Annotated in this window: 53 protein-coding genes, 4 pseudogenes and 1 riboswitch (1 of these 58 cut by a window edge); of the genes and pseudogenes, 31 read left to right on the plus strand and 26 right to left on the minus strand. The window is 65.1% G+C overall.

The window, feature by feature from the left end:
* Positions 1-408: 408 nt before the first annotated feature.
* The 5 genes and pseudogenes from ACFOM8_RS15990 to ACFOM8_RS16010 form a co-directional block, all read right to left on the minus strand.
* A protein-coding gene (locus ACFOM8_RS15990) for an IS5 family transposase (protein ID WP_377763117.1) occupies positions 409-1,151 on the minus strand; the annotation gives its coding sequence in 2 pieces (ribosomal slippage) (positions 409-869 and positions 869-1,151; 744 coding nt in all).
* A pseudogene (locus tag ACFOM8_RS15995) lies at positions 1,102-1,494 on the minus strand (transposase); the annotation flags it as partial. The gene ACFOM8_RS15990 and the pseudogene ACFOM8_RS15995, both read right to left, overlap by 50 nt.
* A 70-nt stretch (positions 1,495-1,564) precedes the next feature.
* A pseudogene (locus ACFOM8_RS16000) lies at positions 1,565-1,887 on the minus strand (HsdM family class I SAM-dependent methyltransferase); the annotation flags it as partial.
* 60 nt (positions 1,888-1,947) lie between these two features.
* Positions 1,948-2,487 carry a type I restriction-modification system subunit M N-terminal domain-containing protein gene (locus ACFOM8_RS16005; RefSeq protein ID WP_377763017.1) on the minus strand — a complete coding sequence of 180 codons (540 nt, stop codon included), beginning with the start codon at positions 2,485-2,487 and terminating at the stop codon, positions 1,948-1,950.
* Positions 2,457-3,088 (minus strand): annotated as a pseudogene (locus tag ACFOM8_RS16010) (hypothetical protein). Before ACFOM8_RS16010 ends, ACFOM8_RS16005 begins: the two are co-directional and overlap by 31 nt.
* Before the next feature lie 611 nt (positions 3,089-3,699).
* Between ACFOM8_RS16010 and pobA the strand changes: the two are divergent.
* From pobA to ACFOM8_RS16035, 5 genes are read left to right on the plus strand one after another with little or no spacing between them, the layout of a single operon-like run.
* Entirely contained in the window at positions 3,700-4,869 is a 1,170-nt protein-coding gene (gene pobA, locus ACFOM8_RS16015) for a 4-hydroxybenzoate 3-monooxygenase (protein WP_377763019.1), read from the plus strand.
* 14 nt (positions 4,870-4,883) lie between these two features.
* Positions 4,884-5,513, plus strand: coding sequence for a hypothetical protein (locus ACFOM8_RS16020; RefSeq protein WP_377763020.1), 630 nt, complete (start codon positions 4,884-4,886; stop codon positions 5,511-5,513).
* Entirely contained in the window at positions 5,510-6,538 is a 1,029-nt protein-coding gene (locus ACFOM8_RS16025; RefSeq protein WP_377763022.1) for a TRAP transporter substrate-binding protein, read from the plus strand. The genes ACFOM8_RS16020 and ACFOM8_RS16025 overlap by 4 nt, the downstream gene beginning before the upstream one ends.
* A gap of 17 nt (positions 6,539-6,555) precedes the next feature.
* Positions 6,556-7,077, plus strand: coding sequence for a TRAP transporter small permease (locus tag ACFOM8_RS16030; protein WP_377763023.1), 522 nt, complete (start codon positions 6,556-6,558; stop codon positions 7,075-7,077).
* Positions 7,074-8,393, plus strand: a complete 1,320-nt coding sequence (locus tag ACFOM8_RS16035) for a TRAP transporter large permease (protein WP_377763025.1) — start codon at positions 7,074-7,076, stop codon at positions 8,391-8,393. Before ACFOM8_RS16030 ends, ACFOM8_RS16035 begins: the two co-directional genes overlap by 4 nt.
* Positions 8,394-8,475: 82 nt before the next feature.
* Here the strand turns inward: ACFOM8_RS16035 and ACFOM8_RS16040 are convergent, their stop codons facing one another.
* On the minus strand, positions 8,476-9,282 hold the full coding sequence (locus tag ACFOM8_RS16040) for a sugar phosphate isomerase/epimerase family protein (RefSeq protein ID WP_377763027.1): 807 nt from the start codon (positions 9,280-9,282) through the stop codon (positions 8,476-8,478).
* Positions 9,279-11,006 (minus strand): FAD-dependent oxidoreductase, encoded by a 1,728-nt coding sequence (locus tag ACFOM8_RS16045; RefSeq protein ID WP_377763028.1) that lies wholly within the window; start codon positions 11,004-11,006, stop codon positions 9,279-9,281. The genes ACFOM8_RS16040 and ACFOM8_RS16045 overlap by 4 nt, the downstream gene beginning before the upstream one ends.
* Positions 11,007-11,093: 87 nt before the next feature.
* Between ACFOM8_RS16045 and ACFOM8_RS16050 the strand changes: the two genes are divergently transcribed.
* The 6 genes from ACFOM8_RS16050 to ACFOM8_RS16075 all read left to right on the plus strand — a co-directional run bounded on the left by ACFOM8_RS16050 (position 11,094) and on the right by ACFOM8_RS16075 (position 18,055).
* Positions 11,094-12,014, plus strand: coding sequence for a LysR family transcriptional regulator (locus tag ACFOM8_RS16050; RefSeq protein WP_377763030.1), 921 nt, complete (start codon positions 11,094-11,096; stop codon positions 12,012-12,014).
* Positions 12,015-12,139: 125 nt separating this feature from the next.
* A complete protein-coding gene (locus ACFOM8_RS16055; RefSeq protein WP_377763031.1) occupies positions 12,140-13,141 on the plus strand; it encodes a Bug family tripartite tricarboxylate transporter substrate binding protein in 1,002 nt (333 codons plus the stop codon).
* Positions 13,142-13,243: 102 nt separating this feature from the next.
* Positions 13,244-13,810, plus strand: a complete 567-nt coding sequence (locus ACFOM8_RS16060; protein ID WP_377763033.1) for a tripartite tricarboxylate transporter TctB family protein — start codon at positions 13,244-13,246, stop codon at positions 13,808-13,810.
* Complete coding sequence (locus ACFOM8_RS16065; RefSeq protein ID WP_377763034.1) at positions 13,810-15,330, plus strand: tripartite tricarboxylate transporter permease; 1,521 nt, start codon at positions 13,810-13,812, stop codon at positions 15,328-15,330. Before ACFOM8_RS16060 ends, ACFOM8_RS16065 begins: the two co-directional genes overlap by 1 nt.
* Positions 15,327-16,169, plus strand: a complete 843-nt coding sequence (locus ACFOM8_RS16070; protein ID WP_377763036.1) for a shikimate dehydrogenase family protein — start codon at positions 15,327-15,329, stop codon at positions 16,167-16,169. Before ACFOM8_RS16065 ends, ACFOM8_RS16070 begins: the two co-directional genes overlap by 4 nt.
* Positions 16,166-18,055, plus strand: a complete 1,890-nt coding sequence (locus ACFOM8_RS16075) for a bifunctional sugar phosphate isomerase/epimerase/4-hydroxyphenylpyruvate dioxygenase family protein (protein ID WP_377763038.1) — start codon at positions 16,166-16,168, stop codon at positions 18,053-18,055. Before ACFOM8_RS16070 ends, ACFOM8_RS16075 begins: the two co-directional genes overlap by 4 nt.
* A gap of 372 nt (positions 18,056-18,427) precedes the next feature.
* Here ACFOM8_RS16075 and ACFOM8_RS16080 read toward each other — a convergent pair whose 3' ends face one another.
* Positions 18,428-19,345: a LysR family transcriptional regulator gene (locus ACFOM8_RS16080; RefSeq protein ID WP_377763039.1), complete on the minus strand. Its 918-nt coding sequence runs from the start codon at positions 19,343-19,345 to the stop codon at positions 18,428-18,430.
* A 184-nt stretch (positions 19,346-19,529) separates the two neighbouring features.
* Between ACFOM8_RS16080 and ACFOM8_RS16085 the strand changes: the two genes are divergently transcribed.
* The 4 genes from ACFOM8_RS16085 (at position 19,530) to ACFOM8_RS16100 (ending at position 24,239) form a co-directional block, all read left to right on the plus strand.
* The gene (locus tag ACFOM8_RS16085; RefSeq protein WP_377763041.1) at positions 19,530-20,486 is read left to right on the plus strand and encodes a TAXI family TRAP transporter solute-binding subunit; all 957 of its coding nucleotides are present in this window, start codon (positions 19,530-19,532) and stop codon (positions 20,484-20,486) included.
* A gap of 52 nt (positions 20,487-20,538) precedes the next feature.
* On the plus strand, positions 20,539-22,509 hold the full coding sequence (locus ACFOM8_RS16090) for a TRAP transporter permease (protein ID WP_377763042.1): 1,971 nt from the start codon (positions 20,539-20,541) through the stop codon (positions 22,507-22,509).
* Between the two features lie 14 nt (positions 22,510-22,523).
* Positions 22,524-23,411 carry an MBL fold metallo-hydrolase gene (locus ACFOM8_RS16095; RefSeq protein ID WP_377763043.1) on the plus strand — a complete coding sequence of 296 codons (888 nt, stop codon included), beginning with the start codon at positions 22,524-22,526 and terminating at the stop codon, positions 23,409-23,411.
* 129 nt (positions 23,412-23,540) lie between these two features.
* A complete protein-coding gene (locus tag ACFOM8_RS16100; protein ID WP_377763045.1) occupies positions 23,541-24,239 on the plus strand; it encodes a DUF2270 domain-containing protein in 699 nt (232 codons plus the stop codon).
* Positions 24,240-24,653: 414 nt separating this feature from the next.
* Here the strand turns inward: ACFOM8_RS16100 and ACFOM8_RS16105 are convergent, their stop codons facing one another.
* A complete protein-coding gene (locus ACFOM8_RS16105) occupies positions 24,654-25,043 on the minus strand; it encodes a hypothetical protein (protein WP_377763046.1) in 390 nt (129 codons plus the stop codon).
* A gap of 192 nt (positions 25,044-25,235) precedes the next feature.
* Positions 25,236-25,910, minus strand: coding sequence for a GntR family transcriptional regulator (locus tag ACFOM8_RS16110; protein WP_377763048.1), 675 nt, complete (start codon positions 25,908-25,910; stop codon positions 25,236-25,238).
* Between the two features lie 189 nt (positions 25,911-26,099).
* On the opposite strand from ACFOM8_RS16110, the gene ACFOM8_RS16115 reads away from it, so the two are divergent.
* The 5 genes from ACFOM8_RS16115 (at position 26,100) to ACFOM8_RS16135 (ending at position 32,687) form a co-directional block, all read left to right on the plus strand.
* Positions 26,100-27,491, plus strand: a complete 1,392-nt coding sequence (locus tag ACFOM8_RS16115) for an NCS1 family transporter (protein WP_377763049.1) — start codon at positions 26,100-26,102, stop codon at positions 27,489-27,491.
* Positions 27,492-27,651: 160 nt separating this feature from the next.
* Positions 27,652-29,034 (plus strand): allantoinase AllB, encoded by a 1,383-nt coding sequence (allB, locus tag ACFOM8_RS16120; RefSeq protein ID WP_377763051.1) that lies wholly within the window; start codon positions 27,652-27,654, stop codon positions 29,032-29,034.
* 78 nt (positions 29,035-29,112) lie between these two features.
* A complete protein-coding gene (locus ACFOM8_RS16125; RefSeq protein ID WP_377763053.1) occupies positions 29,113-29,946 on the plus strand; it encodes a bifunctional allantoicase/(S)-ureidoglycine aminohydrolase in 834 nt (277 codons plus the stop codon).
* 119 nt (positions 29,947-30,065) lie between these two features.
* Positions 30,066-31,508 (plus strand): NCS1 family nucleobase:cation symporter-1, encoded by a 1,443-nt coding sequence (locus tag ACFOM8_RS16130; RefSeq protein ID WP_377763054.1) that lies wholly within the window; start codon positions 30,066-30,068, stop codon positions 31,506-31,508.
* 93 nt (positions 31,509-31,601) lie between these two features.
* Positions 31,602-32,687 carry a CapA family protein gene (locus ACFOM8_RS16135; RefSeq protein WP_377763055.1) on the plus strand — a complete coding sequence of 362 codons (1,086 nt, stop codon included), beginning with the start codon at positions 31,602-31,604 and terminating at the stop codon, positions 32,685-32,687.
* Between the two features lie 105 nt (positions 32,688-32,792).
* On the opposite strand, the gene ACFOM8_RS16140 is transcribed toward ACFOM8_RS16135, so the two are convergent.
* The 11 genes from ACFOM8_RS16140 to ACFOM8_RS16190 all read right to left on the minus strand — a co-directional run bounded on the left by ACFOM8_RS16140 (position 32,793) and on the right by ACFOM8_RS16190 (position 42,991).
* Positions 32,793-34,388, minus strand: a complete 1,596-nt coding sequence (locus ACFOM8_RS16140) for an FAD-NAD(P)-binding protein (protein WP_377763057.1) — start codon at positions 34,386-34,388, stop codon at positions 32,793-32,795.
* A 253-nt stretch (positions 34,389-34,641) separates the two neighbouring features.
* A complete protein-coding gene (locus ACFOM8_RS16145) occupies positions 34,642-35,376 on the minus strand; it encodes an ABC transporter permease (RefSeq protein ID WP_377763118.1) in 735 nt (244 codons plus the stop codon).
* On the minus strand, positions 35,376-36,038 hold the full coding sequence (gene tenA / locus ACFOM8_RS16150; protein WP_377763058.1) for a thiaminase II: 663 nt from the start codon (positions 36,036-36,038) through the stop codon (positions 35,376-35,378). The genes ACFOM8_RS16145 and tenA overlap by 1 nt, the downstream gene beginning before the upstream one ends.
* Complete coding sequence (locus ACFOM8_RS16155; protein WP_377763059.1) at positions 36,035-36,961, minus strand: ABC transporter substrate-binding protein; 927 nt, start codon at positions 36,959-36,961, stop codon at positions 36,035-36,037. The genes tenA and ACFOM8_RS16155 overlap by 4 nt, the downstream gene beginning before the upstream one ends.
* Positions 36,958-37,902 (minus strand): HesA/MoeB/ThiF family protein, encoded by a 945-nt coding sequence (locus ACFOM8_RS16160; protein ID WP_377763061.1) that lies wholly within the window; start codon positions 37,900-37,902, stop codon positions 36,958-36,960. Before ACFOM8_RS16160 ends, ACFOM8_RS16155 begins: the two co-directional genes overlap by 4 nt.
* Positions 37,899-38,495 (minus strand): thiamine phosphate synthase, encoded by a 597-nt coding sequence (locus tag ACFOM8_RS16165; RefSeq protein WP_377763063.1) that lies wholly within the window; start codon positions 38,493-38,495, stop codon positions 37,899-37,901. The genes ACFOM8_RS16160 and ACFOM8_RS16165 overlap by 4 nt, the downstream gene beginning before the upstream one ends.
* Positions 38,492-39,253, minus strand: coding sequence for a thiazole synthase (locus ACFOM8_RS16170; protein ID WP_377763064.1), 762 nt, complete (start codon positions 39,251-39,253; stop codon positions 38,492-38,494). The genes ACFOM8_RS16165 and ACFOM8_RS16170 overlap by 4 nt, the downstream gene beginning before the upstream one ends.
* Before the next feature lie 3 nt (positions 39,254-39,256).
* On the minus strand, positions 39,257-39,451 hold the full coding sequence (thiS, locus tag ACFOM8_RS16175; protein WP_377763066.1) for a sulfur carrier protein ThiS: 195 nt from the start codon (positions 39,449-39,451) through the stop codon (positions 39,257-39,259).
* Positions 39,435-40,382 (minus strand): FAD-dependent oxidoreductase, encoded by a 948-nt coding sequence (locus tag ACFOM8_RS16180; RefSeq protein WP_377763067.1) that lies wholly within the window; start codon positions 40,380-40,382, stop codon positions 39,435-39,437. Before ACFOM8_RS16180 ends, thiS begins: the two co-directional genes overlap by 17 nt.
* Positions 40,379-41,197, minus strand: a complete 819-nt coding sequence (gene thiD, locus ACFOM8_RS16185) for a bifunctional hydroxymethylpyrimidine kinase/phosphomethylpyrimidine kinase (RefSeq protein WP_377763069.1) — start codon at positions 41,195-41,197, stop codon at positions 40,379-40,381. The genes ACFOM8_RS16180 and thiD overlap by 4 nt, the downstream gene beginning before the upstream one ends.
* Positions 41,198-41,267: 70 nt before the next feature.
* Positions 41,268-41,374: riboswitch (TPP riboswitch) on the minus strand.
* Positions 41,375-41,944: 570 nt separating this feature from the next.
* Positions 41,945-42,991, minus strand: a complete 1,047-nt coding sequence (locus ACFOM8_RS16190) for a LysR family transcriptional regulator (RefSeq protein WP_377763070.1) — start codon at positions 42,989-42,991, stop codon at positions 41,945-41,947.
* A gap of 75 nt (positions 42,992-43,066) precedes the next feature.
* Between ACFOM8_RS16190 and ACFOM8_RS16195 the strand changes: the two genes are divergently transcribed.
* From ACFOM8_RS16195 to pcaD, 9 genes are all read left to right on the plus strand, one after another.
* On the plus strand, positions 43,067-44,242 hold the full coding sequence (locus tag ACFOM8_RS16195) for a muconate/chloromuconate family cycloisomerase (RefSeq protein ID WP_377763072.1): 1,176 nt from the start codon (positions 43,067-43,069) through the stop codon (positions 44,240-44,242).
* Between the two features lie 2 nt (positions 44,243-44,244).
* The gene (gene catC, locus ACFOM8_RS16200) at positions 44,245-44,535 is read left to right on the plus strand and encodes a muconolactone Delta-isomerase (RefSeq protein WP_377763073.1); all 291 of its coding nucleotides are present in this window, start codon (positions 44,245-44,247) and stop codon (positions 44,533-44,535) included.
* A gap of 65 nt (positions 44,536-44,600) precedes the next feature.
* The gene (gene catA, locus ACFOM8_RS16205; RefSeq protein WP_377763075.1) at positions 44,601-45,539 is read left to right on the plus strand and encodes a catechol 1,2-dioxygenase; all 939 of its coding nucleotides are present in this window, start codon (positions 44,601-44,603) and stop codon (positions 45,537-45,539) included.
* Positions 45,540-45,633: 94 nt separating this feature from the next.
* Positions 45,634-46,998: a Rieske 2Fe-2S domain-containing protein gene (locus ACFOM8_RS16210; protein WP_377763076.1), complete on the plus strand. Its 1,365-nt coding sequence runs from the start codon at positions 45,634-45,636 to the stop codon at positions 46,996-46,998.
* Entirely contained in the window at positions 46,995-47,507 is a 513-nt protein-coding gene (gene benB, locus ACFOM8_RS16215) for a benzoate 1,2-dioxygenase small subunit (RefSeq protein ID WP_377763078.1), read from the plus strand. The genes ACFOM8_RS16210 and benB overlap by 4 nt, the downstream gene beginning before the upstream one ends.
* Before the next feature lie 37 nt (positions 47,508-47,544).
* Positions 47,545-48,564: a benzoate 1,2-dioxygenase electron transfer component BenC gene (gene benC / locus ACFOM8_RS16220; protein ID WP_377763080.1), complete on the plus strand. Its 1,020-nt coding sequence runs from the start codon at positions 47,545-47,547 to the stop codon at positions 48,562-48,564.
* Positions 48,561-49,346 carry a benzoate diol dehydrogenase BenD gene (benD, locus tag ACFOM8_RS16225; protein ID WP_377763081.1) on the plus strand — a complete coding sequence of 262 codons (786 nt, stop codon included), beginning with the start codon at positions 48,561-48,563 and terminating at the stop codon, positions 49,344-49,346. Before benC ends, benD begins: the two co-directional genes overlap by 4 nt.
* A 28-nt stretch (positions 49,347-49,374) precedes the next feature.
* Positions 49,375-50,703, plus strand: a complete 1,329-nt coding sequence (locus ACFOM8_RS16230) for an MFS transporter (RefSeq protein ID WP_377763082.1) — start codon at positions 49,375-49,377, stop codon at positions 50,701-50,703.
* Positions 50,704-50,809: 106 nt separating this feature from the next.
* Complete coding sequence (gene pcaD, locus ACFOM8_RS16235) at positions 50,810-51,607, plus strand: 3-oxoadipate enol-lactonase (RefSeq protein ID WP_377763084.1); 798 nt, start codon at positions 50,810-50,812, stop codon at positions 51,605-51,607.
* 54 nt (positions 51,608-51,661) lie between these two features.
* Here pcaD and ACFOM8_RS16240 read toward each other — a convergent pair whose 3' ends face one another.
* The 5 genes and pseudogenes from ACFOM8_RS16240 to ACFOM8_RS16260 form a co-directional block, all read right to left on the minus strand.
* On the minus strand, positions 51,662-51,922 hold the full coding sequence (locus ACFOM8_RS16240) for a hypothetical protein (RefSeq protein ID WP_377763086.1): 261 nt from the start codon (positions 51,920-51,922) through the stop codon (positions 51,662-51,664).
* Entirely contained in the window at positions 51,922-52,989 is a 1,068-nt protein-coding gene (locus tag ACFOM8_RS16245) for an ornithine cyclodeaminase (protein ID WP_377763087.1), read from the minus strand. The genes ACFOM8_RS16240 and ACFOM8_RS16245 overlap by 1 nt, the downstream gene beginning before the upstream one ends.
* A 146-nt stretch (positions 52,990-53,135) precedes the next feature.
* A complete protein-coding gene (locus ACFOM8_RS16250; protein ID WP_377763120.1) occupies positions 53,136-53,528 on the minus strand; it encodes a phosphotransferase in 393 nt (130 codons plus the stop codon).
* Positions 53,529-53,630, minus strand: a complete 102-nt coding sequence (locus ACFOM8_RS16255; RefSeq protein WP_377763089.1) for a hypothetical protein — start codon at positions 53,628-53,630, stop codon at positions 53,529-53,531. It abuts the gene before it with no gap.
* A gap of 74 nt (positions 53,631-53,704) precedes the next feature.
* Positions 53,705-53,815: pseudogene (locus ACFOM8_RS16260) on the minus strand (hypothetical protein); the annotation flags it as partial.
* On the opposite strand from ACFOM8_RS16260, the gene ACFOM8_RS16265 reads away from it, so the two are divergent.
* Positions 53,768-54,004, plus strand: a complete 237-nt coding sequence (locus tag ACFOM8_RS16265; protein ID WP_377763090.1) for a hypothetical protein — start codon at positions 53,768-53,770, stop codon at positions 54,002-54,004. The pseudogene ACFOM8_RS16260 and the gene ACFOM8_RS16265 overlap by 48 nt on opposite strands.
* A gap of 552 nt (positions 54,005-54,556) precedes the next feature.
* Positions 54,557-55,027 carry the 5' portion of a nucleoside deaminase gene (locus tag ACFOM8_RS16270; protein ID WP_377763091.1) on the plus strand. 6 nt of this gene lie beyond the right edge of the window, so 471 of the gene's 477 nt are visible here — the first part of the coding sequence; the start codon lies at positions 54,557-54,559; its stop codon lies off the right edge, out of view.

The following is a 55,027-nucleotide window of genomic DNA, read 5'->3' on the forward strand; positions in this document are numbered from 1 at the left end:
ATCTGTCATGCAGGCAGGGAATCACAGATCAAGCCACAGGGGTATCCTGAATCGGGAATGGCGCAACGTGCTCTAGGACGTGCTGCGCCTGGATGCGTAGGGCATGTCGACCCGGTGAATTGCACTTGCGACCGGCGTCGGCAGGACAACGGTCATTGGGTATCTGCGCCATGCCGCAGTGGCTGGCCTATCCTGGCCGCTGCCCGAAGGTTTGGACAAGGAGGCACTGGAACGGCGGGTGTTTCCGCCTCCGCTGCCCTCGCAGGATCTCCAACTCGCCGCCGCATACTGGGCAATGGTTCATTGCGAACTAAAGCGGCCGGGTGACGCTGGCGCTCCTTCGGGACGAGCTATAAACAATCGGATCAGCGGCGCAGGCTACCCTGCGCCGCATTCGTTTTAGAACACCTAACAAATCCTCCTGATTTGGTTGAGGCAGATGAGAGCGCAGCCGAGGATCACGAAAGCCTCGTGGATGTCGGCGCGCCACTCATAGCGGATGGCGAGGCGGTGAAAACGGTTGAGCCATGCCAGTGTCCGCTCGACGACCCATCGGTGTCGGCCCAGCCTTTCGCTGCTGTCTATGCCTCGCCGTGCAGTGCGGGGCTTGATGGCACGTTTCCGGCATTCGCTCCGGCAGCGGCCATGGTCATAGGCCTTGTCGGCGTGGAGCTTGCGCGGACGGCCACGACCGTGGCGCACGCCAAGCACGGCATCCAGAGTAGGTGCCAGCATCATGCTGTCGTGCCGATTGGCCGGGCTCAGCCGCACCCCGAGCGGGGTGCCCCGCCGGTCGACCACAAGATGGCGCTTCGTGACCGGTTTGCCGCGATCCGTGGGGTTCGGGCCGGTTTCTGCACCCCCCTTTTCGCCGCAATGGCGGCGCTGTCGAGGCTGGCCCGGCTCCAGTCCAGATGCCCGGCGTCCGACAGCCGCTCAAGCAGCACGCGGTGGAGCCTGGCCCAAACGCCAGTTGTCTGCCAGTCACGCAACCTGCGCCAGCAGGTCATGCCTGAGCAGCCAAACTCACGCGGCAGCATCTCCCAAGGAATGCCAGATCGCAGAACGAAAATGATGCCGACCAAGGCCACCGATCTGTCAGTTTTCGATCCGTCCCGCCGTCCCCGAATACTGGCGCGCCACGCCGGCAGATGCAGTCCCCTTCTTCAGGAAGCCGGTCTTATCCACCACCAGCATCCCGTCCGGATCACCAAGCGCCTTGATGCCGTAGCATCTCACCAGACGGCAAAGCTCATCGGCCGACCAGGATGATCGCCCCAGAAGCGATTGGATGCGGTAAGGACGCTCGAAGCCCGCCTCTTCCGCCAGCATCCAGCCGGTCTTGCGTTCGGCTCCCGACAGCACGCCGTCAATGAAGGCGTTTGCCGATTGCTGCTGCTCGCGTCGCCCAAAGGCCGGCGCGATGATCTCTCTCAACTCCTGGAGCGCGGCCTGCCAGTCGATCAGGGTTCCCGTCCAGTCCGCAACAGACATGCCAACCCACTCCCCGCCAAGCGACATAACCACACCGGATCAGGGAATGGTATAAAGCGCAGCTGTAGTACTAGAGCGTATCGCGGGCATCAAGATTCAGGTTGGCCAGAATCACGTCGGCGCGCAGGTCGGGCAGTTCGTTCTTTTGGAAGGTGCCTTCCGAGTTCCAGCGGATGTCGGCGTCGATCCCGCGGACGGCCAGGTTCATCTTGCACAGCCGCCAGGTGGTGTAGTTCGACCCCTGCCCGTAGATGGCGATGTCGCCCAGACGGCCGCCGTGGGCCTCGACGAACTTCTCCGACTGCACGAACATGCCGCCCGAACCGCAGCAAGGGTCATAGACGCGCCTTTGTAGGATTCCAGCATCTCGACCATGGTGCGGACAACTGAACGGGGGGTGTAGAACTCGCCGCCCCGCTTGCCCTTGCTGCCCGCGAACTGGCCGAGGAAGTATTAATAGACCCGGCCCAGAAGGTCGCGCGCCTTGTCCTTGCCTTCGCCCAGAGCGATGCCGGAGATCAGGCCGATGAGTTCCCCGAGCATGACGGCGTTTAGGGCCGGGTTCACCTTCTCGATGGCGATCATCGCTTCGTCAATTAGCTTGCCGATGCTGGGCTGCTTCGCGCTGGCCTGCAGATGGGACCAGCGCGCCTCGGGCGGCACCCAGAAGATGTTGTCGGCCAGATATTCGTCGGGATCCTCGGCGCCTTCGGGATGCTCCGCAAGCAGGTCGTTGCGCTTGGCCTCGAAACCGTCCGAGATATGCTTGAGGAATATTAGGTCAAGGGCTACATGCTTGTAATCCGAGGGCTCAATATTGCCATGCAGCTTGTCGGCCGCTTTGAACAGGCTGGATTCGATGCCCAGATCAGAGCCGTTTTCGGTTGCCGCGATTGGAAATCTGCCCCTCGGAGAAAGTCTTTTTCCAGACCGTATTGCAGCCATAGGGCGAAATCCAGCCGCTAACGGCGGTCTGAAGGCCGCAGTTCCCACGGCCTTGCCCTCGGCATCACCCCCGTCACCTCGACCTCCCGCAGCATCCCGCCCGCGATCAAGCCGTCGTGGATCCAGCCTATTGCCTGCCACCAGTCGTCATAGGCGCGGCGGGCGGCTTCGATCTGGCGGGGATGAGGCAAGAAGGAGACCGGGCAGGCCAGGATATCGACGCTGCGCCATTTTCCGCATGACACCACCCGCGCGGTGCCGACGACCGCGATGACCGCCCGTTCCCTATGCTGGTTGCGCTTGACCTCGACCGGCACGCAGCGCGGCACGGTGCCGGGCATGCAGTCCAGGGTCAGCCCGGCGCGGGCCAGTTCCGCGACCCGGATCGCCATGCGCCTGCCGCCGAAGCAGTCGGGCATGCCGGCCACGCAGGCAGCGATGACCTCGGCATCCTGGTGGGTGTAGCTGCCCATCTTGTGCTGGCCGCCATCGATCCTGCAGCCCAGTGCCGCGCGCTGCAGCAGGACATGTTCCAGCCCATAGCCGAAGCTCTCGCCGGTTCTGTCCTCCAACACGGGCGGTCCAGCTGCGCCCTCTCGACCCGGAACGCCCATTCCACCGCCGCCTGCAAGCCCAGCGCGCGTTTCATCCGACCGCCGCCCGTGCGGCCGATCCGTCCCTCACCTGCGGCACCAGCCAGAAGATGCCGGCTGTGACAGCGTCGCGCTGGACACCATCCTTGCGGACCTTCGCCCGGCTCATCACCGCTCGTCCGCGCGAATTGAGGGCTGTCACGCCTAAGGCGCGAGTTGCGCAACAACGCCCTGCCGTCGCGCAGTTTTTCCGTTAGCGCCTCACGCGATCCGTCGACCTATCGTCAGGTGCGGGTAGGGTGCTAGCCGGGCCATCTCAATCGCGATCTGCCACGTCAGTCGCGCAGCGACCGACGGCAGCGCGACCACTTTCAGCGCCAGGACGCCCCGGACTCGGATCAGCAACTGCGCGCCCGGGTTCGCCACGAGGTCGGTTGATGTGCGGGAAATGGTGTGCTGATTCAGCGAAAGCCTCTCGACCGCGCACTACAGGCTTCGCTGGCAGAGGATCTCGGTAAAGACCGGGAGGTGGCGAAACATGATGCGGCGGTCCATTCTTGCCTCTTATGGTAAGTATCTGCGCCGTTATCTCATTTTACTTGGTGCTTTGCACATGCAATCATGGCCCTGTGGATGGGGGAGAGTTCCCAGCGAGGGCGGGGGGATCATGCGCACACAGGTTGCCATCATCGGCGGTGGACCGGCCGGTCTGCTGCTGGGGCAATTGCTGTACCGCCACGGCATCGACTCTGTGGTGGTCGAACGCAAGACTCGCGAGTATGTCCTGGGCCGGATCCGGGCTGGCGTACTCGAGGCCGGGCTGGTGCGCCTGATGGAAGAGGCGGGTGTGGCCGACCGTCTTCATGCCGAGGGGCACGTCCATCACGGTACCCAGATCGCCGTAAACGGCCAGATGTTCCACCTGGATTTCAACGGACTGACGGGAAAACCGGTCGTTGTCTACGGTCAGACCGAAGTGACCCGAGACCTTTATGACGCGCGCGAGGCCGCGGGTCTGACGACCGAGTTCCGGGCAGAGGGCGTGGCGATCCACGGCGCCGATACCGACAGCCCGCATGTCGCCTTCACCCGGGATGGAACCGAGCATCGCATCGACTGCGATTTCGTGGCGGGATGCGACGGCTTTCACGGCATCAGCCGCCAGACGATCCCTCTGGCGGTCCGGCGCGAATATGAAAAGACCTATCCTTTCGGCTGGCTGGGCGTGCTGTCGCGGACGCCGCCGGTCCATGACGAACTGATTTACGCCAATTCCGAACGCGGCTTTGCACTGTGCTCAATGCGCAACGACAATCTGTCGCGCTATTACATCCAGTGCGCCCTGTCCGACCACCCTTCGGACTGGACCGACGCCGCCTTCTGGGCCGAGTTGAAGCGCCGCCTGCCGCCCGAGGTGGCCGACCGGCTGGTCACCGGCCTCAGTATCGACAAATCCATCGCACCGCTGCGATCCTTCGTGACCGAGCCGATGCGGTGGGGTCGGCTGTTTCTGTGCGGCGACGCCGCGCACATCGTGCCGCCTACCGGGGCCAAAGGCCTGAATCTCGCGGCCAGTGACGTGCATTACTTGCATGACGGGCTGCGGCAATTCTATCGAGACAACGACTGCGCGGGCATCGACGCCTATTCCGAACGCGCCCTTCTGCGGGTCTGGAAAGCCGAACGCTTCAGCTGGTGGTTCAGCGGCCTTTTGCACCGCTATCCCGACATGTCGCCCTTTGACCTGAAGATGCAGCAGGCCGACATCGCTTTCCTTCGCGACAACCGGGCGCAGCAGCAGGCCTTCGCCGAGAACTATGTGGGATTGCCATACTGATGGAAGCCGCATGGGTGAGCGGGGTCGATCTGCATTTTGCCGACGAGGGGCCGCAGGACGATCTGGCGATGGTGTTCTGCAACTCGCTGGGCACCGACCTGCGGCTCTGGGGCGGGCTGCTGCCGCATCGGCCCCGGTTCGCCGGTGACGTGGGCGCGCTAATCCGTGATCGGGATTTGGGGCAGGCGGTCTTCGTCGGTCTATCGATCGGCGGGCCGGATGGGGCCACGCCTCCCGATCTCCTCCGCGCCCCGGCGGATCCCATCCCCGGCGCGCGCCGCGACCTGATCCAGGATGCATGCCATATCCCCTGCGCGCAAACGCCCACCGTTGGCGGATCATCAATCATGCCGCAGAAGTCAAACCCGGTGGCGGCTGAGGCCCCGGTCAGCATCGCCCGACTGAAGGCAGGTGGCGTGTCGATGATTCATGGCGCGAGGATCTATGCGCAGGAACGCGACGGCTTGGCCCTTGGCGTTGAATGGCGGACGCTCGTGTTTCGGCAGATTGCAAGCAGCGAAGCAGGAACCCTTGCGACGGCGCTGTTATCCCTTCGGCCCAGGCACACCAGGCCGCCATCCTGGCGCCAGAGCGAAATACCGGCAAGTCTTGCCGATCATCACCATGGGAGGAGAACTACATGACACGAACGACCCTGCTGGCCACCGTGGCCGCGCTTTGCCTTGGCTCGGCTGCGACAGCGCAAGACGTGACGCTGCGCGTCCACCACTTCCTGTCGGCAGACGCGCCCATTCAGACCGGAGTGCTGGAGCCCTGGGAAAAGATGGTTGAGGAACAGTCCGGCGGGCGGATCGACGTGCAGATCTATCCCTCGATGCAGTTGGGGGGCAAGCCGCCGCAACTGTTCGACCAGGCCCGCGACGGGGTGGTGGACGTGGCCTGGACGCTGTTCGGCTATACCCCCGGCCGCTTCCCGGTGTCCGAGGTCTTCGAGTTGCCCTTCCTGGCGGGCAGCGCCACGGAAACCACGGCGGCGCTTCAGGAATACCAGGCGAAATACATGGGCGACGAACTGGCGGGCGTGCACCCGCTGCTGATCCACGCGCCCTCGGCCTACAAGCTGCACACAAAGGACAAGGCCGTGGCCTCGCTGGCCGATTTGGCCGGGCTGAAGGTCCGCGCGCCGTCCCGCACAATGACCGATGGCCTGAACGCCTTGGGCGCCACCGCCGTTGGCATGCCCGTGCCCGAGGTGCCGCAGGCGCTGACCACCGGCGTGATCGACGGCGCCGTCATCCCGTGGGAGGTCTTCGGCAGCCTGCGCATTGAAAGTGTCACCCGCAATCACACTGAATTCGGAACCGAGAATGGCGGACTGTCCTCGGCCGTGATGGCATTGGTGATGAACCAGGCGGTTTACGACGGGTTGCCCGACGATCTGAAGAAGGTCATCGACGACAATTCGGGCGCGGCCCTTGCGACGCTTGCCGGCACCGCCTTCGACGAGGCCGAATTGGCCGAACGCCAGAAGGCTGTTGATGCCGGCAACACCGTCACCGTCATCTCCGAAGAGAACCTGGCCGAATGGCGGGAAGCCAGCCAACCGGTGATCGACGCCTGGGTCAAGACCATGACCGATGCAGGCCATGACGGCCAGGCCATGCTGGACGACGCCCGCGCGATGCTGGACAAGGCGCGCGCGCAGTGAAGCCGGCGGGGGGCGACATGACCGATCCGGCGGACCTGACCGAGCATGCCCTGCCCGTGCCGGTGCCGGGCTGGCTTGTCGCCCTCTGCCGCTTGTTTGCCGCCATCGGGGGGCTGGTGATCCTGGCAATGATGCTGATGACGGTCATCAGCGTCGTCAAGCGGTCGGTCCTGGGCGCTCCTGTTCCCGGTGACTTCGAACTGGTCGAGCTGGGCAGCGCCATCGCGATCTTCTGCTTTCTTCCCTGGTGCCAGGTCAGTGGCGGCAATGTCCTGGTCGATTTCTTCACCAGCAAGGCCAACCCCCGCACCAATCACCTGCTGGAGGCATTGGGTGACCTGGTTTACCTGCTGATCGCCGTGCTTCTTGCCTGGCGGCTGTTCCACGGTGGGGCCGAGATGCGGCAATACGGCGAACAGACCATGGTTCTGCGCATACCCTTGTGGTGGGCATTTCCTGTCATCATCCCGGCCATGGCGCTGCTGGTCGCGACCTGCGCGGCCACAATGGTCGGACATCTGCGAAAGGCCCGGACATGACGGGGATCACCGCCGGACTGACCTCTTTTGCTGTGTTGCTGGCCCTGATGGCCGTGCGCATTCCCATTGGGGTGGCCATGCTGGCCGTGGGACTGGGGGGCTATGCGTTGTGGACAGGCACCACGCCGCTGCTCGCCTTCCTCAAGACCTCGACTTATTACCAGTTCTCGACCTATTCGCTGTCGGTCGTCCCGCTGTTCGTGCTGATGGGCGAGTTCGCGACAAAGGCGGGGATGAGCCGCGCCCTTTACCGCACCGCGGCGGCTTTCCTGGGCCATCGCAGGGGCGGGCTGGCCATGGCCTCGATCGGCGGCTGCGCGGCCTTCGGGGCAATTTGCGGGTCGTCGCTGGCCACCGCTGCTACCATGGGCCAGGTCGCCCTGCCCGAAATGCGCCGCTACAACTACAGCGGGGCGCTTGCCACCGGATCGCTGGCGGCGGGGGGAACGCTGGGGATCCTGATCCCGCCCTCGGTCATTCTTGTCCTTTATGCGCTGATGGCGGAAATGAGCATCGCCAAGATGTTCGTAGCCGCAATGGTGCCCGGCCTGCTGGCGGCGGTGGGCTACATGCTGGCGGTCGCGATCTTCGTGCGCCGCCACCCTGCCGACGGTCCCGCCGGACCCCGCGCCACCTGGCCCGAGCGGCTGGCTGCCCTGCGCGAGACATGGTCGCTGATCCTGATCTTCGCCCTGGTGATCGTCGGGATGTATCGCGGCTGGTTCACCCCAACCGAGGCCGCGGCCGTCGGCGCCTTTGGTACTGGGATGCTGGCTGTCCTGCATGGCGGCATGCGCCTGCGCGGCATCGCCGATTGCCTGCGCGGCACAGCCGGAACATCGGCCATGATATTCCTGATCCTTCTAGGGGCCGAAACCTTCAACGCCTTTCTGGCACAGACCCAGACACCGATGCTTCTGGCTTCGGCAATCCAGAATTCGGGCCTGTCGCCCATGATGATCCTTCTGGCGATGCTGGTGCTGTATCTGGTGCTTGGCTGCGTTATGGATTCCATGTCCATGCTGTTGTTGACCATACCGATCTTCTACCCGATCATCGCGGGCCTCGACTTCGGAATGTCGCGCGAGGAGACACTGATCTGGTTCGGCATCCTGGCCGTGGTCGTGGTCGAAGTCGGCCTGATCACCCCGCCGGTCGGCATGAACGTGTTCATCATCAACGGCATGGCGCGCGACGTGCCGATGATTGAAAGCTTCCGAGGCGTGCTACCCTTTCTGATCAGCGACATCATCCGCATTGCCATCCTGATCGCATTCCCGTTCATCACCCTGGGAGTCGTGCGGCTCTTGAACTGAGCGGCACTCTGCAACGCCCATTGCGCTCCGTTCTGGACCAGCGGCGGCAAGATCAATCGCGCTTGGGGCAAGATGCCCTTTTCTATCGATTTTCTAGGAGGTTTCGACAGCCTGCGGCCACTCTTTGCAGAACTTCATTTTCGCCCACGGACAGTGTCGCTGCGGTCATAGGGACCTCAGCGACCACAGGGACACCGGCGGGCAGTGCCGCAAGGAAACCGACGAGATTTATCTCGCCCTCGCCCGGTGGAAGACGTTCGTCACGCGCCGTGTGCAGCAACTCGGCCTCGGTGTAAGGCGGGTGGATAGGTGCATCGGCCAGATGGACGAACGGCAGCAAGGATGCCGGAGTCTCGCGCAGAAGGTCGAGCGATGATGCCGACCGGTCGAAATGCAGGCTGTCCGCCAGAACGCCAACCTTGTCGCCCGCCGCCTTCGCCATTGCCAACGCGGATGAAAGATCGGGAACGACGGTCCAAGGGAAGAATTCCAGAACCACAGCCAGTCCCCGTTCCGTCGCCAGACGGGACAGTGCGCCAAGCCGATCAGCAAGCCGCCCCAGATCAGGGTCATAGGGCGCGGCGATGACATGCCTGGCCCCCAGTTCGGCCCCCGCATCCAGGAACGGGCAAAGGTCGGCAGGATCCAGTTCGGGTGTGATCCGGACGAACTCGATATCGTTCACCAAAAGCCCGGTGGCCGCCAAGGCATGTCGTGTTGCCCGCATCAGGGCCGGATCGTTCATCAGCGGATAGCCGGGGCTGGTGTCGGTCACCCGCAGCAATCTCAGGCCGACCCGCTCGAAACCTGCTCGCGCGGCCGCCTCGATGAACGCGGGAGGGGCGAGGTTGATCGCCGTCAGATGAGCTACGCCAAGGGGATGGGTCATGTGTTGCTGCCTGCCGCATGTCGCGCGGCGATAAAGCCAAAGGTCAGCGCCGGTCCCAGATTGATGCCGCCTGCCGGATAATGGCCGCCCATCACACTGGCCATGTCGGTGCCCGCTGCGTAAAGCCCGAGAATGGGAAGCCCCTTGCCATCCAGAACACGGGCCTGTCCGTCCGTGCGCAGTCCTGCGAATGTGCCGAAGCTGCCAGGGACGACCTTGACGGCGTAGAATGGTGCGTGGTCGATTGGGGCAAGGCAGGGGTTCGGACGCTGGTCGGGGTCGCCCTGCAGGCGCATGTAGGCCGTCGTGCCACGTCCGAACTGCGGATCCTTGCCTTGGGCAGCAAGGCTGTTGAACTGCTGCACCGTGTCCTCCAGTCCCCTCTCGTGGATGCCGCAGGACCGCGCCAGGGCGGCAAGGGTTCGGCCCTGTTTCAGGTATCCCGACCGAAGCCAGGAACCGATCGGCACCGGAGCCGGGCGCACGATTCCCAGGCCATAGCGCCGCAAGAACCGATGATCGCAGACCAGCCACGAGGCCATCTCGCGCTCTGGGGGCACGGCCTCCAGCATGGCGCGGACATAATCGTGATAGCCTAGCCCCTCGTTGCAGAAGCGCCGCCCTGACGCCAGGACGCCGATCACGCCTGGCTTGCCGCGGTCGATGATATGGGGAAAGACACCGGTACTGCCATCAGGCCAGGTGACTCGCGAAACCGGACACCAGGCACCGGGCGCGGCCAGATCGACGGCCTGACGGCCACCCACCACTTCGCCAAGCCGGAGCCCGTCGCCCGTGGCGGTCGGAACTGCCAGGCTCAGATGGCTTGCGGGTCGCGGAAAGGTTGCCTGACGCCGAGCCAGGTCATGGCCATATCCGCCACAAGCCAGAACGACGCCGCGGCGCGCACGCACCGCGATGTCCTGCCCGCCTCGACGCAGCACAGCGCCCATCACGCCATCGGCTCCGGTGATCAGTCGTTCGATTGCGTGCCCCGGACGCATTTCAACGCCGCAATCAAGCGCCGAGCGGATCAGCCGTGCCGCAAGCGCGCTGCCGTTGCGAAGCTGCATCGCCCGCCGGTGGCGCGCCAGATCCCACAGGTGGCGGCCCAGGCGGCGGGTGACATGAAGCGCCGAATGGACCGACCGCGTCGCGGTCATAAAGGCACGCAGGTCAGCGCCGGCCTGGATCGTCAGGCCCCAGAAGGTGGTTTCCCGCAGGGGCGGACGCAGCAGCGCGATCTGCCGGCCCAATGCGCGCCCGTCGAAAGGCTTGGCGATCACCGACCGGCCTCCGGTTCCGGCCCCCGGCTGGTGGGCATAGGTGTCGGGAATGTGCAGGCCGCCGTCGAACTGCAAGGCGGTTTCGCTTTCGAAAAAGGCAACCATCTCCGGCGCAGCATGGAGGAACGCATCGACCAGGCCAGGATCGAAGTTGCTGCCCAGCACCGCCTCGAGATAGCGGCGCGGGGCATCTGCCCCCTCGGCGATGCCATGCCGCCGCGCGACGGGATTGCCGGGCGCCCAGATCCAGCCGCCCGACCAGGCCGTCGTGCCGCCCAGAACGGCGTCCTTTTCCGCAACAATCACCCGCAGCCCTCGATGCGCTGCCGTCACCGCCGCCGCCAAGCCTGCCGCGCCCGACCCCGCGACCAGAAGATCGCAGGTGTCTGCCCATTCGATCGCATTGCGATCCGCCTTATCGGTATGCGCCTGTGTCATAAAGGTAGTTTGACGATATGAGATATAACGTCAAATATACTGATGTTCCTGCCAGTAACATCATGTTAACTTTCATGGGGAACAAACATGGCCGATCTTACTCTCCGGCAGGTTGAAGTCATCCGCGCGGTCATGCTGACCGGCACCATCAGCGGCGCGTCCGAAATGCTGCACGTCTCGGCGCCCGGCATCAGTCGACTGGTCAAGCACGCCGAGGAGTCGCTTGGCATCCGGTTGTTCGAGCGAAGGGCCGGCCTGTTCGTGCCCTCGATCGAGGCGTCGCGGGTCTTTGAGCAAGTGCGAGAGGTTTATCGCGGGGTCGAGAACCTGCAAAGCGCCATAGGGTCCTTGCAGAAGGGGGAAGATGTGCGGCTGTCTTTCGCCTCGGCTCCGTCCATCGCCCAATTCATCGCGGCGCGTGCCTTGCGTCGCGTCCGTGACCGCTATGCCGATCTGTTCATCGACCTCAACATCCTCAAGATCGAGGAAACAGTGGAATACCTGCTGCTGGAACGCGGCGAATTCGTGGTGATGAGTTCGGCCGTCCAGAACGCGGCCATCGAGAATGAGCAGATCGCGGAAGGGCGCCTGGTTGTCATCCTGCCTGAAGGACACAGGTTGGCGCGGCAGCCGGTGCTATCCGTCAGGGAACTGGCGAATGAGCCGCTGATCGGCATCGATCCGGACGATCCTTACGGCGCGCAGATGGCCCGGCCGTTTGTGGAAGCAGGTATAAGCCTGCGCCACGCGATCCGCGGGCGGTTCGCCCAGACGGTGGTCAGTCTGGTGCGCCACGGCCTTGGCGTTGCGGTGATCGACGAATTTTCGGTTGCCGAGGTTTATATGCCTGGTCTTGTGCGAAGACCGCTCGCTGAAGATGTGCGCATCCGAAGTTATGTCGTGCGCAAGAAGGGCAGGGTTCTGTCAGGCTTCGCGGATTACGCCATCCAGCAATTCCGCCGGGAACTGACGCGCGCGGTGGAGGATGGTCCCTCGCTGCGGACCTGAGAGTAACCTGATGTTAATGGAGCTACCATCTTAGTATTTGACGTTATAGCAATGTTTCATGATCTTTTGTCCCAGTCGTCACTGTGTTCTTGATCAGTGGATCGTACGAAAACGGGAGGAGCTTCATGAAACACATCGTAATCGGTGCGCTTGGCGCATTCGTCTTGTCCGCCACCATGGCTGCGGCGGAATATCCTGAAAAGGAAATCCAGGGCATCATCACCTGGGGCGCTGGCGGCTCCACCGACACCGTCATGCGGTCGGTGACGCCCCATGCCGAACAGGTCCTGGGCGGCAAGGTTGTCATGCAGAACATCACCGGCGGCGTGGGGGCCATTGGGCTGAACCAGGTGGCGAACGCCTCGGCCGACGGCTATACGCTTCTGATGGCTGCGGAAAACCCGCTGCTCTACAAGGTCATGGGTCTGGGCGACAAGGACTATTCCGACTTTACCCCGATCAACATCCTGGCGCGCGGCACGGCGGTTCTGGTGGCGAACCCGGATGCGCCCTTCGACGACTATGCCGGGATGATCGAATACATCAAGGCCAATCCCGGCGAACTGCGGGTGGGATCGACCGGACCGGGCGGCCTGCCTTCGGTCGTGACCGCCATGATCGGCGCCGTCGAGGGCGAACTGGACGTCATCACCGTGCCTTATGACGGCGACGGCCCGGCGCTGACGGCGTTGCAGGGCGGCGCCATCGACGTGATGCCGGCCGTTCTGGGCGCCTCGATCGAGTTCATTCGTGCAGGCAGCATGAAACCCTTGGCCATCGTTGCAGAGGAACCCAGCGACAAGCTGCCGGATGTGCCCGCCATCACGACCTTCAACGACGGCTACGACCAGTATCTGCCCTGGGGTCCGTTCTTCGGCGTCTTCGTCCCGAACGGCACGCCCGACGACGTGGTGGCCAAGCTGACCGAGGCTTATGCCGCTGGCGCGCAGAACGCCGACTTCACCAAGCTGATGGAGGACCGCGGCTTCACGCTGATGAACATCTCGGGGGCCGAGGCGCAGGACTTCCTGACCAACTGGCAGCAGGTCACGACCTGGCTTCTGCACGATGCGGGCCTGACCAAATCGTCGCCCGAGGAGTTCGGGATCGCGCGTCCCGCCAACTGATCCCTCTGGCGGGCGGCATCCTTGCCGCCCCTGGCAGCCCGGCGCCGCGCGGTTCAGCCGCGAGCGGCGCCCCCCTGTCTTGCATCCCAAAGGGAGGATGTCATGCCCCATATCGACCCCGAACATCACGACGGCACCTCGGACGCCACGCCGGGCGGCGAGGAAAACCAACGCCGCCCCGGCGAGCTTGCCTTTGCCCTGATCCTGCTGGTCGCGAGCCTCGCGCTCTTGTGGAACGCCTATGGCATATCCGGCTTCACGGCCCTGTCCGGGGCGGGCGCGATCCCGATGGCGACCAGCTTCGTCATGGCCGTCACCGCAGGCATCGTCGCGCTGAAAACCGCGCGCCTGCCGCTTGACCGGGCCGAGACCATCGCCCGCGACATCCTGCCCGGCGTTGTCCTGATCTTTGCGGCCTTTCTGGTTGCCTATGGCTTCCTGCTGCGCCCGCTCGGGTTCCTGCCGACATCGGCGCTGTTCCTGATCGCGACCATCAAGATCCTGTCGGGCCGCAGCTTGGGATGGACGGTGCTTGTATCGTTGGGCAGCCTTCTGGTGGTCTGGCTGATCTTCCGGATCGTCTTTACCGTGCTGATGCCCGCCGGCATCGTGCCCGAGGGCGAGATCATCCAGATGTTCCGCAACCTGATCGGCGGGGGAAATCCGTGATGGATGCGCTGCTGAATTTCCTGACCGTCTTCACTCAACCGGAACTGTTCCTGCTGGTCGGCGTGGGCACCTTTGCCGGTGTTTATGTCGGCGCCATTCCCGGCCTTTCGGTCACCATGGCGGTATCGATCCTGGTGTCCTTTACCTTCTCGTGGGAGGTGTATCCGGCGATCTCGCTGATGATCGGCATCTTCATGGGCGGTGTTTACGGCGGCTCGCGCACGGCGATCCTGCTGAACATCCCCGGCGCGCCCTCGGCCATCGCCACCGCGCTGGACGGCTATCCCATGGCGCAACGCGGCGAGGCGGGCGCCGCCATCGGCATCACCACCGTGATGTCCTTCCTGGGCGGCTTCATCGGCATCGCCGTGCTGGCAATCGCCGCGCCTTTCGTGTCGGACTTCGCGCTCAGCTTCCAGCCGCGCGACTACATGCTGCTGGCGGTGCTGGGCATCCTTCTGGTCGGATCGCTGTCCCAGGGCAGCCTGGTCAAGGGCATCTTCGCGGGCGCCCTGGGCATTGCAATCGGTGCCGTGGGCCGCGACCCGCTGACCTTTTCGGAACGTTTCACCTTTGATCTGTCCTTCATGGAAAGCGGCATCTCCTTTATCGCCGTGATGATCGGCATGTTCGGCGTGTCCGAGGCGCTGTTGCAGCTGCACCACCTCGACAAGGCTGCCGTGCGCCAGAAGATCGACCGCATCGTGCCCTCCTGGGCCGTTTTGAAGAAGCATCTGCCGCTTTCCCTCCAGACCTCGACCATCGGGGTGATCATCGGCGCCCTGCCGGGCACCGGCGGCGACATTGCCGCGCTGATGGCCTATGACCACGCCAAGCGCGTGACCAAAAATCCCGAGCGCCAGTTCGGCGACGGCGCGATCGAGGGGCTTGTCGCGCCCGAGACCGCCAACAACGCCGCCGTGGGCGGGGCCTTTATCCCGATGATGACGCTGGGCATCCCCGGCGATGCGGTCACCGCGATCATGATCGGCGCGCTGTTCATCCACGGGCTGAATCCTGGGCCGATGCTGATGATCGAGCAGCCGGACATGTTCTGGTTCATCGTGGGCGCGCTTGTGACCGCGAACTGCTTCATGCTGCTGTTCGGCCTGACGGGCATCAAGCTGTTCGTGAAGATCGTGGAAATGCCCCGTGCGGTGCTGATCCCGCTGATCATGCTGCTGTCCATCGTCGGCGCCTATGCCGTCAACAACGCCATGAGCGATGTCTACTGGATGCTGGCCTTTGGTTTGTTCGGCTATTTCATGCGGCACTATGGCTATCCCTTGGGACCGGTGATCCTGGGCGTGATCCTGTCGCGGCTTCTCGATGACAACTGGCGCCGCGCGATCATTTCCGAACGCGAGGATCTGGGCCGGTTCTTCTGGGGCGTCGTCACCAGCCCGCTGTCGCTGGTGCTGTTCCTGGCGGTGATCGGGATCTTTGTGTCGCAGACGCCGGTCTGGGCCTGGGGCAAGGCGCGGTTGCTTGGCAGTCCGGCAAGAGAGGACAAGGCATGACCGACCTGAAGCTCGGCCTCATCGGCGACAACATCGCCCGGTCGCGGTCTCCGCTGCTGCACCGGCTGGCGGGTCTCCAGAACGGGATGGAGGTGGCTTACGACCGCCTCATCCCCCGCGACATGGGCGAGGACTTCGACACCGTCTTCGCTTTGGCCGGCAGTCGCGGCTATCGCGGCATCAACGTGACCTATCCCTACAAGGAGCGGGCGGCCGCCAAGGTCGCCATCGACGATCCGCTGGTTCGCGCCATCGGGGCGGTCAACACGGTGCTGTTCGAACCGGATGGACCCCGGGGGCAGAACACGGACTATACCGGTTTTATCGCCGCCTATCGCAATGTGCGGGGCGACACGCCGCCTGGGATCGCTTGCCTGATCGGGACCGGCGGCGTGGGCCGGGCGCTTGCCTTTGCTTTGGTTGCACTGGGGGCCGAGGAAATCAGGCTGGTTGACCGCGACACCGCCAAGGCCGAGGCCTTGGCCGCCGACCTGCGCGCGCTTCCCAATGCGCCACGGATCGTGGCTGAACCCGATGCGGCGCGGGCTGCGGCAGGCGCGACGGGTTTGCTGAACGGCACGCCGGTCGGCATGGTCGGCCATGGCGGCACGCCGTTGTCGGCGCCTGCCATGGCAGGGGCGGCCTGGGCTTTCGATGCCGTCTACACTCCGGTCGATACCCAGTTTCTCCAAGACGCCGAAGCCGCGGGGCTGAAAGTCATCTCGGGCTACGAACTCTTCTTCTTTCAGGGCGTTCACGCTTGGGACCATTTCGCGGGCAAACCGCTTGATCAGGCGTGTTTGCGGTCCGAACTTCTGAACCATGGCGAGGATGTATGAAGACCTCGATCGCGACCGTCTCGATTTCCGGCACTCTTCGCGAAAAGCTGGAGGCCATTGCCAAGGCAGGCTTTGATGGCATCGAAATTTTCGAGCAGGACTTCATCGCCGATACCGGCTCTCCACGAGAGATCGGCGCGCTGATCCGCGATCACGGTTTGGCCATCACCCTGTTCCAGCCCTTTCGCGACTTCGAGGGGCTGACCGGCGCCCTGCGCGCCAAAGCGTTCGAGCGCGCCCGCTACAAGTTCGACACCATGGCGGAACTGGGCACCGATCTGATGCTGGTCTGTTCATCCGTCCACCCCGAGGCGGTAGGAGGTATTGACCGGGCGGCGGATGATTTTGCCGAACTGGGCGCGATTGCAGCAGAACGCGGCCTGCGCGTCGGCTACGAAGCACTGGCCTGGGGGCGCCATGTCAATGACCACCGCGATGCCTGGGAAATCGTGCGCCGGGCCGACCATCCGAATGTCGGCCTGATCCTGGACAGCTTCCATACGCTTGCGCGCAAGATCAACCCGGACACGATCCGCCGGATACCCAACGACAAGATCTTCTTTGTCCAGCTTGCCGATGCCCCCCAGATCGACATGGACCTGCTGTACTGGTCGCGTCATTTTCGGTGCATGCCGGGCGAGGGCGACCTGCCCGTCACCGATTTCATGCGCGCCGTTGCGGCGACCGGGTATGACGGAACCATCAGCCTGGAAATCTTCAACGACCAGTTCCGGGGCGGACGCCCGGCAGGGCTTGCGGTGGATGGCTATCGCTCGCTTGTGGCGATCATGGACGATGTTCGTCGGATGGAACCCGACATTGTCGCGACGACCCCCGACCTGCCCTCCCGTATCCGGGTCAAGGGTGTCGAGTTCATCGAGTTTGCCACCCAAGCCGAAGACTCGGATGCCCTGGCCCAGCTGTTGCGCTCGATGGGGTTCCATCATGCAGGCAGCCACCGGAGCAAGCAGGTCGCGCTGTGGCAGCAAGGCGATATCCGCATCATCCTGAATTCGGAAAAGACGGGCTTCGCCCATTCCGCCTATCTGATGCACGGCACCAGCATCTGCGACGTCGGGCTGCGCGTGTCCAGCGCCCAGGATACCGTGGCCCGTGCGCTGGCTCTGGGGGCCGCGCCCTTTTACCAGCCCCCGGGCCCGGGAGAACTGGACATCCCGGCCATCCGCAGCGTCGGCGGCAGCGTCCTGCATTTCATCGACGAGGACAGCGGCCTTTCCGAGGTCTGGACCGTCGAATTCGAACAGACAGATGATCCGGCCAATGGCGGGGCGGGCCTTTACCGCGTCGATCACATTGCCGAAACCATGGTTTATGACGAGATGCTCAGCTGGTCGCTGTTTTATACGGCGATCTTTGACATGTCGCGCGCGCCCATGGTTGATGTCATCGACCCTGACGGCCTTGTCCGCAGCCAGGCGATCCGGTCGCCCGATGCGGCCTTCCGGATCACGCTGAACGGTGCGGAAACGCATCGAACGCTTGCCGGCAGCTTCCTGTCGGACAATTTCGGTGGCGCGGTCCAGCATGTCGCTCTGCAAACTGCCGACATCTTCGACACGGCCCGGCGCATGGCGTCGCTGGGCTTCCGGCCGCTGCCGATGACGGGAAACTACTACAAGGACTTGCAGGCGCGCTTCGCCCTTGATCCGGACACCCTGAGCGACATGCAGGCGCTGAACATCCTCTATGACGAGGACGCGAACGGCGCATTCTTTCAGTTCTACAGTCAACCCTTCGCCGGCGGATTGTTCTTCGAGATCGTTCAGCGCGTTGATGGTTATGACGGCTACGGAGCCCCGAACGCGCCGTTCCGCATCGCGGCACAGAAACGGCTGCTGCGGCCGAAGGGAATGCCGAGGCTGTAGGTCTGCGCTTCGGTGGGGCTCCAAGGCTGCGACAGTCCGGCTCAGGGTGGTCGTGAACAAGTGCTGCGCGCTGCCGTTGGCTCCCGATAGATCAGGCATGGCGCGCGCCATGAGGCCGACCGGACCTGCGGTCATGCGCGTAGCGATCGGCAGATGCACCAGCCCCACGGCCACACTTTTTCCCGAAATCAGCGAGACCGCGTCGACAAGCAGCGTAGAGAAGCCGAAAGGCACCCGAGACAGCCTCGATCCGGTGCTGAAGCAAGACGGCTAGTCGAAGAGGAGCAGGCGATTCTGCGGACGAGCCTGGCCACGGCATTTTATATCAGCGTGGATTGCAAGCGTGCCAAACAAGTTATTCCACCAATCCTTTCAGGAATTGCGGGGCTCCTCCCATCTGGTCGCCACGGAAACGAGGATTTGCACAATGGCCTCTCCTGCCCGGGTAAGGGGTCGCGTCTTTGGCCAAGCAACGATGTAGCTCTGAACAATCTCCGGCTCTACGATACGATGCGCTTGAACCGCGCCAAGTGTCAGTTTGTCTGAAAAGGTGCTGCGTGGAAGGATGGCGTTTGCAATTCCACTCTCTACATAGCTGCGAATCATCAGCAGCGAGTTTGATTCAGCGAAAATGTTGAGTGTGGCACCGATTTCCTCGGCTATATCGTCGAGCTTGCGCCGAAGCGGGTTGGATCGCTCTACCACTACTTGGGGGTAGCTGGCAGCGTCGCGAAACCGCATCACGCCATTCGGCCCAGCCTGGGGTAGCGCGGCGTCGGCCGCCGCCACCAGATACATTCTCTCGCTCCAGAGAGGCTTGGCGTTGACGCTGGTAAGCGCGCTATTGTCAGGCACAATGCCGACATCGGCCCGCGCGTTCTCAAGAGCGATACGGACCGAAACGCTATCGCTGGATTGAATGCGCAGCGACACTTGAGGGTAGTCGGTCATCGCGCGTCTAAGCAGCTCAGGCACGATGGTTTCGGCGATAGCGTTGGGGACAACCAATGACACCTGCCCGGAAACAGTTTCGGTCTGTTCCTGCACGTCTTTTTGGGCTGCGGATACCTGTTCTAGGATGGCACGGGCGTGCTGCAACATGACCTCTCCACCCCGAGTAAGGACGGTGCCCCGAGTGGTCCGGCGCAGGAGCTTCGTTTTCAAGCTATCCTCGAGCGCCTTTAGCTGCTGAGTTAGTGCAGGTTGCGCCACTCCGACGCGTCTTGCCGCGCGAACCAAACTGCCCTCCTCGGCCACCGCGATAAGATAGCGGAGTTGCTGCAGTTTCATAGGCGCCCCGCAGTCGTTTCTATATAAATGGAGCTTATGACGAGTAAGTCAAAATTATGACTTATTTATTGCGCTGTCCAGCATAGAAAATTGCGGAAAGTCCAACGATTCTTACAGGGAGATGGTCGTGAATATATCAGGTCTCGGGAGGAAAGAACGAAACCGGCGCGACGTTCTGCGCGCAATGGCAGCGATGGGGCTTGTGACAGCGACGCCAATGGCGGCTTTCGCACAAGCGGGCAGCCTGCGGTGGGGCTCGTCCAGTATCGGGTCATCTGGCTACGTGATCCTGGAGGCGCTTGCGAATGTCACCAACCGCAACACGGAACTCAAGGGCTCGGTGCAAGCCACTGCGGGCACGACGGAAAACTTCGTGCTAATGGACCGCGATCAACTCGACATTGCTCATACGACGTCGCTGGACTGGGTTGCGGCCAAAGCAGGTGACAAACCATTTCCGGGCGTAATCGAGGCAAACCAGCTGCTCTGCTATACTCAGTGGGAGAACCCGCCGCTGGTGATGGCTGACTCGGACATCCAGACGATCGAGGACCTCAGGGGCCGCAGCTACTCACCATCGCAGCCAGGCAGCGGCTCGGCGGCCATGGCGCGGATCCTTTTCGAGGCGGCCGGGATCATCGACGACATACAGTGGGTCTATGGCTCTTGGGGCGAGGTTTACGACCTGTTCGGCCTCGGGCAGATCGACGCGGTGCACGGCGTCTTCACCAACGGCGAGCCGATTGGCGAGGTCGTGAAGGCCGAGGCTGCCGCGCCCGTTCGGGCGCTGGAATACTCCGAGGAGGTGCTGCGCGCGGCGAACGCCCGGAACGCCGGCATCTTCAGCACCGAACTGACACCGGACACTTGGCCGACGCTTGACCGGCCTATCAGGACGCCAGGGTTCTCCGGCATTCTCGGGGCCGACACGCGCGTGAGCGCCGAAGACGGCTACGCCATCACCAAGGCCATTCTGGATCATGTCGACGAGGTGCACAAGTTCGGCAACTTGCTCCACGGCGTCACGCTCGAGAACGCTGTCGCCGGGCTTCTCATTGGGCATCCAGTGAATGCCGGGGCGGCCCAATACTATAAGGAAAAAAACGTCTGGCGCGACGATCTCTTGATCGCTGGCGCGTGAGCGCGCCCGCATCGACGCGACTGTCAGACATGCTCACAAGGAGGAACCTGCAATGAATCTCACGGGCTGGCTGCCGGAGGATACCCTCCGCGGCCCGGACGGGAAGGTCCGGCCGATCGCCTGGCTGCTGCTGGCGACGGTGCTGTTCATGGCGGCAAGCCACATCGCGCAGCTCTGGCTGCTGATCCTTCCCTCGGGCCAGTTCAAGGCACTGCACCTCGGCCTTGCGTTGATCGTGGTGTTCCTGACGCGGGCGCAGTTGGAGAACGGTTGGGCCCGGCGGATCCTCGGGGTGGCGCTCGCGGTCCTCTCGCTGCTCTGCTGCGCCTATGTCATCTGGATGTTCGACGCGCTGGTGAACGAGCGGATGTTCGGTCCGTCGGCCGGCGACATGGTGGTGGGCAGCGCGCTTCTCGTGGTTACGCTGATCGCCACGGCCTCGACCTGGGGTTGGACGATCCCGGTGCTGGCGGTCCTTACACTGCTCTACGCCAGCTTCGGCAACGTGTTCGAAAGTCATCTGCTCTACCACAGCGGCGTCAGCTTCGATCGGCTGATCTCGTACACGTCGATCCCGTTCTTCCAGGGATTGCTTGGCTCGATGACCGGGCAATCAGCCTCGCTGATCTTCATCTTCATGATCTTTGCGGGCCTGCTGAAATCGACCGGCGGCATTGACTTCATCCTGACCGTGGCGGGCCGCCTCGGCGGGCGGACCGCCGGCGGGCCGGCGAAAGTGGCGGTGATCGGCAGCGGGCTGATGGGGATGATCTCCGGCAGCACCGTCGCCAACGTGGCGAGCACCGGCACGATCACCATCCCGCTGATGAAACAGAACGGTTTCAAGCCAGAGCAGGCGGGCGCGATTGAGGCGGTCGCGTCGAACGGCGGTCAGTTCATGCCGCCGATCATGGGCCTGACGGCGTTCCTGATCGCAGGCATGACGGGCATCTCCTATCCCACCATCATGTTCGCGGCACTGATGCCGGCGCTGATCTACTACGGCAACCTGTTGGTCGCCGTTCACTTCTTGGCTGTGGCCCAAGGGCTCCGCGGCATCTCCGGGGACGGCAAGGCGGCGGCGGCCCTCCGTGTGGGGGCTGAGGTCAAACAGTACTTGCACTTGATCGCCGGGCTGGTGCTGCTCGTCTACCTCCTCTCCGTCGCCATTCCGCCGGCGCATTCGGGCATGATCGCCTCGGCGTTCATCGTCGTCGCTGAATTCGGCAAGCAACTCTACATTCACCGCAACGCGCCGATGGAGGGCGTGCGCGCCACTTGCCGGCGCGTGATCTCCGGTCTCTACGATGGGGTCGGTAACGGTGCGCAGATTGCCGTGGTGATCGGGGCGATTGGTATCATCGTCGACATGCTGACCGTTACCGGCTTCGCACAGAAGTTGTCCAACATCATGCTCTCTGTCGCTGGTGACGGTCCCTGGATGCTGCTGCTGCTGGCCGCGATCTCCTGTCTGGTGTTCGGTCTGGGGATGCCGACTCCGGCGGCATACTCGATCGTCGCGGTTTTGGCAGCGCCGGCCCTTGTCGATTACGGCATCGATGTGCTCGCCGCCCACATGTACGTGTTCTTTTACGCCAACATGTCGGCGGTCACACCACCGGTCGCGCTCGCTGCGCTCGTCGGCGCCAAGATTGCCGGGGCCGACTACATGCGCACCGCGATCAAGGCCACCTGCCTCGGGCTGCCGGGCTTCATTCTCCCGGTTATGTTCATCATCTCGCCCGAGCTTCTGATGCTTGAGGGGAGCGTGGCGCAAAGGGGCCTCACCTTTGTCGCAGTGCTCGCCATGTTCGTCGCTCTGAACGCGGCGATCAGTGGGACTACCTTCGAGCGAGGGATGCCGATCGTCATGCGATCCGCAATGCTGATCTGTGCCGCTCTACTCGCCTGGCCAAGTCCCGTCATCCGAATTGCCGGACTCGCATTACTGGCCATCGCGTTTGTGGTCGAACACCGGAGGTCGGGCGCACACACTGCGTCCCCCATCCCCGCAACGAAATAAAAGGACTGTCAGAAATGAAATTTACTCTTCTCGGAAGCGGCACACCTGCTCCATCGCTTCGCCGCCAGAGTTCAGGATATGCCGTCGAGATCGGCGATGATCTGCTTGTCTTCGATCATGGGCCGGGGTCGCACCACAGGTTCCTGGAGGCTGGGTTCCGGGCGCGCGACGTCACCCACACCTTTCTGACTCACTACCATTACGACCACATTGCCGACTTTCCGCGGCTTGCGCTTACCCGCTGGGATCATGGGCCAGCGCACGGTGCTCCGCTGAAGGTCTTCGGGCCGGACCCGCTTAACCAGGTTATGGACGCCTTCTTCGGCGAGCGCGGTGCTTATGCCATGGACATCGAGTCACGCTGCACCAGCGAAGCGTCTCTTGGCGTTTACAAAACGCGGGGCGGCATGGGGGCTCGGCCGGCGCCGGCTTTCGAGCGCCGTCAAGTAACGGCCGGCGACGTGGTGGAGGGCGACGGCTGGACGGTGCGCATCGGGCCTGCGCGGCATGTCGGCGGGCCGCTGAATTCTGTGTCCTATCGGATCGAAACCGCAGCCGGCTCGATCCTTTATGCCGGGGATTCAGGTGGCGTGTTCCAGCCGCTGATCGACTTCGCGGCGGGGGCGGATGTGCTGATCCTGATGAATCACTTCTTGTCCGGGCGCGAACCAACCGACGAATATCGGCGGGCTTCGGGGTCACATCTCGACAACGCTGAGATTGCCCGCAATGCCGGGGTAGGCATGCTGGTGCTGACGCATCTCCAGCCCGACCTTGACACAGTCGGCGTCCGCGAGCGGATGCTTGGCGAAATGAAAGAAGTCTTTGATGGTCCGATCATCGTTGGAGAAGACTTGATGACCATTCCATTGAAAGTGCCCGAACTCGGCGCGGCCGACTGAGACAAGCCTTCGTCCATCGGCATCGGCGCCGCTTTGCCAGAGCGGCACCGTACAATTGCTTTCAACCGGACGGCCTCGACCAGCTTCCCCAGCCTTTCTTTATGCGACTAACAACAGGCTTCCACACGAATGGAACTTCCTAAGGCGCCCCTTCGACCCGCGCACGCGCAAACGTCCGACTTCACGGCGGCGGAACTAGGGGCGATTGCTCACCTCTATCGCGGCGAGATATATCGCTCAACAGTCTGGCGAACGCGGCTCGACACCACCACTAATTGGTCGGTCGTGACTTTAGGGGTAGCGCTGTCGCTCGTCTTCGCCTCGCCAGAGGCCTCTGCGGTGCCGCTCATGCTGGTGGGGGTCTTGATCACAATTCTGCTTGTGATGGAGACGCGCAGGTATCGATATTTCAATGTCTGGCGGGCGCGGGCGCGCTGGATGGAGACCAATTTCTATGCACCAATGCTGTCGCGGCAGGTGCCGACGGGCGATCGCCCTTGGCAGATCGTGTTGGCAAGCGATTATATTCATCCAGAGTACCACGTAGGGTTCTTAACCGCACTGGGGCGCCGGGTCCGGCGCAATTATCTCTGGATTTTGCTTATTCAGTTCGGTGCTTATCTGTCTAAGCTGGCAGTGCATCCGCTGCCGGTGACAGGAATACACGATCTACTCGGCCGAGCTACGCTGGGTGCGATCCCGGGAAGCCTAGTGTTGTCAGCCGGCTCTCTGTACGTGAGCATTTTTTTCTTACTGGCGATCTGGAGCAAGCTTTCAGACCGGGGGAAATGGAAGGCCAGCCGAGGAACCATGGTCAGCGGAGGCTGACAGGCTAGGGTCTTTAAAAGACTTCCCAATTCAGAAACCTGATGATGTGATGCAGTCAAACCGCGAGATTGCGGCAGAGAAAGCCGCCTCATCTTCTGACCAGGCTGGCACAGCCACTGACCTGCCCTCCATGGGTCCCTCGTTCATAACGAACGTCTGCCGATTTGTGCGCTCCCCAGCCTTGGACCGCCGGATGCCGGAGTTTTCCGGCTCATAGTTGTTCCACCAGTCAGCCTTCAGCCTTGTGATCGTCTTGGCGGAAAGACCATTGGCTTTCGGGCCCAGCAGTGCCGCGAGCGGCTCGCTGAAATCACCCGTGCCGACGATCAGAGGGATCGAGGTTCAGCTCGCGGATCTGCGCGTTGCTGACACCTTCCTCGGACTAGGCCCAGATCTGGCCGGAAATTTGCGCGATCAGATCCTCGGGCAGGCCCATGGCCTGCTGAAGCCGCGCAGCGCGCCCTTGGCGCGGTAGTGGATCACCATGGCGCAGAGCGCGGCGCGATCCCGGTCGTCGGTCTCGTAGACCCACTGGATCACCTCCTCGCGGCGCTCGTGCTCGAAGTCGACATCAGTGTCCGGGGGCTCATGCCGTTCCTCGGAGACGAAGCGATCGAACAGCAGATCGGTGCGGCTCGGGCCGATGGCGGTGATGCCCAGCACGTAGCAGACGGCGGATTGGACGGTCAGGAAGTAGGGGGCGTAGGAGAGCTTACTGGTCATGCGCAGGTCATGGGCCAGTGGCGCCTTCGCCTCATTGGGCACACCTTCCGGATATTGTGATGCGGCCTCCTTGAGCGCCATCGCCTTGCTCCTCGTAGCGGTGTTCAGCTTCCTTCGCAAGAAAACGAAGGAGCTTGACGCGTGCCTGCCCGCGATGGCGTAAAATCGCCGCCCTCGATCATCTGGACTCAGTAGCCCGCCCTCGAGGCGGGAAATGCGAGCGTCGGCTAGGATCGGCAACACCGCGGCGCTCGCAATTTTCAAATTGAACCGTCAGTCCTTTACTCTCAGCGCATCAGCCAAGACGTTCGTCGGAGGCGCCGTCAGATCGAAGTTGATCTGGTGCTCTATCCCCCGAAGATGTTCATCCAAGGCCGCAAGAGTGGCCTTTTCATCCCTTGCTTCGATCGCATCGACGATCTCGCGATGCTCATCATCGTTGCACAAGGCCGATTGCGCTGTTCCATAAAGCCCGATGATCAGCGAACTGCGCATGGTCAGCTCCTCCATGTAGCGCGTCAGGACCGGATTTCCGCCCAGACGTGCGAGCAGAAGGTGAAAGCCGCGCGTCAGGCGGATCACGACCGACCGATCACTTGCCTTGCAGGCATGTTCTTCGTGCAGATGCGCGCGCAACGCGGCAATGTCCTCGTCGGTCGCGTTGCGGACGACATTGCGGCAGATCGTCGTTTCGATGGCGCGGCGCGCCTGGAAGATGTTGCGGGCGTCCTCGACCGTCGGGGTCGAGACATACGCGCCGCGGTTGGGCAGATGCTCGACCACCTGCCAGGCGGTAAGGGTCGCCAGTGCCCGCCTAGCGTGCACGCGGTTGCAATCAAAAAGATCCGACAGCGCCTGCTCGCCAAGCTTGGTTCCGGCCCTCAGCCGCTGGTCGGCGATGGCGTCCAGGATGCTGTCAACAATGATCGTATCGGGAGCTGCTGTCATTCTGTCCAATTGGCACCTTCCGCGGCCTGACGCAACAAGGCGCCCATCGCCGAGCCTTGGCGCAAAATAATTCTTGGATTGTTATCAATCAATGGTAACAATAATTGGAATCAGGCGATGTGGCCGGACGAAGAAGCCGGCGCGGGAACACCCGCAAGACAACAGAACCGACAAGACAGGGAACGCAACATGACCAAATCGGAACTGACGGCGCCGCTGGGCGTCGGGGAATTGCCGGATCTTGCCGGCCGGGCGTCATCGGCTCCGGCCGTTGAAAAGAAGGTCGGCCAGGAAACTCTCGCCCCCCAGGAAGCCCGCATCATGGACCCATGGTCCTATCTTTTCGCCTGGCTGGGGGGCTGCGTCTCGATCGGGACATTCTCTCTGGGGTCCGGCTTGGTCGGAACCCTGAACCTGCTGCAAAGCTTCGTCGCGATGACGATCGGCAGCATCGGGATCGGCATCGCCCTGATGATCAACGGGCGGGCCGGGCACAAATACGGCATCCCGTTCATGGTGCAGGCGCGGTCCTCGTTCGGTTTCGCGGGCACACGCCTTCCCGCCATCGTGCGTTCGGTCCCGGCCATCGTCTGGTACGGCTTCCAAAGCTGGATCGGCGCCGGCGCGCTGAACCTCGTTTGCGAGACGCTGTTCGGCTATTCCAACCTTTGGGCCTTCTTCATCGGCTTCCAGTTTCTTCAGATCGGCCTTTCGGTGCTGGGCTTTCACGGCATCAAATGGCTGGAGAACATCGGCGCGGTCTTCATCATCGGATCGCTGATCTACATGTTCGTCAGTGTCATAAACCGCTACGGCGCCGAAATCAGCACCAATCTGATCCAGTCGGAAGGCAGCTGGGGCGCGCCCTTCTGGGGCAGCACCATGCTGTTCCTGGGGGTTTATTCCACCATGATGCTGAACGTCTCGGACTACTCGCGGGAATTGCAGCATCAGGTCGGCACGAAACGGCAGGTCGCGATCTATGTCCTTTCGATCCTGCCGGCAACGCTGTTCATGGGCCTGATCGGCCTGATGGTGTCAAGCGCCACAGGAGAGCTGGATCCGATCAAGGTTTTCGCAAGTGCCGTGGACAACAAGGTTCTGCTGGTGGTGACGCTGCTGTTTCTTGCATTCGCCCAGGTGACCACCAACATTCTCAACAATGTCGTTCCGCCGGCCTATGCCATGATGGACGTGTTCCGGCTGCCGTTCAAGGCGGCGGCGGTCATCGTCGGCCTGCTGGCCTTCGCCACCTTCCCCTGGCTTCTGGTGCGCGACGACTCTGCCGAAGGCCTGAGCCTGTTCATCCGCGCCTATAGCGCCTTTCTGGGTCCGATCTTCGCCATCCTTGTCGTGGATTACTACGTGATCCGCCGCCAGACGCTGGATCTGGAAAAGCTGTATGACCCGAACGGATCCTATCGGGGGGTCAATCCGGCGGCGCTGATCGCCACGCTTCTGGGCATGGTCACGGCGCTGACCTTTTCCAACATCAGCTTCTACGCCAGCCTGCTTCCGGCCGGCCTGGGCTATTTCCTGCTGATGAAGTACATGCCCGCCGCCCGCCGCTTCGGCGCCTAGAACCCCGTTCCGGGGCGGGCGGCCTTGCGCCGCACTGCCCCGGCCCAGGCCGCCGCGCATGTCGCGAACCGTCACAACCAGAGATTCCGGTCCCGGCGCGGAGCGGAAAACAGCACGGCCCCACGCCGAAGGCGAACGGCCGATACGAAAAGGAGAGAATATGGATCTGTTCATCAAGAATGCCATGATCGTGACAGAGAACGGCAGCTTTCGCGGCGGTGTCGCGGTCCAAGGCGGCGTGATCGCGCAGATCGTCGGCGATGGCCAGGACATCCGCGCCGACAGCGTTGTCGACGCCGAAGGCAAGTATCTCTTGCCCGGCATCATTGATGCGCACGCCCATTTCAGCCATCCCGGCCGCGAGTTCGAGGGCTACGAGACGGGTTCCCGCGCCGCCGCGGCCGGGGGCGTGACAACCGCGATCGACATGCCGCTGAACGATCTTCCGCCAATGGCGACGGCGGATGCGCATGAAAAAAAGCTCGACATGGTAAAGGATATCGCCGTTGTCGATTTCGCCTTCTGGGGCGGGCTGATCGACAACAATCTCGAACATCTCGAGGATCTCAACGACAAGGGCGTCGCGGCCTTCAAGGCCTTCATGCGGACGGCCGCGGATTATCCGAAGGTCAATGACGACCTTCTTTACGCCGGTCTGCAAAAGATGCCGGGCTTCGGCAACATGGTCGGCGTCCACGCCGAAAACGACACGGTCATTTCGCAGCTGGAAGCCCACTTCAAGAGCATCGGCCGCAAGGATCGCGCGGCATGGAACGACTCGCATCCCTGCGAATCCGAACTGGAGGCGATCAGCCGCGCGATCTTCTGGTCGAAGTCCACCGGCGGCGAACTCTATATCTGCCACATCAGCCATGCCGAAGGCGTGGACGCGGTCCGGCAGGCCGCCCTGCAAGGCGTCAAGGTCCATGCCGAGACCTGCGCCCATTACCTGTTCTTCGACATGGACGACTATCTCGAGGTCGGACCGCGGCTGCGCGCCGCGCCTCCGATCCGCGCCCGCCGTCAGGTCGAGGAACTTTGGAACCGGGTTCTGCGGGGAAATGTGGATGTGGTCGCGTCGGACCATTCCCCGTTTCTTCCCGAACGGTATCGGGAAGGCGAAAACGACGTGTGGAAGGGAACGGGCGGGGTCACCGGCATCCAGTCGATCCTGCCGGCCATGATCACCGCGGGCGTTCACGAGCGCGGGCTGTCCTGGGAACTGCTCGTCAGGATGATGTCGTCCAACCCGGCGCGGATTTTCGGCCTGTATCCGCGCAAGGGCGCGATCCTGCCCGGCTCGGACGCCGATTTCGCGCTGGTCGATCCCGATGAGGTGTGGACGCTGCAAGCGGATGACCTGTTCTACCGCTACCGCGAAAGCCCTTATGTCGGAAAAGAGTTCCGGGGACGGGTCAAGCAGACCTTTGTGCGCGGCGAGACCGTCTTCAAGAACGGAGAGATCGTCGGCGTTCCGGGTCACGGCCGCCTGATCCGGCGCCGGACGAACGCGCGCACGGACACCCGGAAGGCCGCGGCCTGACGGTGTCCGGCCCCGTCATCGCGCGGGGCCGGGCAATCCCCGGTCGGACAGACCGCCAACAACATCGGAGCGGCGAACTTGAAGATATACTCGAACATCACCGTCGGCGGCCTGCCCGAGCAGACGCGGATCCTGTCCAGCAAGGCCGTGTTCACCCCGGCCTATGCGGTGGTTCCGCGTTCCGTCCTGACCGATATCGTGACCAGCAGGCTTCCGCATTGGGACAGGACGATCGCATGGATCCTCGCCCGGCCGCTTTCGGGCTTCGCGGAAACCTTCGCGCAGTACTTCGTCGAGGTGCAGCCGGGCGGCGGCAGCGACGCGCCCGAACCCGATCCGCGCATCGAGGCGGCGATCTTCGTGCTTGGCGGCTCGATGAACGTCGGCACCATGGGCGAACAACACAGGCTTGTCGCGGGCTCGTTTGCCTTTGTTCCGGCCGGACAGACCTGGACGGCGCGGAACGAAGGGTCCGAAGTCTGCCGTTTCCTGTGGATCCGCAAACGCTTCGACAAGGTCGAGGGCATCGACCCTCCGCCCGCGATCTTCACCCACGAGGACGAGGTGGGGGAAACCGTGATGCCCGGCGAGCCGCCGCTTTGGGGATCGACGCGGTTCGTCGATACGGAGGACATCCGCTACGACATGCATGTCAACGCGGTGTGGTTCGAGCCGGGCGCCTGCATTCCCTTTCTTGAAACCCATGTGATGGAACACGGGCTTTACATCCTCGAGGGAAAGGGCGTGTACCGCCTGAACGAGGACTGGGTCGAGGTGGAGCAGGGCGATTTCCTCTGGCTGCGGGCCTTCTGTCCGCAGGCCTGCTACGCGGGCGGTCCGGGACGGTTCAAGTATCTCCTCTACAAGGATGTCAACCGGCATCCTGCCTTCCCGGAACTTCCGCTCGGCTAGGCATATCCATGGCGGGCCGCCGACCGTCACGCGGTCGGGCCGGCAGATCGACCAAAAGACATCCGTTATCCGATTAACGACAATCCACCCGGTTCACGGGTTGGTGGGGGGAGGAAGACATGACTGCGACTGATGAAGCGGGGGGTGTTCATTGCGGCACCCTGGACCCGGAGGGCAACACGCTCAATCCGGTCGGCCAGCAGGAAAAGACCTGGGGATGGTTCGCCATCTTCAACATTTGGGCGAATGACGTGCAATCGCTGTTCGGCTATTCGCTTGTCGCCTCGATCTTCGTGTCCTACGGGGTCGGCGGCTGGACAGCCTTCGCGGCGCTGATCACCTCGTCGCTGTTCGTCATGTGGCTGGTGAATTTTTCCGGCGCCCCGGGCGAGAAATACGGGATCCCCTATCCGGTCCTGGCACGGGCCAGCCTGGGGACGCAAGGCGCCAAATTGCCGGCGGTGGTGCGCGCGACCGTTGCCGTGTTCTGGTACGGCGTTCAGGTCTATTTCGCCTCGACGGCGCTTGCCCTGCTGATCCATTCGGTCACCGGCACAACCGGCGGCGCCGAGATCCTGGGCATGACCGGCATCGACTGGTTGTCCTTTCTGATCGTCTGGGCGTTCCACATCCTGATCTTCTGGCGCGGAATGAATTGGGTCGAATCCTTTCTGAACATCGCCGGACCCTTTGTCTATGTCGTTATGATCGGCCTTGTTGTCGTCTTGTGGCGCTTGTCCGACGGGCGGATCGTCGAGGCCACCGCCACGATCTTCGCCAACCCCGAGGGAACGTTCTGGAGCGAGATCAGAGGGTTTTTCGCCATCTTCGGCACGATGGTCGCCTATTTCGCCGCGGTGATGATCAATTTCAGCGACTTCTCGCGCTACGCCCGCGACAAGCAGGCGATGAAACGGGGCAATCTGGCCGGTCTGCCCTTCAACATGATGCTGTTCGGGGCGCTTGCGCTGCTGACCACCGGCGGCGCGGCCGTCATCTTCGGGGAAGAAATCATCAACCCCACCGAGATCGTCGAACGCACGGACAGCGTCGTGCTGAGCGTCGTCGCGGCGATCACCTTTTTCGCCGCCACGGTCGGCATCAACCTGGTCGCGAACTTCATTCCTGCGGTGAACGGCATCGCCAACCTGGCGCCGGAACGGATCAGCTTCCGGCGCGCGGGGATCATCACCTCGCTGTTCGCGCTGCTGATCGGCGGGTTCTGGACAAGCTTCATCAGCAATTTCGGGATCGGCAGCATCGTCAACACGCTTGGGGCGACATTGGCCCCGATCTTCGGGATCATGATCGTCGACTATTACTTCCACCGTCGCGAGCATCTGAACGTCGATGACCTCTACGACATGCAGGGCGGCAGCTATCATTACCAGAACGGCTGGAACCGGGCGGCGGTCAGCGCATTCGCGATGGCCGCGATCTTTTCCGTCGCGACGGTCTGGGTTCCCTGGTTCTCGTTCCTGACGGGCTACAACTGGATCATCGGCGCGCTTCTCGGCGGCACGATCTACAACGCTTTGGCCGGAAAGGGCGCCGGGCGATGACAAGCGCATGACGGCCGGCCGGGGCCGCACGCCCCGGCCGCATTCGCAGGAACCTCCATTCGCGTCCACGCGACATCAAGGCGGACAACCAAGATGGACCCCATCACCATTGCCCTCGTTTCGGACATCTACCCCACCAGGACACTGGACGGGCTTCCTGAAAGCGCGCTGCAAGCGTTCGAGGTGTTGCGTCAGGCCGACCTTGCCATCGGCAATTTCGAGATTCCGCTGAGCGACCGCGGCGCGCCCATCGAAAAGCTGCTGAACATCCGGGCCGCGCCTGAAATAGCCTCGGGTCTAGGGCAGTTGGGCCTGGACGTGGTCACGCTTGCCAACAACCATTCGGTGGATTACGGCTGGCCCGCGCTTGAACAGACCAGACAACTGCTGGAGGCGCAGGGCCTGCGCGTCGTCGGCGCCGGTCCGACGCTGTCGGATGCGATGCGCGGCGCCATCTGCGAGATCAAGGGCAGGCGGATCGGGGTGATCGCGTTTTCCTGCCTGCTGCCGGGCGGCATGGCCGCGACCCCGGCGCGGCCCGGAATCTCGCCGATCCGCATCCGCACGTCTTACGAGATCGATCCCGTCTACCAGATCGAGGAGCCGGGGGAACCGGCGGTTGTCACCGTCAGAACCCGGGTGCATGACGACGACTTGGCGCGCGCCTGCCGCGCCGTCGCCGATCTTCGGCAGGCATGCGATCACGTGATCGTGTCGATCCATTGGGGGTTCGGATCCGGCGAGGATCCGGCGGAATACCAGATGCCGCTGGCGCATGCGCTTGTCGAGGCGGGGGCCGACGTGATCCACGGCCATCACCCGCACGCGGTCCAGGGGATCGCCTTCCACCAGGGCAAGCCCATCCTGTTCAGCGGGAATGTCTTCATCGGCCAGCAGGTCTTTCTGGACGCTTCCGATCAGGTGAAGGCCATGTGGGACGAGATGTCGCCCCTCGGCTATGTCGCGCGGATACACCTGAAGGGTCCGGGGGAAATCGGCGTCGGGATCATTCCGGTCGTTCTGGATCAGGACAGGTTGCCGGGCCTTGCGCGCGGCAACGAGCTTGAGGATTGCCGCCGGCGCTTGACCCGCCTGAGCGAAAGATTCGGCTGCCGGGTGGATGCGGCCAAGGATTGCCTGATCGTGCGGCCCGGGGAAGGGTCCGGTCTTTCGACCTGAAGTCCTTTTCCCCAACGGGGGTTAGGGCGGGTTTGTCCATCCGGTTCATGCCGGGGCGGGTTTCCCGGAACCTGGAAATCCGCCGGCGATCTGCGTGTTTGCCGATCAGATCGCGACCGACCCCATGAGACGCCTGCGCCTGCCTTTCGCGACCCCCTGGGCAATGGCTGCCGCAATGTCGGCGCAGGCGGTGATCCCCTGCACGAAGGGCCGGTCGTGCATCAGGTAAGGGATCGAGCCAAGGGAAACACGCCCCGCGAAGTCCGGCGGACCGATCAGGCTGTAATCACATGCCACCTCGGGGATCTCGTGGCCCGCCTGCACCAGCGCATCGCGCAAGGTCGGGAAAGGCAGATCGGCGCTTTCAAGCGCCTTTTGGCCGCGTGCGTCGATGAAAATCCTGAACTCGTGGGTCTTTCCCTGGGCCTTGATCGTGGTGCCGGACTGGCATCGTGTCATTTCGTAATCGTCGCCCAGTTCCAGAACGGACAGGACGCCCGCATCCCGCAAGGCCAGCAGCCGGCGGATGGATTCGGATGGAACGGCCGCGTAGTTGTCCACGAAGACCTTCTTCAGGCCCTTGTCGAACCGGTCGCGGTCTTCCTCCGACAGGCCCGACACGATGTCCTCGGCCTTTTCATGCATCCGCAACAGGGCATAGCGCCAGGGGACGGTGATCCGGTTGGCCTTGTTGTGTTCGACCTCGGCCAGGTTCTTCTTGGCCCATCGGAACGGATCGGCAGCCGCGCGGTCCGCGAAATACGCGGGGGCGAAGCTGTCGGCATCCAGGCCCCTCAGCCCGATGCGCAGCGCATAGGCGGGATCGGCGGCCAGAAGCTCGGCCCGGACCAGATCAAACAGCGCGTCAAGCGGGCGCCTGTCCGACAGGCAGGCCGCAACGGCGTCGTCGGTCATCACGGACAGCGGCTCGTAGGGGATCGGACAATAGAAATCCGCCTCGGGCAGGATCCCCGATCGGGACATGAGGGTGATGTGCAGGCCCGTGTCGGCGTTGATGTCGAAACGCAGATCGTCGTCCTGGCGATGAAAGCGGCCATGCTGGATCGCAACGGCCATGGCCGCGTCGATGGAGCTGAGCGAGGTGCCCATGATCCCCACCGAGGTGGGAGGGATCTCGGCCTGGATCAGCCCGGACCAGGGGCTTGGGAAATAGCCGTCTTGCGCGTCGTCGTCTTCGGGAAAGTCATGGCCCGTGGCCAGGATCACCCGGTCGAAGGGCTTCTCGAACATCCCCGCCGAGGTTTGCAGGCACAAGCCGCCCTTGCCCGGAACGATGTCCAGAACCTCGGTGTTTTCGCGGATGTCGATAACGTGGCCGGCGGCCCGGGCGCGCCTGACAAGCGACAGGAGCTGGTCACGGAAATACTGGCCCAGCAACAAGCGCGGCGTGAACTGCCGGTCGTCCAGGGCGTCGGCGTCCAGCCCATAGGCGGCAAGCTTGCCGGCCGGCTGATCTGTCAGCCAGTCGAGATAGGGAACCACCACCGGAGGGATCTCGACGCTGGCGATGTTGGCCAGCATGGACTTGCTGGCGGTTTCGGGGGAATAGGGCATTCCGATCCCGGCCTTTTCGCCCTTTTCGAACAGCGTGACCGACAGTGCTTCGCCGATCGTCAAAAGCTGCTGCAACGAATAGATGCCGGTCGGGCCGGTGCCCACGATCGCAATACGCTTGGCCATGATGATCCAGAAAGGTGTCGGCAGGAACGCCACGCGCAACATCGGGTTCCCCTCAGCGGTCCCCGTCCTGGTCCCCGTGCAGCCCGCGAGGTGGACGAAACGGGTCCGCATCTCGGCGCGGGCGGCAAGAGCGTTCGTGGAAAAGCCGTCTTTCCCGCCGGGATCGAGCAGATCGTGAAGACGCCCGTCCCTCCGCTGCCTCGGCATGATCGCAAGTTCGCCCCCATGAGAGGACGGAACAGGCGACGTTCCGTCAGGCGGCTTCACCCGATCCGGCGGCATGACGGTCGAGCCTCAGCGCCAGACGCGACACGGCGGCCTTGAAGATGACGGCGATCAGGATCGTCGCGGCAAGGGCCGCGAACATCGCGTCGATCTTCATGCGCCCGCTCGACTGGATCATCAGCGCGCCCAGTCCACGCGACCCGCCGACCCATTCGCCGACGATGGCCGCCGCCGGGGCATAAACGGCGGCGATCCGCAACCCGCTGGCAAGGTCGGGCAAGGCTGCGGGGATGCGGACGATCCGCATCGCCTCCAGCGGCGTGGCGCCCATGCTGTCGGCCAGTTCGCGAAACACCCTGGGCGTGCGCAACAGCCCGTCGCCAAAGGCCGACGCCACCGGAAAGAACACCATCAGCGCCACGATGGCGATCTTGGGCGCGATGCCGTAACCCAGCCACAGCGTCAGAAGCGGCGCGAAGGCGAAGATCGGCACTGTCTGGCTGAGCGTCATCAGCGGCATCAAGGCCCGGCGCAGTGGCGCAAGCAAGCCCATGGCAAGCGCCAGCAGCACGCCCAGGCAGGCGCCGATGGCAAAGCCCGCGGCGATTTCGGCCAGGGTGGTCAGGGTGGCGCGGGCCAGGGCGGCCCGGCCGTCGATCATGGCTTGCGCGACCGCAAGCGGGCCGGGCAGCAGAAAGCGCGGGATCTGCAAAGCCGTGACGGCAAGCTGCCACAGCAGCACGAAGATCACGGCAAGGCGCATCACCCGGCCAGCGTCCAGAACGCGGCCTCCAGGCGCGTGGCGGTCGAAAAGCGGTCCTGCAACTGGTGCCAGCGGGGCAGGGCAGGAGCCTGCGGTCCCAGACGGCTTGCCACCGCGCCGTCGATCAGCGCGGCGGTGCCGTGGCACAGCGCCTGGTAGTCGGTCCCGCCATAGGTCTCGATCCATTCGGCATAAGCCGGATCGTGGCCCTCGGACAGCAACCGCGCCCCGATCTCTCCGTATCCCAGGACGCAGGGCGCAAGCGCCGCCAGCAGGTCCAGGAAATCGCCGCTGTATCCGGCCTCGAGAACATAGCGGGTATAGGCCAGGTTCTGCGGTGCCTCGACCGTGGCTGTCAGCTCGGCCTCGGTGATCCCGGCGCGGGCGCACAGGTCCAGATGCAGCCGCGTCTCGGTTTCCAGCAGGGCGTGGACGGTGGCCGAACAGGCGCGCATCTCGGGCAGCGAGCCGGCCTTCGCGACGGCCAGGGACCAGGCCCGGGCGAAGTGGATCAGGAACACGTAGTCCTGCGCCAGATAGGTCAGGAAAGCGTGGCGCGGCAGGCTGCCGTCGGCCAGCGACCGCAGGAACGGCGTGCGGACATAGGCGTCCCAATCGGGCGCGCCTGCCCGCCACCGGGGAAAGCAGGTTCCATAGTTCATGCGCCGGGATCCCTGGCCAGGGCGCTGACCGGCAGCACGCTGTCGGTCAGTCCGGCATCGCGCAGGAAGGATTCAAACCGGGCATAACGGGCGTGGTCCACCGCGCCGGGGCTTTGCGAAAAGCGCGGCAGGGTCGCGGCCCAGGCCTGCCGGTTCAAGGCGTCGTCCAGGTCGGGATGTGCGTCCCGGAAGACCTGCCAGGCCTCCTCGGGGTGGTTGAGGATGTAATGCGCGCCGCGCTCCATGGCGGCGACGAAGCGGGCGGTCGCGTCGGGATCCATGGTCTGCGGGTTGGCCAGCAGGATCAGTTCGTCATAGGCGGGGATGCCGTTTTCCTCGACGAACAGGCAGCGGCCCTCGGCGCCCTCCAGGCGCATCTGGGTCATCTCGAAATTGCGGAAACCGCCCAGCGTGGCATCGACCTGGCCGGTGATCAGCGCGGGGGACAGGGACCAGCCGACATTGACCAGTTCCACATCGTCGACAGAAAGACCCGCCCGCTTCAGCATGGCGCCCATCAGGGCGGTTTCCATGCCCGGGACCGAATAGCCGACCTTTCGGCCCTTCAGGTCCGCGATGGACCGGACCGGCCCGTCGGCCATCACCGTCACGCAGTTCAGCGGTGTGGCGACCAGGGTGGCGACGCGGGTCAGCGGCAGGCCTTCATGCACTTGCAGGTGCAGCTGCGGCTGGTATCCCACCGCCAGATCGACCTGGCCCGAAGCCAGCATCCGCGGCGGGTCCGAGGGGTCTGCGGGGGCGGTGATGGCGACTGTCAGGCCAGCCTCGGCGAAGAAGCCCTTTTCCTGCGCCACGATGATCGGCGCGTGGTCGGGGTTCACGAACCAGTCCAGCATCAACGACAGATCCTGCGCGGCGGCAGGGGTGGCGGACAGCGCAAGGACCAGGGCAAGGGGCTTCATAGGGGATCTCCAAGGGCGACAAGGGCAATGGCGCCTGGCCAGTCGCGGCGCAGGCGGTCGGCGGCGGCCCAAGCGCGAAGGCCCGAGCGGCAGGCAAAGACGACGCGCTGGCCGTCCGCCGGACGCAGGCGTTCCGGCTGGCGCAGCGCGTGGGGCACAAAGGGTCGGGGGGCCTCGTCGGGGCCGCGCAGTTCGACCGCCAGATCGTCCGGGCGCATCTGGCCGGGGGCGATGAAGCGGTGGCCGGTCAGGGGTTCCGGCGCGCCGTCGAAGCGGAACGAGGCGGGGCGTAACCCGTCGAAGCGGATCATCTGACCCAAGGGCGAGGGGTGCAGCCCCAGCAGCACCGCCATCGCCATCTGCGCCTGCAACGCGCCGATCAGGCCCGCCATCGGCCCCATCACGCCCGCCGTGGCGCAGGTGCCCGTTTGCGCGGGCAGATCCGGGAACACCGCCCGCACCGACGGCGCGCCCTCGCAAAAGCCGCCCGCAAAGCCTTCGGTGCGCAGAACGGATGCGGCGATCAGGGGACGGCCCGCGGCAAGGCAGGCGTCCGACAGCGTATAGGTCGCGGCAAAGCTGTCTGCGCAGTCAAGCGTCAGATCGGCCCCCGCCACCAGACCCGGCGCATTGGCCGGATCCAGCCGCGCCACAACGGGCGTGACGGTGGTGTCCGGGTTCAGCGCGGCCATTTCCAAGGTCGCCGCCAGGGCCTTCGGCTGGCCCACATGGCGGCCATAGATCGGCTGACGATGCAGGTTCGAGGTTTCGATCCGGTCGGGGTCGATCACCGTGATGCGGCCCACCCCCGCGCCGGTCAGGTATTGCAGCACGGGAATGCCCAGGGCTCCCGCGCCGACAACAAGCACATGCGCCGCCGCAAGCCGGGCCTGGCCCGCCTCGCCTATGGCGGGCAGAACGGTCTGGCGCGCATATCTCACGCGGCGTCCTCCAGCCATTCGCGGATGCGCGCCTCGGGGTCGGGGTTCAGCGTGATGTCGGTCACGGCGGCCGCCACGTCCGCGCCCGCCGCAAAGGCCAGCCGCGCCCGTTCCGGCGTCAGCCCGCCGATGGCGCAAAGGGGGATGCCGCCGATGCGCGCCTTCCAGTCGGTCAGCTTCTCGACCCCCTGCCGGTGCCATTTCATCTGCTTCAGGATCGTCGGCCAGACCGGGCCAAGCGCCACGTAATCGGGCCGGCAGGCCAGGGCGCGGTCCAGTTCCGCATCATCGTGGGTCGAGATGCCAAGCCGCAACCCCGCCGCCCGGATCGCGGGCAGGTCGGCGCCGTCCAGATCCTCCTGTCCCAGATGCACGAAGCCGCAGCCAAGGTCGATCGCCAGCCGCCAGTGATCGTTGACCACAAGGATCGCGCCGTGCCGACCGCACAGGTCGCGGGCGCGGGCGATCTCGGCCCGCAGGGCTTCGGCGGGCCGGTCCTTGATGCGCAACTGCACCAGCCGCACGCCGAGCGGCAGCGCGCGGGCGATCCAGTCGGCGCTGTCGAAGATCGGGTAGAAACGCGGCAGCCTCACAGGAAGGCCCGCCCGATCACGGGGGTCGAGGGGATGGCCATGTCGGTCCGCTCCATCGGGTCGGCGAGGTATGCGGCGCGTCCGGCGCGGACGGCCTCGGCCATGGCGCCCGCCATGGCGGCGGGATCGCCCGCGCGGGCCACGGCGCTGTTCAGCAGAACCGCGTCATAGCCCATCTCCATCGCCGCCGCCGCGTGGCTGGGCAGGCCGATGCCCGCATCGACGACCAGCGGCACATCCGGGAAAGCCGCGCGCAAGGCCCGCAGCCCGTGGGGGTTGTTCAGCCCCAGTCCCGATCCGATGGGCGCCCCCCAGGGCATCAGCACCTGGCATCCCGCGTCCAGCAGGCGTTCGCAGACGCTCAGATCCTCGGTGCAATAGGGAAAGACCTTGAAGCCGTCGGCGGAAAGGATGCGGGCGGCCTCGACCAGTCCGAAGACATCGGGTTGCAGGGTGTCGGCATGGCCGATCACCTCGAGCTTGATCCAGTCCGTGTCGAACACCTCTCGCGCCATCTGGGCGGTGGTCACGGCCTCGCGCGCGCCGTGGCAGCCGGCGGTGTTGGGCAGCAGGGCCACGCCCAAGGACCGGATCAGCGCCCAGAAGTCCTGCCCGCCGCCCGCCTCGCGCCGCAGGGACACGGTGGCGATGCCCGCGCCGGACCGGGCAAAGGCATCGGCAAGGATCTTGGGCGAAGGATAGCCGGCCGTGCCCAGCATCAGCGGGCTTTCCACCGTGGTGCCATAGAAGACCGGCATCGCTCAGCCTCCCTGCATCGGCGCCAGGGCCTCGATCGCGTCGCCGTCGCGGATGGGGGTGGTGTCGCGCAGCGCGGCGGGCACGAAGCTGCCGTTCAGCGCGGTGGCGATGCGGCCGGTCAGGCCCGCCTCGGCCAGGGCCTCGGCCAGGGTGGCGGCGGCGACGTCGCGCGGGCTGCCGTTAAGGATGATCCGCATCCATGAACTCCGGTCTGGTCTGGTGTTGAAGATGGTCGGCCACCATGCGGGCCACCGCCGGGGCCAGCAGAAAGCCGTGGCGGTAAAGGCCGTTGGCGTGGATGACGCCCCCCACGCGGCGGATGCGGGGCAGGTTGTCGGGAAAGGCGGGCCGGGCGTCGGCGCCCAGTTCCAGCACCGCGGCCTCGGCAAAGGCGGGGTGCAGCGCAAAGGCCGCCGACAGCAGTTCCAGCACGGCGCGCGCGGTGGGCGGACCGCGCCGGACGCTTTCGACCATCGTGGCGCCCAGCATGAACACGCCGTCGCCGCGCGGCACGACGTAAAGCGGCATCCGGGGATGCAGCAGCCGGACGGGGCGGGACAGCCGGATCTCGGGGCAGCGGATCACCAGCATCTCGCCCCGGACGCCGCGCAGGTCGCGCAGCGCGTCGCGGGCGGACAGGCCGCGGCAGTCGATCACGGTGCCGGTCGCCGTTTCGGTGCGCCGCAGGCGTTCGGACAGGATCGCCAAGGCTTGGCGCGGGGCCAGGTGGGCCTCCTCCGCGAAGAACAGCGCGCGGGAGAAGCGGCCCGCAAGGTCGGGTTCAAGGGCGGCGATGCCGGATGCGTCGAGCGTCTGGTGTCCCCCGCTGCGCCGGGCAAATCGCGACAGCGCGCCTGCGTCGCGGGACAGGCTGACCACCAGCGTTCCGTTGCGCGTGACAGGGACGCCCTGGCCCTGCCACCAGTCGGCGGCGGACAGGCCGTGGCGCAGGACGGCCTTGTCGGCGCTTTCGGCCTCGCACCAGGGCGCCAGCATTCCGCCCGCCCACCAGGAACAGGCCCGGGGGCCGGGGGCGTCGTCGCGGATGGCGGCGGCAATGCCGCGCCCGTTCAGCTCGGTGGCGATGCAAAGGCCCAGAACGCCGCCGCCGACAACGGTCACGGTCATGCGGCGGCCCCGGTCCGGCGCGGCCACAGCGCGTGGAAGTGATGCACCGGACCGTTGCCGCCGCCCACCGCCAGATCGTCGGCGGCCCGGATCGCACCGTGCAGCCAGTGGTGCGCGCGGCCCACCGCCTCGGCCGCCGCAAGCCCTTGGGCCAGCCCCGCCGCGATGGCCGCCGACAGCGCGCATCCCGTGCCGTGCGTGTTCCGGGTGCGGATGCGGGGCGAGGAAAAGCGCGCCGTGCCGCCGGGACCGGCCAGGATGTCGGTGCAATGCGCGCCCGCCGCATGGCCCCCCTTCATCAGCACATGGCGGGGGCCAAGCGCGCGCAGGGCCATGCCTTGCGCGATGGCCGCGGCCTCGGTGTCGGCGGCGGGTCCGCCCAGCAGGCGCGCGGCCTCGGGCAGGTTGGGCGTCAGGACATGGGCCAAGGGCAGCAGGTCGCGGACCAGGGCGGGGATGGCGTCGTCCTCCATCAGCGCGTCGCCGCCCTTGGCGATCATCACCGGGTCCAGAACCACCGGAACCGCGCAATCGCGCAAGGACATGGCCACCGCGGCGATCGCGGCCGCCGATCCGACCATGCCGATCTTGACCGCGTGAACGGCGATGTCGTCCAGAACCGTGTCGATCTGCGCCCGGATCAGGTCCGGCGGCACGAAATGAACGGCCGACACGCCCCGGGTGTTCTGCGCCGTCACCGCCGTGACGGCGCTGGCGCCATAGCAGCCGAGCGCCGACACGGCCTTGAGGTCGGCCTGGATCCCGGCGCCCCCGCCACTGTCCGACCCAGCGATGGTCAACACGGTTGGTGTCATCTGCCCCTCCTGCGGCGTTTCGGGGCATGGCAGGGGCGGGCGGCGGCAGACGGGATGCGGCACCGGGCGGCGCGTCTGCCTATCCGTTCCCTCCGCCGGCATGACCCGGATCAGGTTCGATGGGTCGGCGCGCATTGCACCTCTCAGCCCCGCGACGGGACACCCCAACGGATAGTCTTGGCGCCTTGGTAGCGGATCAACCGCCAGCCGTCCAGCGGTTTTCGGCGCCGCTCCAGAACCGGACCCGAGTCCGCTCGGCAGTCAGGGCGCGCCCACGCGCGAAGCAAGGGCAAGCGTCGGATGCGTCAGGCGCCATGGCCGTGTGTTCAGCGTCGAACCGGACAAAGCCGATGTTCGGAAGCCGCCGTGCATCTGTTCCCTTGCAAGACAAAGCGCCAGGCAACAGCGGCACCCCCGCCTGCCATTGCCGCATCAGGGGATGTCAGGTCGGACATCCCGCGCGCGCAGGAACGCGGGCGTGCCGGACCGAGACAGCAACCCGGGCGTCCGTCCGGACGGCGCGACAGCCGCCGGGGTTTCCCCCCGGCGGCTGTCGAGGAACCGGCCGGGCAAAGGTGGCGCGCGGAGGCTGGACGGTGGTCTGATGCTTGTCCGTCGGCGCCATTCAAGAATGCATCGGCGGCATTGCCCTTCGGCGTTCCGGCCACCCGCGACATCGTGCTTGCCCCTGCCGCAGGCCCGAGATCGCGGCCATCATCCGCAAGGGTCCGATCGCCCCGGGTGCGGCTAACGCTCGGATGAGGTCGGGTCGCCGTTCTCGGAGATCGGAGCGCGATGGTTGTTGGCCTCCAGCCAGGCGGGCTTTTCGGCGTACATGTCCCGGATCAGGCGCTTCACCAGGTCGAGATAGCGCGAATTGTCCCCGGCGCGGTGGAAAAGGATCACCGGCGAGATCGCGCGCGGGCTGTCGATCACGCGAAAGCGCACGTCCGAGCGCATCTGCCGGGCCGAGGACGGAATGATGCAAATCCCCGACTCGGCCGCGACAAGGCCAAGGGCGGTCTGGATCTCGCGCACCTCCAGCACGTCGAGGGGGTGGATGTCGGCCTCGTGCAGCAGGCCCAGCACCTGGTCGGCAAAGCTTGGACGCGGCTCCTTGGGATAGACGATCAGCCGTTGCCCGCCAAGGGCGCCCAGGGGCAGCGGGGTGTCGTCCCGCGCCAGCGGCGAGTCCAGCGGCAGGGCGGCGACCAGTCTTTCCTCGCGCAGGACGGTGCTGGCGATGTTGGGATCGGCGTGCTTCAACCGGCCGAAGCCCAGGTCGATGCGCCCTTCCTTCAGCGCGGGGATTTGCTGGATCGACAGCATCTCCAGCAACTGGATGTCCAGTTCCGGCGCGCTCTGGCGCAGCTTGCGCACCAGCACCGGCAGCCCGCCATACAATGTCGAGGCCACGAAGCCGATGGACAGCACCCGGTTGCGGTTCATTCCCACCCGGCGCGTCGCATCCTTCATCTGGTCCACGCGGCCCAGGACCTGCAACGCCTGTTCATAGAACAGCCGCCCGGCGTCGGTCAGCTTGATGGGCCGGGTTTTGCGCAGGATAAGGGCGACGCCCAGTTCCTCCTCCAGCAGCTGGATCTGGCGGCTGAGCGGGGGCTGCGCGATGTGAAGGATTTCGGCCGCGCGGGTGAAATTCCGCTCTCGCGCCACGGCGGCAAAGTATCGCAACTGCCGCAGATCCATCGGCCCGCCCTCCAAATCGTCGAAATCGCCTTTGTTCGGGGTATGCGACGGCGTTCCAAACCACTGATCGCCAAACCCTTCCGCCATATTATACCTTCAGGGTATCGTTGCAAACGCAAATGATCTTGGACGGGCGGCGGGTTCCGCTGGCATCCTTGCGTCATGAACCAGCCATACGCCCCGCTTTCCCCGTCTCTTGCCGCCGCCCCTGTCGTGACGCGGGTCGAAACGGTGATCCTGGATCTGCCCACGATCCGCCCGCACAAGCTGTCGGTCGCGACCATGAACGGGCAGGTGCTGATGATCGTCCGCGTTCATTGCAGCGACGGCATCGCCGGCATCGGCGAATGCACCACCATCGGCGGGCTGGCCTATGGCGGGGAAAGCCCCGAAAGCATGAAAACCAACATCGACGCCTGGTTCGCGCCGGTGATGCTGGGCCAGGACGCCACGCGGGTGCAGGCGCTGATGGCGCGGATCGGGCGGATGGTGAAGGAGAACCGCTTCGCCAAGTCCGCCGTGGAATGCGCGCTGCTGGATGCCCAGGGCAAGCGGGTCGGCCTGCCGGTCAGCGAGCTTCTGGGCGGGCGGCGGCGCGACCGGCTGCCGGTGGCCTGGACGCTGGCCTCGGGCGACACGGCGCGCGACATCGCCGAGGCCGAGCGGATGCTGGACGGGCGCCGCCACCGGGTCTTCAAGCTGAAGATCGGCGCCCGCGCGATCCGCGACGACATCGCGCATGTGGCCAGGATCAAGGCGGCGCTTGGCGACCGCGCGGCGGTGCGCGTCGACGTGAACATGGCCTGGTCCGAGGGCGAGGCCGCCTTCGGCATGGCCGCCCTGGCCGACGCGGGCTGCGACCTGGTGGAACAGCCCGTCGCGTCCGCCGCCGCGCTGGCGCGGCTGGTGCGCCGCTTTCCCGTGGCGCTGATGGCCGACGAATCGCTGACCGGCCCGGAAAGCGCCTTTGATCTGGCCCGCGCGGCGGGCGCCGATGTTTTCGCCGTCAAGCTGGAACAAAGCGGCGGCGCCTTCAACGCCCTGCGGGTCGCCGCCATTGCAGACGCGGCGGGGATCGGCCTTTACGGCGGCACCATGCTGGAAGGCGCGGTCGGCACCGTGATTTCCGCCCATGCCTTCGCCACCTTCGCGAACCTTCAGTGGGGCACCGAACTGTTCGGTCCCCTGCTGCTGACCGAGGAGATCCTGACCGAGCCGCTGGACTACAGCGACTTCGAACTGACGGTGCCGGGCGGCCCCGGCCTGGGCATCACCCTGGACGAGGACCGCGTGGCCTTTTTCGCCCGCGACGGCATCCGCAAGACGATAAAGGTGTGACGATGCTTTACCATGTCGCCATGGACGTGAGGCTGCCCCGCGACCTGCCCGCCGACGAACGGGCGGACATCCTGGCCCGCGAAAGGGCCTATTCCCAGGATCTGCAACGCGGGGGCAAGTGGCGCCATATCTGGCGGGTCGCCGGGCAGTACGCAAACGTCAGCATTTTCGACGTGGCCGACAACGCCGAACTTCACGACATCCTGTCGGGCCTGCCCTTGTTCCCCTTCATGGAGATCACCGTCACGCCCCTGCTGCGTCACCCGTCCGCCATCCGCGAGGACGACAGCTGACCGCCCAAGGACCGGCGGAGGGGCCGGTCCCACCCAGTTTCCAAGCGAATCCAGGAGGAGAAACCATGACAGTCACCATTTTCGACCGCCCCGACATCCAGGCGTTCCTGAAGGAACTCAGCGGGCTGAACAACAACGACGGCAACCCGCGCATGAAGCGGATCGTGCACCGCCTGATGTCGGACCTGTTCCGCGCCATCGACGACCTGGACATCACGCCCGACGAATACTGGACCGGCGTGGCCTGGCTGAACGACCTGGGCGCGGCGGGGCAGGCGGGGCTGATCTCGCCCGGCCTGGGGGTCGATCACTTCATCGACGAACGGCTGGACGCCATCGACGCCGCCATGGGGATCGAGAACCCGACCCCGCGCACCATCGAAGGCCCGCTGTATGTGGCGGGCGCCCCGGAATCGGTGGGCTTTGCGCGTCTGGACGACGGAACCGACACGGACGGCCACACGCTGATCATGCACGGCACCGTTCACGGAGCCGACGGCAAGCCGTTGCCCGGTGCCAAGGTCGAGGTCTGGCATTGCGACACCCGCGGCTTTTATTCCCACTTCGATCCGACCGGTAAGCAGGCGCCCTTCAACATGCGCCGCACGATCATCGCGGATGATCAGGGCCGGTACAAGTTCCAGAGCATCCTGCCCTCGGGCTATGGCGTGCCCCCCGGCAGCCCGACCGAAAAGGTGCTGACGGCCCTTGGCCGCCACGGCCAGCGCCCGGCGCATATCCACTTTTTCATCAGCGCCGACGGGCATCGCAAGCTGACCACCCAGATCAACATCGAGGGCGATCCGCTGATCGACGACGACTTCGCCTATGCCACCCGCGACGGCTTGGTGCCGCATGTGGTGGAACGCACCGACGAGGCCGGCATCCACGCCAACGGCCTGAACGGTCCCTTCGCGGAAATCAGCTTCGACATCCACCTGACCGCGCTGGTGGACGGCATCGACAACCAGGTCAACGAACAGCGCCGCCGCGCCGCCGCCTGACCGTCCCGGGGCGGCCCGCGGAGGGAAGGGCCGCCCGCCCAATCCGTTACATCGTCATCATGGCAGGGGCCTTGGCCCCTGGGAGGGAGAACTCATGTCCGCGATCATCGAAAAGGCCCGCGATTTGGACCGCCTGCTGGACATCGCCGTCCAGGACGACGCCGAAGCCGGCTTGTTCCGCTGCCGCCGCGACATCTTCACGAACGAGGATCTGTTCGCGCTGGAGATGAAGCACATCTTCGAAGGCAACTGGGTCTATCTGGCCCATGAAAGCCAGATCCCCGACGTCAACGACTATTACACCACCTGGATCGGCCGCCAGCCGGTCGTCATCACCCGCGACAAGACCGGCCAGTTGAATGCCGTCATCAATGCCTGCGCCCACAAGGGGGCGATGCTGTGCCGCCGCAAGCAGGGCAACAAGGGCAGCTTCACGTGCCCGTTCCACGGCTGGACCTTTTCCAACACCGGCAAGCTGCTCAAGGTCAAGGACGCCAAGACCACGCAATATCCCGACGCGTTCAACACCGACGGCTCGCACGACCTGACCCGCGTGGCGCGGTTCGAGTCCTATCGGGGCTTCCTGTTCGGCAGCCTGAACGCCGATGTGGCTCCGCTGACCGAATACCTGGGCGAAACCACCGTCATCATCGACCAGATCGTCGATCAGGCCCCCGAGGGGCTGGAGGTGCTGCGCGGCAATTCCTCCTACATCTACGACGGAAACTGGAAGTTGCAGATGGAGAACGGCTGCGACGGCTATCACGTCAGCTCGGTCCACTGGAACTACGCCACCACCATGGACCGCCGCAGCGAGACCGGCACCAAGGCTGTTGACGCCAACAGCTGGTCCAAGTCGGTCGCGGGCGTTTACGGCTTCGACAACGGCCATATCCTGCTGTGGACCAACACCAAGAACCCCGAGGTGCGCCCGGTCTGGAACCGCCGCGACGATCTGATCGCCCGTCTGGGCGAGGACAAGGCGGGCTTCATCGTCAACCAGACGCGCAACCTGTGCCTTTACCCGAACGTGTTCCTGATGGACCAGTTCAGCACCCAGATCCGCGTCGTCCGCCCGCTGTCGGTGGACAAGACCGAAGTCACCATCTTCTGCTTCGCCCCCAGGGGCGAAAGCGCCGCCGACCGCGCCCACCGCATCCGGCAATACGAGGACTTCTTCAACGTCTCGGGCATGGGCACATCCGACGACCTCGAGGAGTTCCGCGCCTGCCAGACCGCCTATGCCGCGCCTTTGTGGAACGACATGTCGCGCGGCGCGCCCTTGTGGATCCACGGGCCGGACGACAACGCCCGCCGCATGGGCCTGAAGCCGCTCATCTCGGGCGAGCGCAGCGAGGACGAGGGGCTGTTCGTCTGCCAGCACGAGTACTGGGCCAGGGTCATGCGCGACGCGCTGGCCGCCGAGAAAGCGGGCGAAAAGCAGGGAGAAGCGGCATGAGCTTGGATCACACCGTCACCGCTGGCCTGGACTACCACGCCATCTGCGCCTTTCTTTACCGCGAGGCGCGCCTGCTGGACGACCGGCAATGGGACGACTGGCTGACCTGCTATGCGCCCGACGCGTCCTACTGGATGCCCGCCTGGGACGACAACGACCAGACGACCGAGGATCCGCAGTCCGAGATCTCGCTGATCTACTACCCGAACCGCGAGGGGCTGGAGGACCGCGTCTTCCGCATCAAGACCGAACGCTCGGGCGCGTCCACTCCGGAACCGCGCACCAGCCACACGGTCAGCAACGTCGAGGTGGTCGCGGACCGCGGGTCCGAGGTGGATGTGCGCTACAACTTCCACACGCTGAACCACCGCTACAAGACCACCGACCAGTTCTTCGGGACCATCTTCGTGACCCTGCGCCGGACCGACGGCGGCATGGTGATCGCGGCCAAGAAGATCGTGCTGAAGAACGACTACATCCGCCAGGTCATCGACGTTTATCACGTCTGACCGTCGGCCCCAGCACACCCGCAAGGAGGAGGCGACCATGTGCTACACGATCGCGCTGAACTTCGAGGACGGCGTCACCCGTTTCATCGACTGCAAGGCGGGCGAAAAGGTTCTCGACGCCGCGTTCCGCAACAAGATCAACCTGCCGATGGACTGTTCCGACGGCGTTTGCGGCACCTGCAAGTGCCGCGCGGAAAGCGGCGCCTATGACTTGGGCGAGGACTTCATCGAGGACGCCCTGACCGAGGACGAGGCCGCCGAAGGACTGGTCCTGACCTGCCAGATGGTGCCGTCGTCGGACTGCGTGCTGTCGGTGCCGGCGGCGGCGGCGTCCTGCAAGACGGGCCAGCAATCCTTTGCCGCCACCGTCGCCCGGATCGAGCCGCATCACGACGCCGCCGTGGTGCTGGAACTGGCCGTGGACGATGCTCCCGCCTTTCTGCCGGGGCAGTATGTCAACATCGACGTGCCGGGCAGCGGCGGCCACCGTTCCTATTCCTTCAGCACCGCGCCGGGCGAGCGTTCCTTGGGCTTTCTCATCAAGAAAATCCCCGGGGGCCTGATGAGCGGCTGGCTCGCCCGCGCCAGGCCGGGCGACCGGCTGAACGTGACCGGGCCGATGGGCAGCTTTTATCTGCGCGACGGCGAAGGCCCGCTGCTGTTTCTGGCGGGCGGCACCGGCCTTGCGCCCTTTCTGTCGATGCTGGAGGTTCTGGCCCGCGCCGGGTCGCGCCGTCAGATCCACCTGATCTACGGCGTGACGCGCGACCTGGATCTGGTCCTGGTGGACCAGATCGCGGCCTATGCCAGACGTCTGCCGAACTTCACCTTCGCAACCGTTGTGGCCGAGGACTCCTCGAACCACCCGCGCAAGGGTTGGGTCACGCAGCACATGCCGGACGAGATGCTGGCCGCCCCCGGCATCGAGGTCTACCTGTGCGGTCCCCCGCCGATGGTCGATGCCGTCCGCCATCATCTGGATGAAAACGGCATCAGGCCCGCCGCCTTCCATTACGAGAAGTTCACCCCCAACGCGCCCTTGAAGGCCATCGCATGACGGGGGCCGTCTTTGCCGGGCGTTTCGCGGGCAAGGTTCTGGTGGTGACCGGCGCGGCGCAGGGGATCGGCCGCGCCGTGGCCCTGCGCGCGGCGGCGGAAGGGGGCCGGGTGCTGCTGGTGGACCGCGCCGAATTCGTGGCCGAGGCCGCGGCGGAAGCGGGCGGCGGTGCCGCGGCCTTCACCGCCGACCTGGAAACCTGGGACGGCGCCGATGCGGCGATGCGCCATGCGGCGGATACCTTTGGCGGCATCGACATCCTGATCAACAACGTGGGCGGCGCGATCCGCATGAGGCCCTTCGACCGGTTCGAACCGGCCCAGATCGACGCCGAGATCCGGCGGTCGCTGATGCCGACGCTGTATTGCTGCCGCGCGGTCCTGCCGCATCTGCGGACGCGGGGCGGCGGCACCATCGTCAACGTGTCCTCGAACGCCACGCGCGGCATCCACCGGGTGCCCTATTCGGCGGCCAAGGGCGGCGTCAACGCCCTTACGCAGGCGCTGGCGATGGAGATGGCGCCCCACAACATCCGCGTGGTCGCCACCGCGCCCGGCGGGACCGAGGCCCCGCCCCGCCGCGTGCCGCGCAACGCGGACGGCGACAATGCCGACGAACAGCGATGGATGGGCGAGGTCGTGGACCAGGTGCGGGAGTCCGCTTTCATGAAGCGCTACGGGACCATTGAAGAACAGGCCGCCCCGATCCTGTTCCTGGCGTCCGACGAGGCGTCCTACATCACCGCGGCCGTTCTGCCCGTCGCGGGCGGCGACAACGGCTGATTCAACGAAAACAGGGAGGAGAAAAGGAATGCGCACGATAGACGTGAACGAGGCGATAGATCAAAGCCCGTTCGGACGGTTTCAATGGATGGTGGTCGGGCTGTGCGGCGCGCTGCTGGTGGTCGACGGCTATGACGTGTTCGTCGCGGGCACGGTGCTGCCCACGCTGATCGCGGAATGGGGCCTGACCAAGCCGCAGGCGGGCGCGCTGCAAGCCTGGGCGCTGTTCGGCATGATGTTCGGGGCGCTGATCCTGGGCCCCCTGGCCGACCGGATCGGCCGCAAAAAGGGCGTGGCGATCAGTTTCTTGCTGTTCACGACGGCCACGGTGATGACGGGCTTTGCCAATTCGCCCGAGCAGTTCAAGATTTTCCGTTTCATCGCCGGATTGGGCTGCGGCGGGCTGATGCCCAACGCCGTGGCGCTGATGAACGAATATGCACCCAAGCGCCTGCGCGGCACCATGGTCGCGCTGATGTTCTCGGGCTATTCGGTGGGCGGCATGGTCGCGGCGGGCCTGGGCATCGGCCTGATCCCCAGCTTCGGCTGGCAGCCGATGTTCTTTATCGCCGCCATTCCGCTGCTGATGCTGCCGCTGATCCTGTGGAAGCTGCCGGAATCGCTGGGCTTCCTGATCCGCCAGGGCAAGCAGGACGAGGCGCGCCGCATCTTCGCCAAGGTTTCGGGAACCGCGCTGGCCGCCGAGGACCGGCTGGTGTTCAGCGAAACCAAGAGTGCCTCGGCTTCCGTCGCGGAATTGTTCCGGCACGGGCGGGCGCTGCGCACGCTGATGCTGTGGCTGTCCTTCTTCTGCTGCCTGCTGCTGGTCTATCTGCTGTCCTCCTGGCTGCCCAAGGTGCTGCAAGAGGCGGGCTATGCCGAACGCGCCAGCCTGCTGTCGCTGTTCTCGTTGAACTTCGGCGGCATGGCGGGGGCGATCATGGGCGGACGTCTGGGCGACCGCTTCGGGCTGCCCAAGGTCGTGGTGGGCTATTTCGCCGCCGCCGCCCTGTCCATCGCGCTGGTCGGGGCCAACCCGGCGCCCGCGCTGCTGTTCGCGCTGGTCTTTGTCGCAGGCGCGACGACCATCGGCACGCAGATCCTGCTTTATGCCAGCGTCGCGCAGCTTTACAACCTGTCGGTGCGCGGTGCGGGTCTCGGCTGGGCCTCGGGCGTGGGGCGGATCGGCGCCATCGTCGGACCCACCCTGGGCGGCGTGCTGCTGGCGCGCGAACTGCCCTTGGGCCAGAACTTCCTGATCTTCGCCATTCCGGCGGCGGTCTCGGCCCTGGCGATGCTGGTCTTCGCGCTGGCCAACAACCGCGTGCGCGACAGCGCGCAGCTTGCCGCCGCCTGACCGGCCCGTCGCCCACCGGCCTGTCGCCCACCGGCCCGTCACCCACTGGCCCATCACCCTTCGGCGCGCGGCCCCGCCGCGCGTCATCAGTTTCGGAACGCCTCTCATGCCCCATCTGGATCTGCCGACCCACCGTCTTCATTACCGCATAGACGGGGCCGAAGGGGACAAGCCCTGGCTGACCTTCTGCAACTCGCTGGGCACCGACCTGCGGATGTGGGATGCCCAGATCGCCGATCTGGGGCGGGATTTCCGCATCCTCCGCTATGACCGGCGCGGGCATGGGCGGTCCGGCACCCCGCGCCCGCCCTACGGGATAGAGGATCTGGGCGGGGATGTGATTGCGCTGTGGGACGCGCTGTCGATCGGGCGCAGCCATTTCTGCGGGCTGTCCATCGGCGGACTGACCGGACAGTGGCTGGCCGTCCATGCGGGCGGGCGGCTGGACCGGATCGCCCTTTGCGCCACGGCGGCGCGGATCGGGTCAGCCGCAGGCTGGAACGCCCGCATCGACGAGGTGAGGGCGAACGGACTTGGCGGCCTGGTGCCCGCGACGGCGGAACGCTGGTTCACGCCCGGCTTCCGCGCGGCCCGGCCTTCCGCCGTGGCAAGGATCCTGAACAGCTTCGCCGAAACCTCGGTCGACGGCTACGCGGGCTGCTGCGCCGCCCTGGCCGGGGCGGACCTGCGGCCCGGGCTGGCCCGGATCGCCAACCCGGTCCTGGCGATTTCCGGCAGCGACGACCCGGTGTGCCCGGCCGCTGATCTGGAAGCCATCGCGCAGGGGGTGGGGCAGGGCCGCCACGTGGCCCTGCCGGGGCGCCATATCGTGAACGTCGAATCGGCCGGTTCCTTCAACGCGGCGCTTGGGGACTTTCTGATGGCCAGGTCACGCCGCGCCTGAAGGACCGGCGGGCTCAGGGACGCCGCTGGCGCAGCCGTTCCCGCGCCGTCCGCGTCACCCGGCGTCGTTCAAAGGCTGGACGGCCTTATCGCGATCCGGTCCAGGATTGCGGCGAAGATCCGCGCGCTCATCCCCGTCATGGCCGCACTGGTGGCCCCGCCCCGCCACGGCGGACCGATGGGGGACATCGGCCAGATCCTCGATGGGCAGGCCGTCCGGTTCGCAGCGCAGCAGGATCCGCGGGCCGGGCTTGCCGAGGGGCAGGGTTCCGGCAGCCAGAGTTCGGGCGGCCAGGGTTCGGGCAGCCAGGGTCATCAGGCGGCCGCCACGGCCTTGCCATAGCGTTCGATCATGCCGAACAGATCGCGAGGATCGTCGGGATCGGCCAGCAGGTCCAGCATCTGGTGGCCCGCGCCCGATCCCAGCAGATCCTTGAGATAGCGCAGCGCGCTGAAGTCCTCGGTCGCGAACCCGACCGAATCGAACAGCGTGATCTGCTTGTCGTCGCGGCGGCCAGGATTCTTGCCCGCCAAGACCTGCCAGATCTCGGTCACCGGGTGATCGGCGTCGAGCTGCTGGATCTCGCCCTCGATCCGGGTTTGCGCGGAGTATTCCACAAAGATGTCCGAGCGCGTCAGAATGTCCCGGTGCAGTTCGGTCTTGCCCGGGCAGTCGCCGCCGATCGCGTTGATGTGGACCCCGCTGCCCACCATGTTGTCGGTCAGGATGGTCGCATACTGCTTGTCCGCCGTGCAGGTGGTGATGATCTGCGCGCCCTCGATGGCCTGTTCGGCCGAGGTGCAGGGAACCACCGCCAGCCCCTTGCCCGCCAGGTTCCGGGCGGCTTTCCCGGTGGCCTTGGGGTCGATGTCGTAAAGGCGGACCGTGTCGATGCCGCAGATGGCCTTGAAGGCGAGGCACTGGAACTCGGACTGGGCGCCGTTGCCGATCATCGCCATGACCTTTGCGCCCTTTGGCGCCAGGTGTTTCGCCGCCAGGGCCGAGGTCGCCGCCGTGCGCAGCGCGGTCAGGATGGTCATCTCGGTCAGCAGGACGGGATAGCCGGTCTCCACGTCCGACAGCACCCCAAAGGCCGTGACGGTCTGCCGTCCGGTCTGGAAGTTCCTGGGATGGCCGTTGACGTATTTGAAGCCGTAGCTGCGCCCGTCCGATGTGGGCATCAGCTCGATCACCCCTTCCGAGGAATGCGCCGCGATGCGGGGCGTCTTGTCGAACTGTTCCCAGCGGCGAAAGTCGTCCTCGATATACCGCGCCAGATCGATCAGCATGCGCTCGATCCCTTGCTCCAGCACGATCTTCATCATGGCCTCGACGCTGACGAACGGAACAAGGCTCATGGGACCGGGGGCGGGCAACGGCATTGCTTCTCTCCTGAAACAGTTACACCAGGGCACGAGGGCGGCCCCCGTGGCGGCACCGGCGCGATGCCGGCGACCATCTTACAACAGATGACTGACTTCCCGCAAACGGCCGGCAATCCTCGCCGTCACGCCGTCGCCGACGGCGGTCACGATCCCCGCGCCCTCCCGCCCCGACACGAAGGGAAAGCGGACCGGATAAAGACCGGACCGGAAAACGGCCTTGCCACGAAGCCCAGGTCGGCCAGGGGGTGGCCGATGGTGGACAATTCCCAGTCCAGAACGGCGAGGATGCGCGGTTCGGTGGGATGGACCAGCATGTTGCCCAGGCGGAAATCGCCATGCGCGATCGAGGACAGTCCGTCGTCAGCGGGCTGCCTCGCGGCCAGCTTTTCGGACAGCGCAAGAAGCGGCGCGTCGCCCGCAAAGCTCGACGCCGTCAGCCGGCTGGTCCAGCGGTGCGACTGACGCGCGAAGTAGGCCCCCGGACGGCCATAGTCCGCCACATCGACCTGGCGGACTTGGCGGACCTGGCGGTAGATTCATTCCAGCACCGTGTCCTTGGAATACCCCCGCGCCCCGTTGATCTGGATGCCGGTGTCGGCCGCCCGGTGCAGCAGGTTGGCGACGTGGATCTTGGCCATGGAAACCTCCTTCTGCGCAAAGCCGCGCGCATGACAAGAAGCCGGCCGATCTCGATGTCGGCGGCAAGCGTCCCGAGCATGATCTGCACGCTTTCGCGATCGAACAAACGGACGCCGAACCCTTCGCGGCGGCCGGCATGGTCGCGGGCGATCTCGACGCGGCGGGCAAGGCCCAGCCACCGCATCCAATGGGTCAGGCGAGCGATGCCCAGACGGGTTTGGACGACCTTCGGGCCGCGGTCTTCCTTCGGCAGGAGGTTCGCGGCGGGGATGCGCAGGCCGTCGAATTCCAGTTCGCAATCTCCTCGGCGTTGGCGCGGGTCGCGGCCTCCACCGCCATGCCGACCCCCTCGGCCGTGGTGTCGGGCATCTGAGAGATGCGGGTGTCGCGCGCGGGATTGATCACGTCCATCAAGTCGCCGCCGCTGCCCTCGACAAAGCGGCCATTCCCGAAACTCTGGTGGACCGTCGTTGAATGCTCCTCTCTTTGATCCCCGGCCCTTCCATGAGGCCAGCGATCCGTTCCCCCGCATAAAGACCAAGCTATCGGTTATGGATTCTGAATTCGATAGTTCTATCGCCCATCGGCGTGCAGACGGCTGCGGCCCCCGGCGTAATCTGACGCGGCTGGCGGCCTGCCGCGCCATGGTGCCGCCCGATGTCGGGCGCCTGGACACGCGGGCAACCGGATCGTGTTCGGAAGCGGCGGCGTGATGCCGGATCCCGTCCGCGGTGCGATGGGCGCGGACAGCGGGAAAGGATGCTCGGTCTTGCATCTGCGGCCTTCCGACCGGCGCGCGTGGGCGTCCGCATGGCGCCGAAATGATCTTTCCGCGGGGTTTGCCGGCGGCGCGGGCCGGGGGGCCGTTGCGGTCAGAGACGTTTTCTGCGACGGTTCGCCTGCATCGCTCTTGCAAGGAAGCCCGATGATCGACGACATCGACCGCCAGCACCTGCGACGCTGCCTGGAACTGGCGGCTCAGGCGCTTGCCGGCGGAAACGAGCCTTTCGGATCGGTGCTCGTGTCCTCGGACGGGCGGATCCTGTTCGAGGATCACAACCGCATCGCGGGCGGCGATCACACCCGGCACCCGGAATTCGCCATCGCCCGGTGGGCGGCCGGCAACATGACCGCGCAGGACCGTGCCGAGGCGACGGTTTACACGTCGGGCGAACACTGCCCGATGTGCGCGGCGGCGCATGGCTGGGTGGGCCTCGGCCGCATTGTTTATGCAAGTTCGGCGGCGCAGATGACGCAATGGCTGTCGGAACTGGGCATTCCCGCGCTCCGGGTGCGGCCGCTGCCCATTTCCGAGGTCATCCGCGACACCAAAGTCGACGGTCCGGTCGAGGAGTTCGCGCAGCAGGTCCGCGCGCTTCACGTCCGGTCCCGCTCC

Origin of the sequence: Paracoccus angustae (assembly GCF_042648745.1) — a bacterium.
Classification (GTDB): domain Bacteria; phylum Pseudomonadota; class Alphaproteobacteria; order Rhodobacterales; family Rhodobacteraceae; genus Paracoccus; species Paracoccus angustae.

Excerpts from the sequence above, each read along its gene's own strand:
- pobA (WP_377763019.1), top strand. The coding sequence starts at position 3,700 with ATGCGCACACAGGTTGCCATCATCGGCGGTGGACCGGCCGGTCTGCTG.
- ACFOM8_RS16025 (WP_377763022.1), top strand. The coding sequence starts at position 5,510 with ATGACACGAACGACCCTGCTGGCCACCGTGGCCGCGCTTTGCCTTGGC.
- ACFOM8_RS16030 (WP_377763023.1), top strand. The coding sequence starts at position 6,556 with ATGACCGATCCGGCGGACCTGACCGAGCATGCCCTGCCCGTGCCGGTG.
- ACFOM8_RS16035 (WP_377763025.1), top strand. The coding sequence starts at position 7,074 with ATGACGGGGATCACCGCCGGACTGACCTCTTTTGCTGTGTTGCTGGCC.
- ACFOM8_RS16040 (WP_377763027.1), bottom strand. The coding sequence starts at position 9,282 with ATGACCCATCCCCTTGGCGTAGCTCATCTGACGGCGATCAACCTCGCC.
- ACFOM8_RS16045 (WP_377763028.1), bottom strand. The coding sequence starts at position 11,006 with ATGACACAGGCGCATACCGATAAGGCGGATCGCAATGCGATCGAATGG.
- ACFOM8_RS16050 (WP_377763030.1), top strand. The coding sequence starts at position 11,094 with ATGGCCGATCTTACTCTCCGGCAGGTTGAAGTCATCCGCGCGGTCATG.
- ACFOM8_RS16055 (WP_377763031.1), top strand. The coding sequence starts at position 12,140 with ATGAAACACATCGTAATCGGTGCGCTTGGCGCATTCGTCTTGTCCGCC.
- ACFOM8_RS16060 (WP_377763033.1), top strand. The coding sequence starts at position 13,244 with ATGCCCCATATCGACCCCGAACATCACGACGGCACCTCGGACGCCACG.
- ACFOM8_RS16065 (WP_377763034.1), top strand. The coding sequence starts at position 13,810 with ATGGATGCGCTGCTGAATTTCCTGACCGTCTTCACTCAACCGGAACTG.
- ACFOM8_RS16070 (WP_377763036.1), top strand. The coding sequence starts at position 15,327 with ATGACCGACCTGAAGCTCGGCCTCATCGGCGACAACATCGCCCGGTCG.
- ACFOM8_RS16075 (WP_377763038.1), top strand. The coding sequence starts at position 16,166 with ATGAAGACCTCGATCGCGACCGTCTCGATTTCCGGCACTCTTCGCGAA.
- ACFOM8_RS16080 (WP_377763039.1), bottom strand. The coding sequence starts at position 19,345 with ATGAAACTGCAGCAACTCCGCTATCTTATCGCGGTGGCCGAGGAGGGC.
- ACFOM8_RS16085 (WP_377763041.1), top strand. The coding sequence starts at position 19,530 with ATGGCAGCGATGGGGCTTGTGACAGCGACGCCAATGGCGGCTTTCGCA.
- ACFOM8_RS16090 (WP_377763042.1), top strand. The coding sequence starts at position 20,539 with ATGAATCTCACGGGCTGGCTGCCGGAGGATACCCTCCGCGGCCCGGAC.
- ACFOM8_RS16095 (WP_377763043.1), top strand. The coding sequence starts at position 22,524 with ATGAAATTTACTCTTCTCGGAAGCGGCACACCTGCTCCATCGCTTCGC.
- ACFOM8_RS16100 (WP_377763045.1), top strand. The coding sequence starts at position 23,541 with ATGGAACTTCCTAAGGCGCCCCTTCGACCCGCGCACGCGCAAACGTCC.
- ACFOM8_RS16105 (WP_377763046.1), bottom strand. The coding sequence starts at position 25,043 with ATGGCGCTCAAGGAGGCCGCATCACAATATCCGGAAGGTGTGCCCAAT.
- ACFOM8_RS16110 (WP_377763048.1), bottom strand. The coding sequence starts at position 25,910 with ATGACAGCAGCTCCCGATACGATCATTGTTGACAGCATCCTGGACGCC.
- ACFOM8_RS16115 (WP_377763049.1), top strand. The coding sequence starts at position 26,100 with ATGACCAAATCGGAACTGACGGCGCCGCTGGGCGTCGGGGAATTGCCG.
- allB (WP_377763051.1), top strand. The coding sequence starts at position 27,652 with ATGGATCTGTTCATCAAGAATGCCATGATCGTGACAGAGAACGGCAGC.
- ACFOM8_RS16130 (WP_377763054.1), top strand. The coding sequence starts at position 30,066 with ATGACTGCGACTGATGAAGCGGGGGGTGTTCATTGCGGCACCCTGGAC.
- ACFOM8_RS16135 (WP_377763055.1), top strand. The coding sequence starts at position 31,602 with ATGGACCCCATCACCATTGCCCTCGTTTCGGACATCTACCCCACCAGG.
- ACFOM8_RS16140 (WP_377763057.1), bottom strand. The coding sequence starts at position 34,388 with ATGGCCAAGCGTATTGCGATCGTGGGCACCGGCCCGACCGGCATCTAT.
- ACFOM8_RS16145 (WP_377763118.1), bottom strand. The coding sequence starts at position 35,376 with ATGCGCCTTGCCGTGATCTTCGTGCTGCTGTGGCAGCTTGCCGTCACG.
- tenA (WP_377763058.1), bottom strand. The coding sequence starts at position 36,038 with ATGAACTATGGAACCTGCTTTCCCCGGTGGCGGGCAGGCGCGCCCGAT.
- ACFOM8_RS16155 (WP_377763059.1), bottom strand. The coding sequence starts at position 36,961 with ATGAAGCCCCTTGCCCTGGTCCTTGCGCTGTCCGCCACCCCTGCCGCC.
- ACFOM8_RS16170 (WP_377763064.1), bottom strand. The coding sequence starts at position 39,253 with ATGCCGGTCTTCTATGGCACCACGGTGGAAAGCCCGCTGATGCTGGGC.
- thiS (WP_377763066.1), bottom strand. The coding sequence starts at position 39,451 with ATGCGGATCATCCTTAACGGCAGCCCGCGCGACGTCGCCGCCGCCACC.
- ACFOM8_RS16180 (WP_377763067.1), bottom strand. The coding sequence starts at position 40,382 with ATGACCGTGACCGTTGTCGGCGGCGGCGTTCTGGGCCTTTGCATCGCC.
- thiD (WP_377763069.1), bottom strand. The coding sequence starts at position 41,197 with ATGACACCAACCGTGTTGACCATCGCTGGGTCGGACAGTGGCGGGGGC.
- ACFOM8_RS16190 (WP_377763070.1), bottom strand. The coding sequence starts at position 42,991 with ATGGCGGAAGGGTTTGGCGATCAGTGGTTTGGAACGCCGTCGCATACC.
- ACFOM8_RS16195 (WP_377763072.1), top strand. The coding sequence starts at position 43,067 with ATGAACCAGCCATACGCCCCGCTTTCCCCGTCTCTTGCCGCCGCCCCT.
- catC (WP_377763073.1), top strand. The coding sequence starts at position 44,245 with ATGCTTTACCATGTCGCCATGGACGTGAGGCTGCCCCGCGACCTGCCC.
- catA (WP_377763075.1), top strand. The coding sequence starts at position 44,601 with ATGACAGTCACCATTTTCGACCGCCCCGACATCCAGGCGTTCCTGAAG.
- ACFOM8_RS16210 (WP_377763076.1), top strand. The coding sequence starts at position 45,634 with ATGTCCGCGATCATCGAAAAGGCCCGCGATTTGGACCGCCTGCTGGAC.
- benB (WP_377763078.1), top strand. The coding sequence starts at position 46,995 with ATGAGCTTGGATCACACCGTCACCGCTGGCCTGGACTACCACGCCATC.
- benC (WP_377763080.1), top strand. The coding sequence starts at position 47,545 with ATGTGCTACACGATCGCGCTGAACTTCGAGGACGGCGTCACCCGTTTC.
- benD (WP_377763081.1), top strand. The coding sequence starts at position 48,561 with ATGACGGGGGCCGTCTTTGCCGGGCGTTTCGCGGGCAAGGTTCTGGTG.
- ACFOM8_RS16230 (WP_377763082.1), top strand. The coding sequence starts at position 49,375 with ATGCGCACGATAGACGTGAACGAGGCGATAGATCAAAGCCCGTTCGGA.
- pcaD (WP_377763084.1), top strand. The coding sequence starts at position 50,810 with ATGCCCCATCTGGATCTGCCGACCCACCGTCTTCATTACCGCATAGAC.
- ACFOM8_RS16240 (WP_377763086.1), bottom strand. The coding sequence starts at position 51,922 with ATGACCCTGGCTGCCCGAACCCTGGCCGCCCGAACTCTGGCTGCCGGA.
- ACFOM8_RS16245 (WP_377763087.1), bottom strand. The coding sequence starts at position 52,989 with ATGCCGTTGCCCGCCCCCGGTCCCATGAGCCTTGTTCCGTTCGTCAGC.
- ACFOM8_RS16255 (WP_377763089.1), bottom strand. The coding sequence starts at position 53,630 with ATGGCCAAGATCCACGTCGCCAACCTGCTGCACCGGGCGGCCGACACC.
- ACFOM8_RS16265 (WP_377763090.1), top strand. The coding sequence starts at position 53,768 with ATGGTCGCGGGCGATCTCGACGCGGCGGGCAAGGCCCAGCCACCGCAT.